At 38.3% G+C, this 57,671-nt stretch carries 59 protein-coding genes, 1 tRNA gene and 4 pseudogenes (1 of these 64 running past the window's edge); 27 read left to right on the forward strand and 37 right to left on the reverse strand.

Annotated features, from left to right (window positions below):
• The first annotated feature begins 97 nt into the window (after positions 1-97).
• Positions 98-895 (forward strand): IS1595 family transposase, encoded by a 798-nt coding sequence (locus tag AYS37_RS04560; protein ID WP_001874647.1) that lies wholly within the window; start codon positions 98-100, stop codon positions 893-895.
• An 849-nt stretch (positions 896-1,744) separates the two neighbouring features.
• Complete coding sequence (locus AYS37_RS04565; RefSeq protein ID WP_000556216.1) at positions 1,745-2,581, forward strand: 5'-3' exonuclease; 837 nt, start codon at positions 1,745-1,747, stop codon at positions 2,579-2,581.
• 107 nt (positions 2,582-2,688) lie between these two features.
• On the opposite strand, the gene AYS37_RS04570 is transcribed toward AYS37_RS04565, so the two are convergent.
• Positions 2,689-3,939: a hypothetical protein gene (locus AYS37_RS04570; protein ID WP_001199547.1), complete on the reverse strand. Its 1,251-nt coding sequence runs from the start codon at positions 3,937-3,939 to the stop codon at positions 2,689-2,691.
• Positions 3,940-4,106: 167 nt separating this feature from the next.
• Here AYS37_RS04570 and AYS37_RS04575 point away from each other — a divergent pair, with 167 nt between their 5' ends.
• From AYS37_RS04575 to fur, 4 genes are all read left to right on the forward strand, one after another.
• The gene (locus tag AYS37_RS04575; RefSeq protein ID WP_000045881.1) at positions 4,107-4,982 is read left to right on the forward strand and encodes a DnaJ family protein; all 876 of its coding nucleotides are present in this window, start codon (positions 4,107-4,109) and stop codon (positions 4,980-4,982) included.
• 9 nt (positions 4,983-4,991) lie between these two features.
• On the forward strand, positions 4,992-5,363 hold the full coding sequence (locus tag AYS37_RS04580) for a heat shock protein transcriptional repressor HspR (protein WP_000332999.1): 372 nt from the start codon (positions 4,992-4,994) through the stop codon (positions 5,361-5,363).
• Positions 5,360-6,535 (forward strand): replication-associated recombination protein A, encoded by a 1,176-nt coding sequence (locus AYS37_RS04585; protein WP_000059573.1) that lies wholly within the window; start codon positions 5,360-5,362, stop codon positions 6,533-6,535. Before AYS37_RS04580 ends, AYS37_RS04585 begins: the two co-directional genes overlap by 4 nt.
• 159 nt (positions 6,536-6,694) lie before the next feature.
• Positions 6,695-7,147, forward strand: coding sequence for a ferric iron uptake transcriptional regulator (fur, locus tag AYS37_RS04590; RefSeq protein ID WP_000824995.1), 453 nt, complete (start codon positions 6,695-6,697; stop codon positions 7,145-7,147).
• A gap of 18 nt (positions 7,148-7,165) precedes the next feature.
• Here the strand turns inward: fur and AYS37_RS04595 are convergent, their stop codons facing one another.
• From AYS37_RS04595 to rpsO, 13 genes are all read right to left on the reverse strand, one after another.
• The gene (locus AYS37_RS04595; RefSeq protein WP_000780262.1) at positions 7,166-7,663 is read right to left on the reverse strand and encodes a DUF2147 domain-containing protein; all 498 of its coding nucleotides are present in this window, start codon (positions 7,661-7,663) and stop codon (positions 7,166-7,168) included.
• Positions 7,660-8,196: a NanQ anomerase/TabA/YiaL family protein gene (locus tag AYS37_RS04600; protein ID WP_000964024.1), complete on the reverse strand. Its 537-nt coding sequence runs from the start codon at positions 8,194-8,196 to the stop codon at positions 7,660-7,662. The genes AYS37_RS04595 and AYS37_RS04600 overlap by 4 nt, the downstream gene beginning before the upstream one ends.
• A gap of 28 nt (positions 8,197-8,224) precedes the next feature.
• Positions 8,225-9,088, reverse strand: coding sequence for a flagellar motor switch protein FliY (gene fliY / locus AYS37_RS04605; RefSeq protein WP_001150722.1), 864 nt, complete (start codon positions 9,086-9,088; stop codon positions 8,225-8,227).
• A gap of 3 nt (positions 9,089-9,091) precedes the next feature.
• Positions 9,092-10,156 carry a flagellar motor switch protein FliM gene (gene fliM, locus AYS37_RS04610; protein WP_000763568.1) on the reverse strand — a complete coding sequence of 355 codons (1,065 nt, stop codon included), beginning with the start codon at positions 10,154-10,156 and terminating at the stop codon, positions 9,092-9,094.
• Positions 10,149-10,916, reverse strand: coding sequence for an RNA polymerase sigma factor FliA (locus tag AYS37_RS04615; RefSeq protein WP_000602418.1), 768 nt, complete (start codon positions 10,914-10,916; stop codon positions 10,149-10,151). Before AYS37_RS04615 ends, fliM begins: the two co-directional genes overlap by 8 nt.
• Positions 10,894-11,208: a hypothetical protein gene (locus tag AYS37_RS04620; RefSeq protein WP_001265941.1), complete on the reverse strand. Its 315-nt coding sequence runs from the start codon at positions 11,206-11,208 to the stop codon at positions 10,894-10,896. The genes AYS37_RS04615 and AYS37_RS04620 overlap by 23 nt, the downstream gene beginning before the upstream one ends.
• A gap of 4 nt (positions 11,209-11,212) precedes the next feature.
• On the reverse strand, positions 11,213-12,097 hold the full coding sequence (gene ylxH, locus AYS37_RS04625) for a flagellum site-determining protein YlxH (RefSeq protein ID WP_001064494.1): 885 nt from the start codon (positions 12,095-12,097) through the stop codon (positions 11,213-11,215).
• A complete protein-coding gene (flhF, locus tag AYS37_RS04630; RefSeq protein ID WP_001874652.1) occupies positions 12,094-13,470 on the reverse strand; it encodes a flagellar biosynthesis GTPase FlhF in 1,377 nt (458 codons plus the stop codon). Before flhF ends, ylxH begins: the two co-directional genes overlap by 4 nt.
• On the reverse strand, positions 13,467-13,955 hold the full coding sequence (folK, locus tag AYS37_RS04635) for a 2-amino-4-hydroxy-6-hydroxymethyldihydropteridine diphosphokinase (RefSeq protein WP_001874653.1): 489 nt from the start codon (positions 13,953-13,955) through the stop codon (positions 13,467-13,469). The genes flhF and folK overlap by 4 nt, the downstream gene beginning before the upstream one ends.
• The gene (locus AYS37_RS04640) at positions 13,955-15,028 is read right to left on the reverse strand and encodes an aminopeptidase (RefSeq protein ID WP_000677151.1); all 1,074 of its coding nucleotides are present in this window, start codon (positions 15,026-15,028) and stop codon (positions 13,955-13,957) included. The genes folK and AYS37_RS04640 overlap by 1 nt, the downstream gene beginning before the upstream one ends.
• Positions 15,029-15,041: 13 nt before the next feature.
• A complete protein-coding gene (aroQ, locus tag AYS37_RS04645) occupies positions 15,042-15,545 on the reverse strand; it encodes a type II 3-dehydroquinate dehydratase (RefSeq protein WP_000699284.1) in 504 nt (167 codons plus the stop codon).
• 129 nt (positions 15,546-15,674) lie between these two features.
• Positions 15,675-16,964, reverse strand: a complete 1,290-nt coding sequence (locus AYS37_RS04650; protein WP_000910867.1) for an O-antigen ligase family protein — start codon at positions 16,962-16,964, stop codon at positions 15,675-15,677.
• 29 nt (positions 16,965-16,993) lie between these two features.
• Positions 16,994-17,266, reverse strand: coding sequence for a 30S ribosomal protein S15 (gene rpsO / locus AYS37_RS04655; protein WP_001207130.1), 273 nt, complete (start codon positions 17,264-17,266; stop codon positions 16,994-16,996).
• A 135-nt stretch (positions 17,267-17,401) separates the two neighbouring features.
• Here rpsO and flhA point away from each other — a divergent pair, with 135 nt between their 5' ends.
• From flhA to AYS37_RS09050, 3 genes and pseudogenes are all read left to right on the forward strand, one after another.
• Complete coding sequence (gene flhA, locus AYS37_RS04660; RefSeq protein WP_001262889.1) at positions 17,402-19,603, forward strand: flagellar biosynthesis protein FlhA; 2,202 nt, start codon at positions 17,402-17,404, stop codon at positions 19,601-19,603.
• 28 nt (positions 19,604-19,631) lie between these two features.
• A complete protein-coding gene (locus tag AYS37_RS04665; protein ID WP_001874655.1) occupies positions 19,632-20,675 on the forward strand; it encodes a 3',5'-cyclic-nucleotide phosphodiesterase in 1,044 nt (347 codons plus the stop codon).
• A 325-nt stretch (positions 20,676-21,000) separates the two neighbouring features.
• Positions 21,001-21,265: pseudogene (locus AYS37_RS09050) on the forward strand (hypothetical protein).
• 176 nt (positions 21,266-21,441) lie between these two features.
• Here AYS37_RS09050 and hsrA read toward each other — a convergent pair.
• Complete coding sequence (hsrA, locus tag AYS37_RS04675; RefSeq protein ID WP_001264984.1) at positions 21,442-22,113, reverse strand: response regulator-like transcription factor HsrA; 672 nt, start codon at positions 22,111-22,113, stop codon at positions 21,442-21,444.
• 391 nt (positions 22,114-22,504) lie between these two features.
• A complete protein-coding gene (locus AYS37_RS04680) occupies positions 22,505-23,617 on the reverse strand; it encodes a metallophosphoesterase (protein ID WP_000908711.1) in 1,113 nt (370 codons plus the stop codon).
• A gap of 197 nt (positions 23,618-23,814) precedes the next feature.
• Here AYS37_RS04680 and acs point away from each other — a divergent pair, with 197 nt between their 5' ends.
• Positions 23,815-25,803, forward strand: a complete 1,989-nt coding sequence (acs, locus tag AYS37_RS04685) for an acetate--CoA ligase (RefSeq protein WP_001175436.1) — start codon at positions 23,815-23,817, stop codon at positions 25,801-25,803.
• Positions 25,804-25,905: 102 nt separating this feature from the next.
• Here acs and rimP read toward each other — a convergent pair whose 3' ends face one another.
• From rimP to AYS37_RS04745, 12 genes and pseudogenes are all read right to left on the reverse strand, one after another.
• Positions 25,906-26,346 carry a ribosome maturation factor RimP gene (rimP, locus tag AYS37_RS04690; RefSeq protein WP_000162255.1) on the reverse strand — a complete coding sequence of 147 codons (441 nt, stop codon included), beginning with the start codon at positions 26,344-26,346 and terminating at the stop codon, positions 25,906-25,908.
• Entirely contained in the window at positions 26,339-26,674 is a 336-nt protein-coding gene (gene rbfA / locus AYS37_RS04695) for a 30S ribosome-binding factor RbfA (RefSeq protein WP_000991155.1), read from the reverse strand. The genes rimP and rbfA overlap by 8 nt, the downstream gene beginning before the upstream one ends.
• Positions 26,674-29,519, reverse strand: a pseudogene (gene infB / locus AYS37_RS04700) (translation initiation factor IF-2). The gene rbfA and the pseudogene infB overlap by 1 nt, the downstream one beginning before the upstream one ends.
• A complete protein-coding gene (locus AYS37_RS04705) occupies positions 29,516-29,770 on the reverse strand; it encodes a DUF448 domain-containing protein (RefSeq protein ID WP_001232480.1) in 255 nt (84 codons plus the stop codon). The pseudogene infB and the gene AYS37_RS04705 overlap by 4 nt, the downstream one beginning before the upstream one ends.
• Positions 29,757-30,638 carry a homoserine kinase gene (gene thrB / locus AYS37_RS04710; RefSeq protein WP_000261741.1) on the reverse strand — a complete coding sequence of 294 codons (882 nt, stop codon included), beginning with the start codon at positions 30,636-30,638 and terminating at the stop codon, positions 29,757-29,759. Before thrB ends, AYS37_RS04705 begins: the two co-directional genes overlap by 14 nt.
• 53 nt (positions 30,639-30,691) lie before the next feature.
• Positions 30,692-31,165: a tRNA threonylcarbamoyladenosine biosynthesis protein TsaB gene (locus tag AYS37_RS04715; RefSeq protein ID WP_001874658.1), complete on the reverse strand. Its 474-nt coding sequence runs from the start codon at positions 31,163-31,165 to the stop codon at positions 30,692-30,694.
• Positions 31,166-31,187: 22 nt separating this feature from the next.
• The gene (gene lpxC / locus AYS37_RS04720; RefSeq protein WP_000815234.1) at positions 31,188-32,075 is read right to left on the reverse strand and encodes a UDP-3-O-acyl-N-acetylglucosamine deacetylase; all 888 of its coding nucleotides are present in this window, start codon (positions 32,073-32,075) and stop codon (positions 31,188-31,190) included.
• The gene (minC, locus tag AYS37_RS04725; RefSeq protein WP_000921059.1) at positions 32,072-32,659 is read right to left on the reverse strand and encodes a septum site-determining protein MinC; all 588 of its coding nucleotides are present in this window, start codon (positions 32,657-32,659) and stop codon (positions 32,072-32,074) included. The genes lpxC and minC overlap by 4 nt, the downstream gene beginning before the upstream one ends.
• A 2-nt stretch (positions 32,660-32,661) precedes the next feature.
• Positions 32,662-33,984 carry a M23 family metallopeptidase gene (locus AYS37_RS04730; protein ID WP_000423117.1) on the reverse strand — a complete coding sequence of 441 codons (1,323 nt, stop codon included), beginning with the start codon at positions 33,982-33,984 and terminating at the stop codon, positions 32,662-32,664.
• A 9-nt stretch (positions 33,985-33,993) separates the two neighbouring features.
• The gene (locus AYS37_RS04735; protein WP_000911250.1) at positions 33,994-34,938 is read right to left on the reverse strand and encodes an outer membrane beta-barrel protein; all 945 of its coding nucleotides are present in this window, start codon (positions 34,936-34,938) and stop codon (positions 33,994-33,996) included.
• 8 nt (positions 34,939-34,946) lie between these two features.
• On the reverse strand, positions 34,947-35,804 hold the full coding sequence (locus AYS37_RS04740) for an outer membrane beta-barrel protein (protein ID WP_001874659.1): 858 nt from the start codon (positions 35,802-35,804) through the stop codon (positions 34,947-34,949).
• Complete coding sequence (locus AYS37_RS04745) at positions 35,794-36,516, reverse strand: hypothetical protein (RefSeq protein ID WP_001874660.1); 723 nt, start codon at positions 36,514-36,516, stop codon at positions 35,794-35,796. The genes AYS37_RS04740 and AYS37_RS04745 overlap by 11 nt, the downstream gene beginning before the upstream one ends.
• Positions 36,517-36,664: 148 nt before the next feature.
• Between AYS37_RS04745 and panB the strand changes: the two genes are divergently transcribed.
• The 9 genes from panB to AYS37_RS04790 all read left to right on the forward strand — a co-directional run bounded on the left by panB (position 36,665) and on the right by AYS37_RS04790 (position 42,099).
• Positions 36,665-37,477: a 3-methyl-2-oxobutanoate hydroxymethyltransferase gene (panB, locus tag AYS37_RS04750; protein WP_000062686.1), complete on the forward strand. Its 813-nt coding sequence runs from the start codon at positions 36,665-36,667 to the stop codon at positions 37,475-37,477.
• Entirely contained in the window at positions 37,478-38,488 is a 1,011-nt protein-coding gene (ruvB, locus tag AYS37_RS04755; RefSeq protein WP_000664528.1) for a Holliday junction branch migration DNA helicase RuvB, read from the forward strand.
• A gap of 66 nt (positions 38,489-38,554) precedes the next feature.
• Positions 38,555-39,037, forward strand: coding sequence for a Sec-independent protein translocase protein TatB (gene tatB / locus AYS37_RS04760; protein ID WP_000467582.1), 483 nt, complete (start codon positions 38,555-38,557; stop codon positions 39,035-39,037).
• Complete coding sequence (gene tatC / locus AYS37_RS04765; RefSeq protein WP_000461180.1) at positions 39,030-39,752, forward strand: twin-arginine translocase subunit TatC; 723 nt, start codon at positions 39,030-39,032, stop codon at positions 39,750-39,752. Before tatB ends, tatC begins: the two co-directional genes overlap by 8 nt.
• Positions 39,753-40,790 (forward strand): tRNA preQ1(34) S-adenosylmethionine ribosyltransferase-isomerase QueA, encoded by a 1,038-nt coding sequence (queA, locus tag AYS37_RS04770; RefSeq protein ID WP_000657420.1) that lies wholly within the window; start codon positions 39,753-39,755, stop codon positions 40,788-40,790.
• Entirely contained in the window at positions 40,787-41,323 is a 537-nt protein-coding gene (rsmG, locus tag AYS37_RS04775) for a 16S rRNA (guanine(527)-N(7))-methyltransferase RsmG (protein WP_001068860.1), read from the forward strand. The genes queA and rsmG overlap by 4 nt, the downstream gene beginning before the upstream one ends.
• Positions 41,317-41,559, forward strand: coding sequence for a PP0621 family protein (locus AYS37_RS04780; RefSeq protein WP_000944413.1), 243 nt, complete (start codon positions 41,317-41,319; stop codon positions 41,557-41,559). Before rsmG ends, AYS37_RS04780 begins: the two co-directional genes overlap by 7 nt.
• A 2-nt stretch (positions 41,560-41,561) precedes the next feature.
• Complete coding sequence (locus AYS37_RS04785) at positions 41,562-41,969, forward strand: hypothetical protein (protein ID WP_000906061.1); 408 nt, start codon at positions 41,562-41,564, stop codon at positions 41,967-41,969.
• Between the two features lie 42 nt (positions 41,970-42,011).
• Positions 42,012-42,099: transfer RNA gene (locus AYS37_RS04790), tRNA-Ser, on the forward strand.
• A gap of 15 nt (positions 42,100-42,114) precedes the next feature.
• Here AYS37_RS04790 and AYS37_RS04795 read toward each other — a convergent pair.
• The gene (locus AYS37_RS04795; protein ID WP_079327147.1) at positions 42,115-42,696 is read right to left on the reverse strand and encodes an outer membrane protein; all 582 of its coding nucleotides are present in this window, start codon (positions 42,694-42,696) and stop codon (positions 42,115-42,117) included.
• A gap of 309 nt (positions 42,697-43,005) precedes the next feature.
• On the opposite strand from AYS37_RS04795, the gene AYS37_RS04800 reads away from it, so the two are divergent.
• From AYS37_RS04800 to copP, 7 genes and pseudogenes are all read left to right on the forward strand, one after another.
• Positions 43,006-43,380: a chemotaxis response regulator CheY gene (locus AYS37_RS04800; RefSeq protein ID WP_000772151.1), complete on the forward strand. Its 375-nt coding sequence runs from the start codon at positions 43,006-43,008 to the stop codon at positions 43,378-43,380.
• Between the two features lie 12 nt (positions 43,381-43,392).
• A complete protein-coding gene (gene prmA / locus AYS37_RS04805) occupies positions 43,393-44,370 on the forward strand; it encodes a 50S ribosomal protein L11 methyltransferase (RefSeq protein WP_001874661.1) in 978 nt (325 codons plus the stop codon).
• Positions 44,371-44,378: 8 nt separating this feature from the next.
• Complete coding sequence (ftsH, locus tag AYS37_RS04810; RefSeq protein WP_000805287.1) at positions 44,379-46,277, forward strand: ATP-dependent zinc metalloprotease FtsH; 1,899 nt, start codon at positions 44,379-44,381, stop codon at positions 46,275-46,277.
• A gap of 2 nt (positions 46,278-46,279) precedes the next feature.
• Positions 46,280-46,534 carry a hypothetical protein gene (locus tag AYS37_RS04815; protein ID WP_001255669.1) on the forward strand — a complete coding sequence of 85 codons (255 nt, stop codon included), beginning with the start codon at positions 46,280-46,282 and terminating at the stop codon, positions 46,532-46,534.
• A pseudogene (pssA, locus tag AYS37_RS04820) lies at positions 46,524-47,236 on the forward strand (CDP-diacylglycerol--serine O-phosphatidyltransferase). The gene AYS37_RS04815 and the pseudogene pssA overlap by 11 nt, the downstream one beginning before the upstream one ends.
• Positions 47,233-49,457 (forward strand): annotated as a pseudogene (gene copA / locus AYS37_RS04830) (copper-translocating P-type ATPase CopA). The pseudogenes pssA and copA overlap by 4 nt, the downstream one beginning before the upstream one ends.
• Positions 49,458-49,658 (forward strand): copper-binding metallochaperone CopP, encoded by a 201-nt coding sequence (gene copP / locus AYS37_RS04835; protein WP_000869075.1) that lies wholly within the window; start codon positions 49,458-49,460, stop codon positions 49,656-49,658.
• Between the two features lie 150 nt (positions 49,659-49,808).
• On the opposite strand, the gene AYS37_RS08835 is transcribed toward copP, so the two are convergent.
• Both AYS37_RS08835 and csd4 read right to left on the reverse strand, forming a co-directional pair.
• Entirely contained in the window at positions 49,809-50,066 is a 258-nt protein-coding gene (locus AYS37_RS08835) for a hypothetical protein (protein WP_080023685.1), read from the reverse strand.
• Between the two features lie 250 nt (positions 50,067-50,316).
• The gene (csd4, locus tag AYS37_RS04840) at positions 50,317-51,633 is read right to left on the reverse strand and encodes a DL-carboxypeptidase Csd4 (protein ID WP_000725423.1); all 1,317 of its coding nucleotides are present in this window, start codon (positions 51,631-51,633) and stop codon (positions 50,317-50,319) included.
• Between the two features lie 135 nt (positions 51,634-51,768).
• Between csd4 and AYS37_RS04845 the strand changes: the two genes are divergently transcribed.
• On the forward strand, positions 51,769-52,284 hold the full coding sequence (locus AYS37_RS04845; RefSeq protein ID WP_000353465.1) for a flagellar FLiS export co-chaperone: 516 nt from the start codon (positions 51,769-51,771) through the stop codon (positions 52,282-52,284).
• A gap of 3 nt (positions 52,285-52,287) precedes the next feature.
• On the opposite strand, the gene AYS37_RS04850 is transcribed toward AYS37_RS04845, so the two are convergent.
• The 6 genes from AYS37_RS04850 to AYS37_RS04875 form a co-directional block, all read right to left on the reverse strand.
• Positions 52,288-53,283 (reverse strand): HoxN/HupN/NixA family nickel/cobalt transporter, encoded by a 996-nt coding sequence (locus AYS37_RS04850; protein WP_000780442.1) that lies wholly within the window; start codon positions 53,281-53,283, stop codon positions 52,288-52,290.
• A 57-nt stretch (positions 53,284-53,340) separates the two neighbouring features.
• Positions 53,341-54,030 carry a DUF3226 domain-containing protein gene (locus tag AYS37_RS04855; RefSeq protein ID WP_000037711.1) on the reverse strand — a complete coding sequence of 230 codons (690 nt, stop codon included), beginning with the start codon at positions 54,028-54,030 and terminating at the stop codon, positions 53,341-53,343.
• A complete protein-coding gene (locus AYS37_RS04860; RefSeq protein WP_000616477.1) occupies positions 54,023-55,207 on the reverse strand; it encodes an ATP/GTP phosphatase in 1,185 nt (394 codons plus the stop codon). The genes AYS37_RS04855 and AYS37_RS04860 overlap by 8 nt, the downstream gene beginning before the upstream one ends.
• Before the next feature lie 110 nt (positions 55,208-55,317).
• A complete protein-coding gene (locus tag AYS37_RS04865) occupies positions 55,318-55,887 on the reverse strand; it encodes a restriction endonuclease (RefSeq protein ID WP_000721741.1) in 570 nt (189 codons plus the stop codon).
• A gap of 3 nt (positions 55,888-55,890) precedes the next feature.
• On the reverse strand, positions 55,891-56,514 hold the full coding sequence (locus AYS37_RS04870) for a hypothetical protein (protein ID WP_000946728.1): 624 nt from the start codon (positions 56,512-56,514) through the stop codon (positions 55,891-55,893).
• On the reverse strand, positions 56,508-57,671 hold the 3' portion of the coding sequence (locus AYS37_RS04875) for an ABC transporter ATP-binding protein (protein ID WP_000764956.1). The gene runs 492 nt beyond the window's last position; the window shows 1,164 of its 1,656 coding nt (coding positions 493-1,656); its start codon lies beyond the right edge, outside the window; its stop codon occupies positions 56,508-56,510. Before AYS37_RS04875 ends, AYS37_RS04870 begins: the two co-directional genes overlap by 7 nt.

A 57,671-nucleotide genomic window follows, 5' to 3' on the forward strand; every position in this document is an offset into this window, starting at 1 on the left:
TTAAATTTATTACATTTATATGTAGATAATTTAGATTTATTTAATATATATAATATAAAAATTATAAAATAATTAAACTACACTAAAAGAAAACAAAATGACACAACATTTCTTGCTATCATCAAGAGCTAAACAACTTTCACTTCTACAAATAGCAAAGATGAGCGATAGTGAGGCGTTAAAAACATTTGCTGATATTAGGTGGCATAGCAATGGTGGAAATCCTATCTGCCCACACTGTGGTAATGCAGGTAAAATTTATCTCATCACTACAAGAAACGAATATAAATGCAATGAGTACCATAAGAGATTTAGCGTAACAAGAGGAACGCTTTTTCACTCTCATAAACTACCACTTCAAATTCTGCTTTGTGCTATCGTGTTATTTGTAAATGCAGTTAAGGGTATTTCGGCATTACAACTAAGCCATGATTTGGATATTCAGTATAAGAGTGCATTTGTATTATTGCATAAACTTCGTGAGAGCTTAATTAATTATCAAAGCGATGAGCCATTTAATGAAGTGTGCGAGATAGATGGTGTATATGTAGGCAACTACATAAGACCAAAGAATAATATAAATGATAGAATAGACAGACGAAAGACATTTAAGCCTAATAAGAGAGTGGTCATCTCACTTCGTCAAAGAGATGAGATAGGTAGTAGTGCCAATAAGAGTAGGACTTTCGTATTAAAGAGCGAAAATGCTTTTGACATAAACAACATAGTTCGTAAGTATATCTTGCGTGGTAGTGAAGTGCATACCGATGAAAATGTATGGTATAGTGATTTGTCAGATCACTATACTCACAAGGTGGTAAATCACGCTATTGAATATATGGGAAGTAGTGGCGAGAATAACAATCAGGCAGAGAACTACAATGCCATAAACTAAGCACGCTATATTTATTAAACTATGCAAATGAGATAAGTTATAGAGAGAACACTAGACGACTTAATAATGGAGCTATCTTTAAAGATATTTTAGGTAAATGCCTTAATAAACCTATCTCAAATGAATTTTGTGGATACTAGCAAGGCAATTATAGAGTAAGCGAAAAGCCTGGTGCTTAAATAATCTTATAAGTTATAGAAGTCTTGTTTTATTATGTTTCTTTGTTTTAGTTTGCTTATTGCATAGTAGATATTTTGTCTAAATTTGGCTATAAAATGGTTATCTGCGGTAGAATTTGCGAATAGATAATCAACTTATCTCATCTATGGTGCTAGGCTTGTTTTTAAGACACTCTAAGATTTTTTTGATTAGCTCACCACACCTAAAATACGAAACAGCTCTAACGCTTTTACTTTTGATTTCATTTAGTTTAAAATTTGGCTCGAATATATTAGTATTGTTTTACCTATTGTTTCAAGATCGTTTATAAGCGTTTTTATTAGCTCTTTTTGGTGCGTGATTTGCCCTTGGAGCTCTGAATGCTTGGCTGTAAGGGCTGAAATAATGTGAGATTGTAGCATTTTTTATTTCTTTTGATTTTTTTTTAAAATTTAAAAGGAATTTTAGCGGTAAAAGTAATTAAAATCTAGGTGCGTTTGCTACATAATATCAAAAGAGCTAAAACAAGCGGTGATCTCTTAAAATTTAGCGTATTTAATGAGAATAGAGCTAATTATTATTAAAATAACTTATTATTTGCTATATATTTACTATAATAGTTTAACTTTCAAAAAGAGAAATTTAACTTAAGGATTAACCATTAGACAAGCGTTTAACAAAACAAGATTCATGCATTCAAGAACTCTTTTACTGGACATTGATTGCGTTATCCCTAATATTGTTAGGCGTTTGCTCTCTAATAAAACGCTCCCTAAAAGATTCGCCGCTTATAGCTTGCAAGAAGTGGGCATAATCTTTCTTACCACTCAAATTTTATCTATCATGCGCAAGACCCGTTGCTCTAAAACGCTTTTTTTTATCACTAGGGGCAGAGAGAGTTTCCGCTACCAGCTGTGCGATCATTACAAACAAAAACGCCACCAATTTGATGAAGATTTTAAAGCCCTTCTAAGAACCCTAAAAATCGCCATCGTGGAAAAATACCCCCTAAAAAAAGGGGCTAAAATCCAGGGCGAACATTGTTTTGAATATGAAGCCGATGATATTATCTCTTTTTACAAAAAGAAAGACCCCAACAATTATGTGATAGCCAGCATGGATAAGGATATTTTGTATTCCAATAGAGGTTCTCATTTCAATCTCAAAACCAACGCTTTTTTTAATGTGAGTCAAAAAGAGGCTCATTTTTTTGCTTATTACCAGTGCGTTGTGGGGGATAAGGGGGATAATATCAAAGGGGTTAAAGGGATTGGCGGCTTCAACTATAAAGATTTTTTAAACGAAGACGCTAAAGAGCATGAATTGTGGGAGCAGATCATTCAAGCGTTCAAAATTAAAGAAGATTTGAGCGACAGCGAAGCTAAAGAAAAGGCTCTATTAAACATGCGTTTAGTCAATATGCACCAGATGACCCGCCATGGCGTGATCAAACTATGGGAGCCTGAGTTTAAAAAAGCTTTTTTCCCTAAAAAAACACAAAAACCTGATTTCAAAAGAATTTCTTAAAACATTTTTAAAACAAAAACTTCTTTTAATGTTGATTTTTTAAAAAAGAAATTATCGCTTGCTTTTGGCAGGCTTTCTCTGCTATTGATTACAAAAATGATATTTTTTTAAAACAAAAACTTCCCAAAAAAGACAAAAGAGCTATCTCCAAGGCTTTTTCTCGTGGCTTTAGAATTGTAAGCATACACATACCCCCCACCCATATCAAAAGACAAACTCCTATAAGTCCAAACCCTAAAGCTGCTCATCAAAGAATATTCTTGGTAATCCCCAAAAGCCACCATCGCGTCTAAACGCACCCTTTTAGTCTTAAGCCCTAAAAAAACATAGCCTGAAATGCTGGAGTTTGCAAAATAAATCGCTGGCACGCCGGGCGCGTTGATCCCACGGCCATAGAATTTAGTCCTGTCATTAAAAGTCCATAGATAGCCCTTATTGTTCCTTGCCGGAACGATATAAAAACCCGTTCCAAAATTAAAAATTTTGTATTTAAAAGTTTGATCGATCAAAAACAAGCCGGCATTTTTAGCGTTGGTAGCACTATCAGTGTTGCCGTATTGATACATGCCATGCACTAGAGTGCGCGAAGTGAAACCCTTAGCTAAAGAAGCGTCATACTCCAACTTACCCCCCACTTGCACTAAAACATTTTGGGTGGGCAAAGGCAAGCGGGTGTCCGTTAAAATAAAAGGAACCACTTTAAGATTTTCATGCCTGTATTCTGCGCCCAAAACAAACACTTCCCCCCCCACATACAAGCGTTTAGACACAGGATCATAAGACGCTAGAGCGTTTAGAGAAGTAGCGATCCGATTGCCTTGCTCTTTATTGATCTGATGCCCGTTATAAAGCATGCTATCCATAAAAATCCCAAAATAACGCATGGAATTTTGCTTAAAAGCCACAGAGATCCCTTGAATATTGCCCCCTATCCAATCAAAATCCACAAAATCGGTATTAAAACGCCCTAAAGCGATTTTAAAACGCTGGTTAGTGTATTGAAGATACGCATCAGAAACATCGCCAGCGCTCAAATAAGGTTTAACATTGTTAGGGTTACCAAAAAAATTCCCTAGACTGATGTAAAGGTTAGCCAAACGCTGTTTGTTATAAATATTCCAAGCTCCAATCGCTCCAATACCAAAAGACCACCCATTGCTATAAGAAAAATCCACCCCAAGATGCGCTAAAGCCCCCACATAGCTGTGAGGGTTTTTTTGCGCCCCTTGATTATACAATAGCCCCAGATAGCCAAAAGGTTTGACTGCGATTTCTAAAGCTTTCAAAGACAGACCATTTAAAAAAAAGATCCCTAACGCTAAATAATAATATCTTTTCTTATTTTTCTTATACTGCATTAAAAACTCATCGTGGATTTAAACTCAATATTTTAGTTAAAATTCCTTTTAATTGCGCTGAAACGGGTTTAAAATCTCAATTACCACTAAACATTATCAATAAACTTGATTGACTAACACTAAAGATTTATGATAGTATTCTAATAAAACTATTTTAAAGGTGATCCATGAGTAAGAGTTTATATCAAACTTTAAACGTGAGCGAAAACGCCAGCCAAGATGAAATCAAAAAATCCTACCGCCGTTTAGCCAGGCAATACCACCCGGATTTGAATAAAACCAAAGAAGCCGAAGAAAAATTCAAAGAAATCAACGCCGCTTATGAAATTTTGAGCGATGAAGAAAAACGCCGCCAATACGATCAGTTTGGCGACAACATGTTTGGGGGGCAGAATTTCAGCGATTTTGCCAGAAGCCGTGGTCCTAGTGAAGATTTAGACGATATTTTAAGCTCTATTTTTGGGAGAGGAGGCTTTTCGCAAAGATTTTCTCAAAATTCGCAAGGCTTTTCTGGCTTTAATTTTTCTAATTTTTCTAATTTCGCCCCTGAAAATTTAGACATGACCGCCACTTTAAATGTCTCTGTTTTAGACACCCTTTTAGGCAATAAAAAACAAGTGAGCATCAATAATGAGACTTTTAGCCTTAAAATCCCTATTGGCGTAGAAGAGGGCGAAAAGATTAGGGTTCGCAACAAGGGGAAAACGGGGCGAACGGGCAGGGGCGATTTGCTCTTACAGATCCATATTGAAGAAGATGAAATTTACAGGCGCGAGAAAGATGATATTATCCAAATCTTTGATTTACCCTTAAAAACGGCTCTTTTTGGAGGGAAAATTGAAATCGCTACTTGGCATAAAACCTTAACCCTAACCATTCCCCCCAACACCAAAGCGATGCAAAAATTCCGCATTAAAGAAAAAGGGATTAAAAACAGAAAAACTTCGCATGTGGGGGATTTGTATTTGCAAGCTCGTTTGATTTTGCCTAAAACTGAAACGCTTTCTAATGAGTTAAAAGCGTTATTAGAAAAAGAATTGTAAGGAGGAATCGTGTGCGATTATGATGAACCGCTTTATTTGATCAGCGTCGTGGCTAAAATCTTAGGCGTGCACCCTCAAACCTTGCGCCAATACGAAAAAGAGGGTTTGATAGAGCCTAGCAGGACTGATGGGAAAATGCGCTTGTATTCCCAACGAGACATGGACAAAATCAAAACGATTTTACGCCTTACAAGGGATATGGGGGTTAATCTTGCGGGCGTGGATATTATCTTGCGTTTAAAAGAAAAACTTGATGAATTAGACAATCTCAATAAAGAATTGCAAGACGCTCTGCAAAAACACTCTAAAAACACCAAAACCCCAACGAAAAATCTAAACACCCCTACGAATTTTTACGAATTGATTTTATTTAAAAAATGAGCCTGACTGCGCTTTTAAACCCAAAAAGCCTAGAAGATTTTTTAGGCCAAGAGCATTTAATAGGGAAAGACGCCCCCTTATTTAAAGCCCTACAATCCAAACACTTCCCCCACGCTTTTTTCTATGGCCCTCCTGGCGTGGGTAAAACAAGCCTGGCTCAAATCATCGCTCGCTCCCTAGAGCGCCCCATTCTTTTATTCAATGCGACGGATTTCAAATTAGAGGATTTACGCCTTAAGCTTAAAAATTACCAAAACACCCTTTTAAAGCCCGTTGTTTTTATTGATGAAACCCACAGATTGAATAAAACCCAACAGGAATTTTTACTCCCCATTATGGAAAAAAATCACGCTTTAATTTTAGGAGCTAGCACGCAAGATCCTAATTACAGCCTAAGCCATGCGATCCGCTCAAGAAGTTTTATTTTTGAATTAACCCCCCTAAAAAAGAGCGATTTAGACAAGCTTTGTGCTAAAGCTTTAGTATTGTTAAAAAAACAAATAGAGCCTAGCGCTAAAACCTATCTTTTAAACAACAGCGCTGGCGATGCTAGAGCGTTATTAAACCTTTTAGATTTGAGCGCTAAAATAGAAGATCCTATCACTTTAAAAACGCTGCAATCCTTACGGCCCCATAGCCTAAATGACGGATCTTATAGCGATGATACGCATTATAATCTTACTAGCGCGTTAATCAAGTCTTTAAGAGGGAGCGATGAAAACGCTTCCATCTATTATCTGGCGCGCTTGATTGCTGGCGGGGAAAACCCGGAATTTATCGCCAGAAGGCTGGTGATTTTTGCGAGCGAAGATATTGGTAACGCTAACCCAAACGCCCTTAATTTAGCCACTTCTTGCTTGTTTTCAGTCAAACAAATCGGCTACCCTGAAGCGCGCATCATTTTAAGCCAATGCGTGATTTATCTGGCTTGTTCGCCCAAGTCTAACACGGCTTATAGAGCGATCAATCAGGCTTTGGATTGCGTTCAAAAAGGCTCACTCTACCCTATTCCTAAACACCTGCTACCTAACGCTAAAGATTACCTTTACCCGCATGATTATAACGGCTATGTCAAACAAGATTATTTGGAAAAACCCCTAGATTTGGTTTCTTCTCAAGGCATAGGGTTTGAAAAAACCCTTTTAGAATGGCTTGATAAGATAAGAAATTGATCTTATAAGTTACATTAAAATGCGACAATGGTAATAAAAAATCAATATTTTTTGATTAAATTAAAATAATAATGAGTTTTATCTATGTTTCATCGCATTATTATTGTATAATAATATTCTAGTTATAAAAATCATTTTACGGATAAGGGAAATATCAGCATGAAAAGATTAGAAACTTTGGAATCCATTTTAGAGCGCTTGAGAATGTCTATCAAAAAAAACGGACTCAAAAATTCAAAACAAAGAGAAGAAGTGGTGAGCGTTTTGTATCGCAGCGGCACACACTTAAGCCCTGAAGAAATCACGCATTCTATCCGCCAAAAGGACAAAAACACCAGCATTTCTTCAGTCTATCGCATTTTGAATTTCTTAGAAAAAGAAAATTTTATCTGTGTTTTAGAGACTTCAAAAAGCGGCCGGCGTTATGAAATTGCGGCTAAAGAACACCATGATCACATCATTTGTTTGCATTGCGGCAAGATCATTGAATTTGCAGACCCTGAAATTGAAAACCGCCAGAATGAAGTCGTTAAAAAATACCAAGCCAAGTTGATTAGCCATGACATGAAAATGTTTGTGTGGTGCAAAGAATGCCAAGAGAGCGATGATTAAAAATTTAAAGAAGCTAGCTTAAATAGGGCTATCTTTAAGGGTTTTAAGGACTTCGTCCAAGTTAAAACGCTTGAGCTTTAGATTTTTGATTTCTTCATCGCTCAGGCGTTTCCAAGTGAAAGTCTTGCCCACATACCCCCATTTGTCATAGCTTGAAGTGAATTCCAAATCCCCGTTTGAATTTTGAGTAACCCTCACGTAGTAGGTCTTGCCGTCATAAAAATTATACGCTTTACCGCCCTTATAAGATCGTTTTCCAACCTTAATCAAATCGCTTAAAAACACCACGCCTTTATCGCTGCGATTCCTTAGCTTTGGGTTAGGATTGAGTTTATCTTTTTTGGCTTTAGAGCCATCCACATCAGAAATACCATAGGCATAGAACTTCCCATTATGCTCAAAAAACTCCACAAAAGAGCTTTTTATGTATAAAAATTCCTGAGTTTGATAAATTCCAGGCAACTCTACAGCCCCTAAAAAACAACAAAAAACTATAACAAGACTCACCAATTTCATAATTTTAATTTGATTAACCCTTTAGGCGCTTTAACGACCGCTTTAAAAATCGGCTCTTCCCTATATTTTTCAAAAGACTCCCCATAGAATCTCAACGCATGTGCATCGCTTTCAAAAAAAATAGCCAGCATGCCCGCATCTAAACGCAAAAAAGAAGCTTCACTAACCGGCTCATAAACGATCAAATCTCTTTTTTCATCATAAGAGGTTTTAATGGTGGCTTGATTGATACCCACCACTTTAGCCCCCTCAACGCCTTTGACAATCAGCTGGAAATCCACATATTGTTTGTGGCTTTCAAAAAAGCCTTTCTCGCTTTCTTTAGCATGCTCTAAACAATAACTCTGCTCTATGCTAAAAATGCCATGCCCTAAAGGCGTTTGAAATTCTGTATTAGACGCGAGGTTTAAAACCCTTTGATTCGCTTTACTACCCTTTTGCATGACCTCTTTTAAATACGCATGCAAAATTTCTAATTCTTGCGTTTTTTTAAACAAATGCCCAAGAGAGCTTAATTCCCCAAAAATAGCCATAATCCTTCCTTCTTTACTTTAAAATGGTTTAATTTTTCAGTTGCTCTAAGCGTTCCTTTTTAGTGCCAATATCTGTGATCTGAATGCCAAAATTCCCATCCACGATCACCACTTCGCCCTTAGCGATCACCTTGTCATCTACAAGAATTTCTAAAGGGTCATTCACCAATTGATCCAACTCTACCACGCTCCCTATATCCATAGAGACCACATCTTTTAAAATCATCTTTTTTTGCCCGATACGCACTTTAACGTTCAATTTCACGTCTAAAAGCATGCTGATATTGCGGATCTCTATGTTTTCTAAAGACGCGTCATGGGTTTTAGCTTCTTCAGTAGCGCTCTTTGTCGTTTCTTCTTTTTCTTCTTTATGCGTTTTTTCAAATTGGCACTCAAAAGCCGCCGTAGTCAATAAAATGATTTGGCTTTCTTTGATGGCTTCCATTTTAAAAGAAAATACCATCGCTTTAGCGTAATCTTCTTTTTTAGGAAGCTCTTTAGCGATTTCAGCGTTCGTGGTAGTAAAATTGAGTTTGGGGAGCAATTCTTGAGACTTCAAGCTCGTAGCGATCGCACCAAAAATATTAGAAGCCATTTCTTTAAAAGCGTCTAAATCGTCATTATCCATTTCTTCCTTACTCGCCCCCTCACCTCCTAACATCAAATCGCTTAAAGCGGTAACTAAATCTACCGGAGCCAGTAATTCAATAGAGCTCTCTTCTTTTTCAATCGCACTAATCTTAACCCTTGCATAAGGCGCACTGATCAAACTCTCCCAAGTTTCTTCACTACTAGAAACTTCTTTTTCTAATCCCACGCTTGGAGCCTTACCCACTAACCCTTCTAAAGTAGAGACAACCTCTTGAATAAAAATCTTAATAAAGTCTTGCATTTCTCACTCTTCTTCTATTTTCATAATATCGCCCACTTTGCCTCTGCGCTGCTCTTCTAACATTTCTAAAATTTCTTTAGTGCGTTCTTTTTCGCTATAGATCACTTCTTTAATTTGAATGGTTTTCCTATACCCTTGAAACCCCACGCTCGCTAAATAACGCTTTTTTTTATGCACATACACGCTCACTTCATCATTAGCGACTTTATTCAACCGGATAGTATCCCCCACATCTAAATCCAACATTTCTTTCAAACTCAATTCCACCGCACCCAAAAACACGATCATATCCACGCTCACCCCGCTCAATAGCGCTTGCAATTCCTTATTACGGCTCTTTTTAGAGTTCGTCTCTGAAAGCATCAAATCCCTACTCCCCATTTTAGAAAGAATGCTCTCAATGGAAATCACCGGGTAACAAATATTCATCATCCCACGGCTATGCCCGATAATAATCTCTAAAACCACCATGATAGAAATTTCATTTTGAGCGACGATTTGGACCACATTCGCGCTGGATTCTTTAGCGTCAATGGTAGGATACATCTCCACCACAGGCGACCACACTTCTTTTAAAATTTGCATCACCTGGCGTAAAATCGTATCCAATAAATTCAATTCAATATCGCTAAACTCCCTATTTTGATCATACGCGCTCCCCTTACCTCCTAATAGTCTGTCAATCATGGGGAAAGCGATGCTAGGATTAATCTCTAAAACCCCCGTTCCTCCCATAGGCTTCATGGAAAAGACATTAAAACTTGTAGGGCTAGGCAAACTCATCAAAAATTCGCCATAAGTCATTTGATCCACGCTATGGAGCTGGATCTCTACAATAGAACGCATGATAGAAGAAATTTGACTGGAAAGATTCCTAGCCATTTTATCATGGATACTCCTAAAAGAACGCAATTGCTCCTTACTCACACGATTAGGGCGTTTGAAATCATAGAGGGTTACACTGCGTTGGGGGATAATATCTTTTTTTTGGACATTTTGAATATCCACATTTTCATCAACGACTTCTAAAAGCGCATCAATTTCTTCTTGGCTTAAAATATCAGCCATGATCCACTCCTAAGGATTTACGCACCTTTTTAATCGCTTCTTTAATGATTTGAGAAATGCGCGATTCAGTAATGCCTAAAATCTCTTTGATCTCGCTCAAATTCAACTCTTCAAAGTAATAAAGCTGGATAAGGATTTGCTCTCTTTCGCTCATTTGATTCAGCGCTTTTTGGACATGCTCTAACAATTCTTCTGCTTCAATTTTTTTAGTGATTTCATCTTGCTCAATCGCATTGAATTGCTCATCTATTGGCACTAACGCATAAATATCTGAGGCCGTTTTAGCTTCTCTAATCTTTTCAATATTCTCGCCTAGAGCTTCTGCTAAATACGCATCGCTAGGCTCTTTCCCATGCTCATTAAGGTGTTTGGTAATTTCAATATCAATGCTTTTAATGAGCTTTCTATTAGAGCGAGAAATCACATCTAAAGAACGCAAATAATCTAGCATCGCCCCATTGACACGAGTCTTCGCATACCCCCAAAAAGAATCGTTTAACGCGCTCTCATAACGCCTGGCTAATTTAATCAATTCTTCAGTGCCAATAGAAACCAGATCGTTAAAATCAATAGAGCTGGGCAAACGCTCTTTTAAACGAAACGCCATAGCGCGCACGGCTGGTAAATACTGGATAGCGAGCGCGTCTTGATGGTGGTGTTGTTGCTTATCATAGGCGTTCAAAACCTTTTCTATATTTTTTTCGCTGGTTTCAGTTTTTTGAATTCCTTTGGGCATTCTATTTTCCATCATCAAAATCATAACTTCTAATGTATTCTAAAATACTAGCCACTTCTTTTTCTCTGTTCTTAAACTCATGGTTGAAACGAAGCAAGCTCTCTTCAGTGCCTTTTTTGTCAAAAAGACAAATATCTAAATCCGTGCAAGCGATAAAAATAGACGCAAATAACAACGCGATCAAGTATCCCCCTAGCGTGGATAACACCGTCCATAATAAAATGCTCTCTGGCTCATTGAATTTCAACACCGAAAACACTAACCCTAAAAAAAACCCTACCACAACAGAAAAATGGATAAAATTTTGAACTCTCATCAGTCTACCCCAAATACTTCAAAAGCCTTTTAAAAAAGCTTTTCAAACCTTCTTTTGGTATTTCTAAAGCACCGGTTTCTAACTTAGAAACCAAAAGACCCGCTATCTGATCAATGGATTGCGAAAACAAATCATTAGGGGCTATTTTTCTTACAATCTTTCGCTCTCTCACATAGCGTTTCAATAAGGAGCTGTTTTCAATCGCTCCTAAATAGTGCAATTCTAATGAAGCGATATTGTTTTTAGCCACTTTAAACAACCTTTCATAAGTCGCCCTACCCTCTTTAGGTTGGGCTACCATGTTAGTAATAAGAAACAATTCATCTTTATTTTTGGAGTTGATTTTAATGCATGCATACGCATCGGTAATCGCTGAAGGATCGGGTGTGGTAACAATCACCACGCAATCGCTCGCATTCAAAAACGCTTGTGTAGTGGCTCCAATCCCAGCTCCCGTATCAATCACAATATAATCTAAAGAGCTTAAAACCCCCTCTTCATCCACGAATTGATCTAAAACTTCTGTTCCGCTAATGTATTTTAAAATTTCTTCGCCGCTATCCCCGGGAATTAAGCAAAGCCCGGGTTCAATCTCGCAAATGATTTCTTGTAATTTGGCTTCACCTTTTAAGGCATGCAAGATATTTTTATGGGTTTTCACCCCAAAAATCACATCTAAATTCGCTAAACCAATATCCGCATCAAACACCCCTACCTTATAACCTTTCTTGTATAAAGAGTAAGCTAAATTAGCGCTAATATTGGATTTCCCCACACCTCCCTTACCGCTTGTGATAGCGATGAATTTGGTATTCCCCTTATTATCAAAAAAACTTTTAGGGTTTTTAAGATTCATCAAATTATCTAAGCGGCTCGCTTGATTGTTCATGCTTGTTCCTTATTAGGGTTACTAAAGCCATCTAGCATGCAATCCACTAAATACTCATTAGTAGCCACTTTCAAATCCATAGGCACTTCTTGGCCGACAGAAAGATAGCTGATAGGCTTTTGGCTTTCATGCACTAAAGAAAACAAATTCCCTAGCCCCCTACTCTCGTCCAATTTCGTAAAGATTAAAGTGTCAATCCCTAACACCCCAAAAGAATCATAAATATCTTTCATGTCTTCATACTTAGTGGTAACCGAAAGCACTAAGGACACATCAATATTATAACCCCCATCTATAAATTCCTTCAAACCGGCAATTTTTTCTTTATCGTATTGCGAATGCCCTGTCGTATCCACTAAAATAAAATCGCAGTATTCCAAAGCTTCAATTTCTTTAGCAAAATCCTTAGCGTCAATCACCGCTTCTATACTCATTTTCATTTTATTAGCATACCAGCTTAATTGCTCCAAAGCCCCAATGCGATAATTGTCTAAGGTGATAATGCCCACCTTGTATTTTTTCGCTAGCATCCTAGAATAACGCGCGGCTAATTTAGCCAAAGTCGTCGTTTTCCCCACGCCTGTTGGCCCTACAAGCATTAAGATGCGTTTTTGCCTTAAATTCAAATCTTCAGGGCGGCACAAAATCATTTTGCGCAACACTTCTCTAAAATAGCGCTTGATCGTTACGGAATTTTCGCGCATGCGTAAAGGCATCAATTCTAGGCTCAATTGCATGATTTCATCTAAATGGCTGGATTTCATCCCACTTTGTTTGGCCAGTTTGTAAATTTCTGCAAATTCTTGAGGGATATTAATAGAATTAGGGTTTTTCTCATCCCAAAACATGTTTTGAATGAGTTTCAAGCTGTCTCTGATTTTACTTAATTGCAGATTGATGTCTTTAATTTCTTCTTCTTGTTTGACTTCTCTTTTTTCTCTTTCTTTTTTATGGTTGGCTTCATCTTTTAAGGCTTGCAATAAAGCGTCCTGCTTATTAGCCTCTAAAGGCGTATCCTCTAACGGAGCGTCTTTTTCTAAAAGGGTCTTATTTTTTGAAAAACTATAGTTGCGCTGATTAGATGAAACCCCAGCGAGTTTGCGCATTTCTTCTACAGTGCTTGAAAGCTGCATGACCACATCTTCTTCATTCAATTCTTCATCATACAAACTTTCAGGAATAAGGGGGGCTTTAGGGGGTTTGTTTTCGCTCTCTTCTTCAACCGCCACAACGATTTCATAAAGCCCAGAAGAAGTGAGCGTTTTTTTACGGATTTCTTGCGTTTTAAACACTAGCGTATCCACCCCATGGTGGCTTTGAGCGATCTTTAAAGCTTCAGCGGCCGTCTCCCCACTATAGGTATAGAATTTCACCACTCCCCTTTTTTAAAAAGAATTTGTTGCAAAGCCAACGGCACTAACACCGAATCCCTTTCACTCCATTTAGGGTGAGGTAAAGTCAAATCGTTCTGCCTTAAAATGACTTGGTTGAAAGCGATAATATCAATATCTAAAGTTCTTGGAGCGTCTTTAAAATCGCGCTTCCTTGCACGGCCAAAACGCCTTTCTATATAAAAAACCAGAGCAAAAAAATGGCGTAAACTTAAAGATGTTTTAAGGATAATCGTAGCGTTATAAAAGTTAGGTTGATTAGTGTAACCAAAAGGCGGATTGATATAAATGGGCGAAGAAAAAATTTTCCCGATCTTACTATGATTTTTAAAATACAAAAAACAATTTTTTAATATTTTTAAAGGATTTTTAAGATTAGATCCCAACCCTAAAACCACCCTGTTAGAAAAATCAAGCCTTTTTTTAAAAAGGCTAGGGAAAAAGCGGCTAGTAAAGATCTCTCGCATCACAAAAGCTCAGCCCTAGAATTTTTGATCACCACTAAATCTTCAATGCGTACCCCAAAAAATCCAGGGATATAAATCCCAGGCTCTACAGAAAACACCATGCCCTCTTCTAAAATAGTTCCACTGCGCGATGAAATATAAGGAAGCTCATGAATGTCTAAGCCAATGCCATGCCCGGTGCTGTGAGTGAAATACTGCCCATAACCATAATCGCTAATCACCCCCCTAGCCAAGCTGTCCGCTTCTTTACCGGTCATGCCCGCTCTAATGCCTGAAATAGCCTTTTCTTGCGCTTCTTTCACAATGTCATAAATCTTTTGACGCTCTTTATCCTTGAAACTCTGCTCTCTTGTGAAGACAAAATTTTTAGGGTCAAAAAAAGCCGTGCGAGTCCTATCCGAGCAATAGCGTTCGTATTTGATCCCCATATCCAAAAGAATGCTGTGCTCCGCTTTTAAAAAATCCTTCGTGCTAGGCAAGGCATGGGGCTTGCTCGCATTCGCATTCAAGGCTAAAATAGGCTCAAAACTCAGATCATAAACCCCCTCTTTAGTCAAAAAGTCCTTAACCTTATGCTGCAAATACCGCTCGCTCAAGGACTCTTTTTCATCAAAAATCTTTTTCACATACTCAGCAAAATTTTCAAAAGCTTCAACATTCAGTGCTTGAGATTTTTTGAGGAGTTGGATTTCATGATCGTTTTTAATGATGCGTTTTTGGCGGTGGTAACTAGGCACGCCCTCTAAAATAACCTTATTCCCAACCGCTGAATCCAAACGCTTATAGGTTTGCAAATTCACTTGATTGGGGTCAAAAAAGAGCTTTTTAACCGAACTTTTAGCAATCAAGTCAATCGCGCTTTGGACTAAATCACTAGACTCTATCACTTCCGCTAAAACGCCATTTTTAGGCTGAACGCTTTCTTTAGCTTCTTGAGTGTAGCGAGAATCAGTGATAAAAAACGAGCGATCGTCTAATTGCAAAAACAAAGCGTTATCGCAACTATAAGCGCATTCAAAAAATATCGCGTTCTCATTGAGCGTGAAATGCGATTCTCTTTCTAATCCTTTCATGGGTAGCCCCCTTTTATTTTTGATTGTTAATGGGGTTATTAGGGTTGTTTTTTTGGGCTTCTTGGAACGCTTTCATTTCGGCTAAAATATTGACCATCGCCATTAAAGCCATGTTGTAACCAAGCGGGCCAAATCCCATGATCACGCCTCCACAAGCCGCTCCAGTGTAAGAATTTTTCCTGAATTCTTCTCTGGCTTGAATGTTAGTGAGATGCACTTCAATAACGGGTTTGCCCGCTAGCATGATCGCATCTGCAATCGCAATAGAAGTGTGCGAAAACGCTCCAGGGTTAATGATGATCCCTTCATAATCGCTACCCACGCTCTCTTGGATTTTATCAATGATTTCGCCCTCAAAATTGGTTTGAAAAAACTCTAATTCCACATCTAAATTGCCTTGTTTCACGAAAGTTTGCATGATTTCATGGATTTGGTCTAAGGTTACCATGCCATAAAGTCTTGGGTCTCTGTGTCCTAACATGTTTAAATTAGGCCCTTGAATCACTAAAATTTTCATTAATTTATTTCTCCTTGTTGAATATGGAATGAAACCGCATTATAGCATAAGTTTTTATCTTACCCCTTAAATCCCCTAAGAACGCATTGTCAAGAAACTACCGCTTGACTAACATCAAACCCCTTGATGCTAAAAAGCGCTTTTATCTTTTTTTAAAAAAACAGCCATCATGATCATTCCTACAAAAAAACTTCCCGTAATGAAGAAATCAAAGGGGTCAAACCCGATGCCAAAAATGAGGTAAAAAGCGAGTGTCGTTAATATAAAGAATGATATTAAAGAATTTTGCTTGATCCCGCTCCAAAAAATCTTTACAATAACTAGTAAAAAAAAGAGCCAGATTAAAAAGCCTATGATCCCCCTAGTGGCTAGAACATGAATGATTTGATTGTCGTATCTTTCATAACAAAGAATCAAATCTTTGGCTCTATAAGACTTTGATAAGGATAAAATCTCTTCTAATCTCTGGCATTTCTCGCTAGCGGCCATACCAAAAAAGGGCCTTAAACGCAAAACCGTTAGGGCTTCTTTCCAGCGCTCCAAACGCCACCCGATACTGCTATCAGCGTCCTTTTTAGCGTAGCGTTTCAAATCTTCTTCAAAGCTTTGGTTTTGAACCCTAGATTGCTCTATTGCCCCCCTTTTTTCTAAAGCGTTACTCCCCACATACAAAGCGCTCAAAATCAGACTCACAACCACCATATAACCCAATGGTTTGAGCGATTTTTTGGCACATAAAATAAAGCAAGAAAGGATTAAAAAAGTAGCCACAAAAGCGATCGTCGCGCTCCTTGTAGCGCTTAAAATAACGACTAAAAACCCCACAAAAACAGAAAGGGTGAAAAAAAGTTTTTCTTTTTGATTTTGCGAATAAAGCGCATAAATATAACAGCCTAAAATGGAAACGCTCACTAAAACCACATACTCCTTAACCGTGCTAAACCCTTGCGCTCTGGGCATGTTAAAATAAATTTTTTGCACTAATGAAAGCAAGCCGTTGATGAAATTTGCAACAGCCATGCTGTAAAAAAGGACTTTTTGATTCAATTTGATTCTTAAACAACTGGCAAAAAGCAAGCATAACGCCCCGCAAGCGTAAGTTAAGGACATGTTTAGAGCGAATAAATTGTAGCGGAAAGTTTGGCTATCATACATGTTGAACATGTTAGGGAAGATGCTTAAAAACACGCCCAAAAAAGCCAGAGTGAGCCATTTAAAAGGCATGGTTTTTAAATGATTAATTGCAAAAGTTTCTTTCAAAGACGCTTGGAAATAACACCTAAAAAACAAAAAAACCATTAAAACAATCAATAAGACTTGCGTTAAAGGTTTTTTAAACGAAGTGAGAAAGAAAAGAGCAAAAACTAGAGTGAAAACAGAGTCCGCACTAAAAAAGGCTTTCAAACGCTCTTTCAACACAAACTCGCCATACCCTAAAACCGATAAAATTATCTGTCTTTAATGCCTAACTTTTCAATCAAAACCACATAACGTGCATGGTTAGTGCGTTTGATGTATTTCAACAAGTTGCGTCTTTGAGCGACTAATTTTAAAAGCCCTAAACGACTGGAATGATCTTTGGGGTTAGCCTTTAAATGCTCGGTTAAAAGCCTGATCCTTTCATTCAACAACGCCACTTGCACCTCACAAGAACCCGTATCGTTTTCCTTAGTGGCAAACGCCTTAATGATTTCTTGTTTTTTCTCCAGATTCAAAGCCATAACGACCTCCTAATTGGTAATTTAATAAAGATCACATTATAGCGTAAAATAAGCTTTTTTGTGCCATACTTTTAAACTTTATATTATAATAAGAGACAAACACACCTACCAAAATTAAGGCATTGATTTTAGATTATGGCAAACGAACGCTCCAAATTAGCTTTTAAAAAGACTTTCCCTGTCTTTAAACGCTTTTTGCAATCCAAAGACTTAGCCCTTGTGGTCTTTGTGATCGCTATTTTAGCGATCATTATCGTGCCGTTACCGCCTTTTGTGTTGGATTTTTTACTCACGATTTCTATCGCACTGTCGGTGTTGATTATTTTAATCGGGCTTTATATTGACAAGCCTACTGATTTTAGCGCTTTCCCCACTTTATTACTCATTGTAACCTTATACCGCTTGGCTTTAAATGTCGCCACCACTAGAATGATTTTAACCCAAGGCTATAAAGGGCCTAGCGCGGTGAGCGATATTATCACGGCGTTTGGGGAATTTAGCGTGAGCGGGAATTATGTGATTGGGGCGATTATCTTTAGTATTTTAGTGCTAGTGAATTTATTGGTGGTTACTAATGGCTCTACTAGGGTTACTGAAGTTAGGGCGCGATTCGCTCTAGACGCTATGCCAGGAAAGCAAATGGCGATTGATGCGGATTTAAACTCAGGGCTTATTGATGATAAGGAAGCTAAAAAACGGCGCGCCGCTCTAAGCCAAGAAGCGGATTTTTATGGCGCGATGGATGGTGCGTCTAAATTCGTCAAAGGCGATGCGATCGCTTCTATCATCATCACGCTTATTAATATTATTGGAGGGTTTTTAGTGGGCGTGTTTCAAAGGGATATGAGCTTGAGCTTTAGTGCTAGCACTTTCACTATCCTAACCATTGGCGATGGGCTTGTGGGGCAAATCCCTGCTTTAATCATTGCAACAGCGACCGGTATTGTCGCCACTCGCACCACGCAAAATGAAGAAGAGGACTTTGCTTCCAAACTCATCACACAGCTCACCAATAAAAGCAAAACTTTAGTGATTGTGGGGGCGATTTTATTGCTTTTTGCCACCATTCCTGGACTCCCTACCTTTTCTTTAGCGTTTGTAGGGACACTCTTTTTATTCATCGCATGGCTGATTAGCAGGGAGGGAAAAGACGGATTACTCACTAAATTAGAAAATTATTTGAGTCAAAAATTCGGCTTGGATTTGAGCGAAAAACCCCACAGCTCCAAAATCAAACCCCACGCCCCCACCACAAGGGCTAAAACCCAAGAAGAGCTTAAAAGAGAAGAAGAGCAAGCGATTGATGAAGTGTTAAAAATTGAATTTTTAGAATTGGCTTTAGGCTATCAGCTCATCAGCTTAGCGGACATGAAACAAGGGGGCGATTTGTTAGAAAGGATTAGGGGTATTAGAAAAAAGATAGCGAGCGATTATGGCTTTTTGATGCCTCAAATTAGGATTAGGGATAATTTACAGCTCCCCCCAACGCATTATGAAATCAAGCTTAAGGGCATTGTGATTGGTGAGGGCATGGTGATGCCAGATAAGTTTTTAGCCATGAATACCGGTTTTGTGAATAAAGAAATTGAAGGAATTCCTACTAAAGAGCCGGCTTTTGGAATGGACGCTTTATGGATTGAAACTAAAAATAAAGAAGAAGCCATTATTCAAGGCTATACTATTATTGATCCAAGCACCGTTATTGCGACACACACCAGCGAATTAGTGAAAAAATACGCTGAAGATTTTATCACTAAAGATGAAGTGAAATCCCTTTTAGAGCGCTTGGCTAAAGACTATCCTACAATTGTAGAAGAGAGTAAAAAAATCCCCACCGGTGCGATCCGCTCAGTCTTGCAAGCCTTGTTGCATGAAAAAATTCCCATTAAGGACATGCTCACTATTTTAGAAACGATTACCGATATTGCCCCATTGGTTCAAAACGATGTGAATATCTTAACCGAACAAGTGAGGGCGAGGCTTTCTAGGGTGATCACTAACGCTTTTAAATCTGAAGACGGGCGTTTGAAATTTTTAACCTTTTCTACCGATAGCGAACAATTTTTGCTTAATAAATTGCGAGAAAATGGCACTTCTAAGAGCCTGTTGCTCAATGTGAGCGAATTGCAAAAACTCATTGAAGTGGTCTCTGAAGAGGCCATGAAAGTCTTGCAAAAAGGGATCGCTCCGGTGATTTTGATCGTAGAGCCTAATTTAAGAAAAGCCCTTTCCAATCAAATGGAGCAGGCTAGGATTGATGTGGTCGTGCTAAGCCATGCTGAATTAGATCCTAACTCCAATTTTGAAGCTTTAGGCACGATCCACATTAACTTTTAATTTAATTTATAAAATAAAAAGGAGAATGATGCAAGTTTACCACCTTTCACACATTGATTTAGACGGCTATGCATGCCAGCTTGTTTCAAAACAATTTTTTAAAAATATCCAATGCTATAACGCTAATTACGGGCGTGAAGTCTCAGCGAGAATTTATGAAATTTTAAACGCAATCGCTCAATCTAAAGAGAGTGAATTTCTTATTTTGATTAGCGATTTGAATTTGAATTTAAACGAAGCAGAGTATTTGCAAGATAAAATCCAAGAACACCGCTTGCAAAATAAAAACATTCAAATCCAGCTTTTGGATCACCATATCAGCGGTAAGGAAGTGGCTGAGAGTTTCCATTGGTATTTTTTAGACACGAACCGCTGCGCGACTAAAATCGTGTATGAATTTTTGAAAAAGCATTACGCTATTTTAGAGCCAAAAAACACAACATGGCTAGAGCCTTTAGTGGAAATGGTCAATTCTGTGGATATTTGGGACACGCAGGGTTATGGTTTTGAATTAGGCAAGGTGTGTATGCGCATGATCACTCAAAGCTCTGAATTGAACCGCTTCATGTTTGATGATGAAAACCGCAACTATAAGTTAAAGCTTTTAGAAGAAGTTAAAAACTATTTGTTTTTAGAAAATGCCCCTGTAGCCTATGATAATGATTTGTTCAAACTCAAAAAAATCGCTTTAGGGGGCGACCCTGATATAGAAACGATGGACAATATCTCTTCAAATGCGCAAACGCATTTGCTCTCTTTAAAAAAGCATGATTGCAGCGTTTATTACCAAGATAAAAAAGGGTTTTTAAGCTATTCTATGGGGGGTATTAGCGTGTTGGCTAACCTTTTTTTAACGCAAAATCCGGATTTTGATTTTTATATGGATGTGAACGCTAAAGGGAATGTGAGCTTAAGGGCGAATGGGAATTGCGATGTGTGCGAACTCAGTCAAATGTGTTTTAATGGGGGCGGGCATAGGAATGCGAGCGGGGGCAAGATTGATGGCTTTAAAGAAAGCTTTAATTATAAGGACATTAAAGAGCAAGTTGAAGAAATTTTCAATAATGCTTAAAACTAAGCTGTTTGCAAAAAGCTAACAAAAACTAAAAAGAGTTTAAAAACGCTTTTTGGAAAGGTTTAAAAATTTTTATTTTATCATTTTGTATAAACTCATTTCTTTAAGGTAAAGGGGTATTTTAAAACCTATCCCCCTACAAACCCCCTAACCCCCAAAAGACCGCTTAAAAAGTTATCGCTTGGTTAAATCAAACCCTTTTATTATTGATTGTAAAAAATGCTTTTTTAATATTTTTAGATTTTTTAATCCGTAATCGCAGCCAATAGTGGTTTAAGTTATCCCTCTATGTTATTGTTTTTATGTTGCGGGTATTTGGAGCATGTTAGGGTTTGGGTAATAGTGAGCGGCTATCTTAAAAAGGAAATAACCAACCATGAAACTACTATTAGCAATCATAGTTTTAATGGTTCTCACAACGCCACTATACTAAAATTTTAGTGCAAGCTAGGGTTTAGCTAGCGTTTTCTTTGTGTATTTTTCTTGTATCCCATAAAAATCCCACAAAAATAAGACTTTTTCAATATCCAATGAAAACGGAGCCAAAGTTTGCATTTTTGTGTTTTGATAGACATTTAAATCCATGAATTGATACGAACCTGCTTTAGTGTTTTTTAACCAAAACACCTTACCAATCGCAGATAAAATGATCATGCTCCTAGCTAAACACCAGCATGATATAAGTGTCTCTATTATCGCTATTAAAATATTTGACTTTACCCACTCCACACCCTCATTCTAATCTATTTTTAGCAAAAAGAATTTATTCTTCACACGCCGGTTTGGGGTAGCAAAAACGATAGCCTCTGCGTCTCACGGTTTCAACCGTGGAAATCCCCAAGGGTTTATCCATTTTTTGGCGGATTTGATTGATAGCCACTTCAATCACATTAGGGGTAACCATTTCAGGCTCTTCCCAAATAGCGTCTAAAAGCTGTTCTTTGGAGACAATCTGATCCCTATGTCTGGCAAGATGGGTAAGCACTTCAAAAGGCTTCCCTTTCACTTCAACTTCACGCCCCTTGTAAATAATCTTTTCTTCATCAGGGCTAATGGTCAAATCCCCAATTTCAATCACATTAGAGCCCCAAAACCTCAAACGAGCCTCAATCCTTGCGACTAAAGCTTTAATGCTGCGATAAGGTTTAGCGATGTAATCGTCCGCGCCTTGCTCAAACGCATGGACTTCTTCTTCGCTTGTAGGGTTATCAGAAGAAACTAAAACAACAATAGAAGAATGCTTCTCCTTGATTCTAGAAACAAAACTTAAAGCGTTTTTATCGCTAACCATAACTAAGTCATAATTCCTAATATCCATAAGATACTCCCCATCCTCTAAACTCTCTGTTACATCAGCCATAAAGCCTTTAACATTTAAGCCCTTTTCAATTTCTCCACCCAAAACAGAATTTTTTTCAATCAGTAGAACGCGCATGGTGTATGACTCCTGCATTTAAGAGTAATTCGAACACTGATTATATCATAATTTTAAATTAGTTTAAGAAAATATTAATAAAAGTTATCGCTTGATCAAAATCAAGCCCTTGATTGTTGGTTGTAAAAAATGCCTTTGAGCGTTTTTATGGATAATTTTTAAAATCATTTGCTAAAAATCACCATTTTATTGTATAATTGCAAATCCAACCATTCCTTATGGTTTGGTTGGCACCGCTAAGGTTAAAGGGTCACCTCCCCCTCCTTTCCCTTTGTCTTGGCGGTTGTTTTTTTAATCCTTGTTTAGTCCTTATTTTTAACCGCTTGATTACGATTTAATCCATAACTTGCTATTCTTAAGATGTTTAAAAAAGATGTTTAAAATTTTTAGTTCAAGCTTGATTTTTAGGTAAAAGCCTAAGGTATGCGATCTCGCTAGGGGCTAAAAACCTTAAGGGAACACCCCAATACCCTGCCCCACTGCTCACATAAATTTGAGTGGTGCCGCTGTGCTTGTATAAACCATATAAATAGGTTTGCGCTAACTTGACTAAAAGGCTAAAGGGAAAGATTTGCCCTGCATGGGTATGCCCTGAAAGCACTAAATCCACAGAGTGGCTTTCTTTGAGGCTTCTAATTTGCTTAGGTTGGTGGGCCAAAAGGATCGTGGGCTTACTACTATCACGCTTTTTTAAAGCTTTGTCAATATCAGGGGCAAAATTTTGACGCTTCCTTGCGAAATAATCATACACACCGCACAAATTGATCCCCCCTAAATGCACGCATTCATTCCCTAAAATCGTCAAATTAAGCGTGTCAAGAAACGATAAAATCGGCTCTATGCCATGATAATACTCATGATTTCCTGGCACATAAAAAGTGCCATGCGTGCTTTTAAGATTGTTTAAGGGCAGTAAAAAAGATTTGACTTTTTCAATGCTTTCATCCACTAAATCCCCCCCAATCAGCACCATATCCACTTCTTTTTGATTGACTTCTTCTACAATGTAATCAACAAAATCTTTTTGCAACAAACTCCCCACATGCATGTCTGTGAGTAAAATAATCTTTAATTCTTTATCCAGCTTATCCAAATAAATAGGGGTTTCTTTGATTTTAGGGCGGGCCAACCCTTCATAAAACCCGCGCCAAAAATACCCTAATAACGCCAGATAAAACCCTAATTTTAAAAAGTTTTTTAAACTTTTACGCCTTGAATGCAAAAAATCTATTTTTTCTACAGAGTAGGAAAACCCGTAAAAACTTAAAGAAAAAATAAAAACAATAAAAGATACAAACGAACACGCCGAAGTCAAAACAAACAAATGGCTAGGCATAGTATTTCTGTAAAAAGCAAAAGCCGCCTCGCCTATGCTCAAAAGGATAAAAAACCATAAATAAGCGTATTGAGAGATTTTCTTTAAGGTTAAAAACGATTTCAACATCCTAAAAGAACTATAATTCAAAAGACACAAAACCAATAAAAACGCTATGGAGATCAGCATACCACCCTTTTTGTAGTCATAATGTTCTACTATATTAGCATATTAACGCTAATACACCCTTTAGGTTTCATCGTGCTATTTCCTTTTTTATCAGTCTCAATCCACACAGAAAGAGAAAAGTATCCCTCCCTTTAAAAGAGTGTGAGTTTGGATATAATAATAAAAAGTGTGCTTAAAACCATGAAAAAGGAGATGCGATGCAATTAGACGAAGATTTAGAATTCGCTAAAAAAATCTTTAACCCTAACAGAGCGTTTGCCAAGCAAGCCAGGATTAAAAACATGTGCGAATATAAAGATTTAGTGTATGAAGCCAATGAAGATTATGAACATTTTTGGGGCGAGTTAGCCAAGCAAAAACTCACATGGTTTAAACCTTTTGATAAGGTTTTAAACAGCGATAACGCCCCTTTTTTCAAATGGTTTGAAAACGGCAAAATCAATGTTTCTTACAATTGCATAGACAGGCATTTAAAAGACAAAAAAAATAAAGTGGCGATCATTTTTGAAGGGGAAATGGGGGATTATAATGTCATCACTTACAGAAAACTCCACTCTGAAGTCAATAAAACAGCCAACCTTTTAAAAAACGAATTCAATGTCAAAAAAGGCGACAGAGTCATTATCTATATGCCCATGATTGTAGAAAGCGTTTATATGATGCTCGCATGCGCTAGGATTGGAGCGATCCATAGCATCGTTTTTGCTGGGTTTAGCCCTGAAGCCTTGAGGGATAGGATCAACGACGCTCAAGCCAAATTAGTTATCACAGCAGATGGGACTTTTAGAAAAGGCAAACCCTACATGCTCAAGCCAGCCCTTGACAAGGCTCTAGAAAATAATGCCTGCCCTAGTGTGGAAAAAGCGCTCATTGTGATACGAAACGCCAAAGAGATTGACTATGTGAGAGGGCGCGATTTTGTCTATAATGAAATGGTCAATTACCAATCCGATAAATGCGAACCTGAAATGATGGACTCTGAAGATCCTTTATTCTTGCTCTATACAAGCGGATCAACCGGGAAACCTAAAGGCGTTCAACACAGCAGTGCAGGGTATTTGTTATGGGCACAAATGACGATGGAGTGGGTTTTTGATATTAGAGATAACGATAATTTTTGGTGCACCGCTGATATTGGTTGGATCACAGGGCACACTTATGTGGTTTATGGACCTTTAGCTTGCGGGGCAACGACTTTGATACTAGAAGGCACGATGTCTTATCCGGATTATGGGAGATGGTGGAGGATGATAGAAGAATACCGCGTGGATAAATTCTACACTTCCCCTACCGCTATAAGAATGTTGCATGCCAAAGGTGAAAACGAACCCTTAAAGTATAATTTAGACTCACTCAAAGTTTTAGGAACGGTGGGAGAGCCCATTAACCCTACGGCATGGAAATGGTTTTATGAAAAAATCGGCAATTCAAAATGCAGTATCGTGGATACTTGGTGGCAAACAGAAACAGGCGGGCATATCATCAGCCCTTTACCGGGAGCTACGCCTATAAGGGCCAGTTGTGCGACTTTACCTTTGCCTGGAATCCATGCAGAAGTTTTAAACGAAGACGGCACCAAAACAAAGCCCGGAGAGCAAGGGTTTTTATGCATCACTAAGCCATGGCCTTCTATGGTAAGAAACATTTGGGGCGATGAAAAACGATACATTGATAGCTATTTTTCTCAGATCAAGTTGAATGGGGAATATGTCTACCTCTCTGGAGATGGCGCTATCGTGGATGAAAACGGATATATCACTATTATTGGGCGCACAGATGATATTGTGAATGTGAGCGGGCATAGGATTGGCACGGCTGAAGTGGAGAGCGCTATTTCTAAACATGAAATGGTGGTTGAATGTGCGGTAGTGGGTATCCCTGATACGATTAAAGGAGAGGGCTTATTTGCGTTTGTGGTGCTGTGTGATGGGGCTAAATGCAATCTTGGCGAGAGTTTAGAATTGTTAAAAGAAATGAATCATATCTTATCCGTTGAGATTGGAAAGATCGCGAAATTAGACAATGTCATGTATGTGCCGGGTTTACCTAAAACCAGAAGCGGGAAAATCATGAGAAGGCTTTTGAAATCTATCGCCAAAAAGGAGCCCATCACTCAAGATTTAAGCACGCTAGAAGATGTGAATGTGGTTAAAGAAATAATGAGCATCGCTCAAATGGAGGAATGAAATCTAAAAAATGCTTTTTGGCGTTTTTTAGCTAAATAATAAGAGTCAATTTTAATCAAGCATCTCTTATAGAGTGCAGAAACGCTACCGTTTCGCGTTATTTCACCACTCAAAAAGCGTTTTAACTTTCTTTAAATCTTTATATTCCACGCTTTTGATAGCGTGATTCTCTAATTCAAAATCCGCGCTCCAATCGTTAGCGTCTTTAAGGACCGCTTGAAAGCTTTCTTTATTTGTGAGTTTGACTTCCACTTTTTCGCCTAAAGAAAGCTTGAAGTGTTTGGGGGTTTTAAGCGTTCTTTCTAACCCCATGGAGCTCACTTCTAAAATATAAGCGTCTTGAATAAAATCGCACACATCTAATAAGGGCGAAATCACCTCGCTCACTTGTTGGCAAATGTCCAAACTAACCGCCCCATTAGGGTTTTTAAGGCTCACCCTTAAAACATGCTGCTCGTTTTCTTTAACCAAACTCACATCATAAAGCAAGTATCCCAAACTTTCAATCACGCCCTCTATTTTCTCTTCTATTTTTTTAGTCATTATCTTTCCCTTTAGCGATTTCATTGAATATGGCGTCTAGGCGGAGTTGCTTTTCTAAGCTGTTGTCTGAAACAAAACTGAGTTTTGGGCATTTAAACCACCCGCTCGCTTGCAAAACAAACTGCCTAATCAAACCCTCAGCTTTTTTCAATTTGGAAAGGATTTTATGATCTGATGAAAGCACAAACACCAAAGCGTGGTGTTTCCCTTTAGAGCATTCCACTTTAGTAACGCTTAAAGAATTCAACTCGCCATCATTCAAACTCGCTAAAGCCTCTTGCAGTAATTCTAAAAGATTGGATTCTAAGCGTTCTTTATGAGCGTTCATTAGAGGGTTCTTTTTTTATGGATTTCTTTATAGGTTTCAAACACATCGCCCACTTTAATCTCATTATAATTTTCTAGCATGATTCCGCACTCATAGCCCTTAGAAACTTCTTTCACATCATCTTTAAAGCGTTTCAAAGAAAGGATTTCGCCGGTATGAACCACCACGCCATCTCTAATCAAACGCGCCTTAATGCCACGAGCGATCACCCCATCGCTCACCACACACCCGGCTATCGTGCCAACTTTAGGGATATTAAAGGTTTCCCTCACTTCCGCTTGCCCGGTATGCTCTTCTTCAATAATAGGACTCATCAAGCCTAATAACAACGATCGCATTTCTTCAATCAAGGCATAAATCACCGTGTAAGTTTTAATGCTCACATTGTATTCTTTAGCCTTATTTTTCACATTACCGGTGGGGCGGATATTAAAGCCTAAAATCACCGCATGCTCACTGCTAGAAACCAGGCTCAAATCATTCTCAGTAATGCCCCCCACCCCTGAGTGGATCACTTGAATCGCTACTTCTTCGTTATTAAGCTCTAACAAGCTGTTTTTAATGGCTTCTAAGCTTCCTTGCGTATCCGCTTTAATGACTACAGGAATATTTTTTAATTCCTTATTGGCGACCATTTCTGAAAGCTCATCAAAAGACACTTTAGTGCTTTTACTCAACGCTTTTTGGCGCAAATAAGTCGCCCTCTTTTGAGCTTGTAAGCGCGCGATAGAATCGTTTTCTACCCCTATTAAAACAGATCCTGCAGGAGGCACTTCGCTTAAGCCTGTGATGAGAGCCACCATAGAGGGTTTTAAATTTTGAATGCTCTTGCCTTGATCGTCAGTCATCGTTCTTACTTTACCAAACGCTGTTTCGGCAAAAAAACTATCCCCCACGCTCAAAGTCCCGCTTTGGACAATCACAGTGGCTACTGCCCCACGCCCTTTTTCCACGCTCCCTTCTAAAACAACCGCTCTAGCGCTGCCCTCTTCTATGGCTTTTAATTCCATAATATCCGCTTGGATAAGAATGGTTTCTAATAAATTGTCAATGCCATCGCCCGTTTTAGCTGAAACAGGGATAAACTCATGCTCTCCGCCCCAATCCACAGGGTTATAACCAAGTTCAGCGCATTCGGCTTTGAGTTTGTCCGGATTCACATTAGGTTTATCCATTTTATTCATCGCAAAAATCACAGGCACATTAGCCGCCTTTGCATGCTCTAAAGCTTCAATAGTCTGTTGCTTCACGCCATCATCAGCCGCTATCACAATCACTGCAATATCTGTAACTTGAGCCCCACGATTACGCATCTGGCTAAAGGCTTCATGCCCTGGGGTGTCAATGAAAGACACCCATTTGTTATTTTTTTCTACCATGTAAGCGCCAATGTGCTGAGTGATCCCTCCAGCTTCCGTGTGGGCGACTCTTTTATCACGGATTTTATCCAGTAGTGAAGTTTTACCATGATCCACATGCCCCATGATAGTCACCACAGGCGGGCGCTCTTTTTTCACGCCTTCTAACACCTCTTCTACTTCAAATTCTTCTAAAGTGTTTTGAACAGAAACTTCTAAATGAAACTCTTCGGCTAAAATTTCTATGCTATCCTTATCCAAAAAGTCGTTTTTAGTTACCATAAGCCCTAAATTAAAGAGGGTTTTAATCACATCGGCTAAATTCAAATTCGCTTTTTGCGCGAATTCATAGACGCGCACTTCTTCAGGGATTGCAATCGCGCTTTGGATCACTTTTTGGCTGTTATCGTTACGGAATGCGCGCTTTTTCTTGGATTGTCGTTTGATCCCGCTTTCATTCATCCAAGGGTTTTTTCTTTGGACGCGCACCCTGTCGTTGATGTTTTGGCGGATTTCTTTTTCTTCTTCTTCCTTATTGAAATTATCTTGTTCATGCAAATCAAACAATAAGATTTCATCGGTTTCATCATCATAAATATCATTGCCCTTAAAATCCCTCGCATCGCTAAAATCAATTTTATGGGATTTGTTGTTTTTGGCTGTGGGGGTGGCTTTGGGCTTACTGGGTTTTTTGACTTTTTTAGCCTCTTGTTTGTCTTTTTCTTGCCATTCTTTTTTAATGTCTTCAAAAATAGCCGCCGCACTTTGAGTGGGTTTTTTGCTTTCTGTTACGCTGTTTTCAATTTCAATTTCATTTTCTATTTCATCGTTGCGTTTAATCACCCTAAAACCGGTGCGTCTTTTAATGTTTTCATGGCGTTTGATCTCTTGCTCTTGCTTTTTAACTTCGCTGATTTCTTTTTTAGCGTTGTTAGTGTTATTGGTGCTGTTAGCGTTGTTAGTATTGCTTTGGGTGAGCTTGTTTAGGGCTTCTCGGCTTTTTTGGATTTCTTGGAGTTTTTGCTTGGCTTTTTCTATTTGAGAGTGGCTAACCATTTTAGGGGTGTTTTCTGTAGGGGGCGTTTGGTTTTCAAAAGTATTGACAATCTCTATCCCTCCTTTTTTTTGGCAATGGGTGCAGGAGCTTCTCTTTTCTTTTCTTTAGTTTTTTTGGGCTTTGGCTGGCTTTTTTCTTCTTTTTTAGGCGTTTTGGAAACCTTTTTGTTAAGGGGTTTGGGCGTTTGGGCCATATTCAAATCATCTTTATTGTCTTGTTCAGGATTTTTAGTGGGTTGATTAGCTTGTATTTGTTCTTTAATGCCCTCCACAATGTATTTGTATAGCTTGCCGGCTTGCTCTGGGGTCATTTTAGAATTTGTTTTAAGCTCTAAACCAATGTCTTTGGCTTGCTCGATCACATTTTTAAGCTCTCTTTGGGTCTTACCAAGCTCGGCTAAAAATTCTTTTAAATCAACCATCTCGCTCATGCTATGCTTCTCTCCTTAATCCAAGTAATGATATTTTTGGTATCTTTTGGGGCATTCTTTATTTTTGAAACCGCTTTCAACAACTTTTTTTCTCCATTTTTCAAACAATTTCCACACACATAAAAACTACGGCCTTTACCATCAAACTCCATGATTTGATTGTCAAAACTTTTCAAACGCAACAAATCCTTTTGGGGTTGGCGCATTCTGCACGCCACACACATGCGGATTTTAATTTCAGTCTTTCTCAATAAGGACTCCATCATTGTCAAAATCTAAAACCGCTACCCTAAATTTAGGGAATTTCTTGCTCAAAACCTGCTTTAATTTAGGGGCGTCTTCTTCATAACACATGTTAAAAAACGACGAACCGCTCCCTGAAAGCGTGCTCATTAAGGCGTTATTTTCTAAAGCGAGCTTTTGGATCGCAAACAACACGGGATAAGTTTGCATGCGCTTGTATTGATGCATCCTGTCTTTAGAACAACAACGCAACAAATCCCACTTCCCTTGCACAATCGCCATCGTCATCAAACTCGCATGCGAAAGGTTAAACACGCTTTCTTGCACGCTGTAACGCTTGGGCAAGAGGTGGCGCGATTGCTTGGTGGAAATGGCCCTATTAGGGATCACCATCACCGCTTTTAAAAAAGAAGGGATTTTGGTTTTTAAACTTATCACTTTCTTTTTTTCCACAAACGCTGCATTATACCCCCCAAACACCGCCGGGGTGATATTATCCGGGTGGTTTTCATAAATTAAAGCGGTATTGACAATATTTTCTCTATCAAAAGGAAACCCTAAAAACGCAAACGCTGAAGCGACCGCCCCCACAATCATCGCCGAGCTAGACCCCATGCCCCTTGTAATAGGGACTTTATTATGCAATAAAAATTTAAACGATCTGTCATTCCCATGCTTTTTTAAAATCTCATAAAACACTTTAGTGAAAATATTGTTGGTTAAAAACTTAGGGATCCCTTCACCCTCCCCAACCAATTTCACCGCATGAAAACTGCTAGGCTCAATAAAAAAACGATTGCGTAAATTCAAGCTCAAACCCAAGCAATCAAAACCGGGGCCTAAATTCGCACTTGTTGCAGGAACACTCACTACCAAATTTTAAACCCCTATTGTTGATACCCTTTCATTTTTAAAACTAGCATTATACACTAAATAGGAGGCAAAATGTAAAACGGCGTGTTCAATTGGGTGAATTTGTCTTTCTCTAAAAAAGAGGGCAACATGAAATCTTTTGGCAAAATTTTCAAATCTTTAAAATCGGTTAAGCTTTCCCTTTCTTTTGAAACAAAGTATTTATTGGCATACGCCAAAATGGGCGTGTTGTCGTTAAAATCAAAGCCTGTGGTGGAATAGAGTTCAAAGTCATGGATTAAAGCCAAAGTATGTAAGAAAACATGCGTGAGTTTTAAGCTAGTGAAACTCCCTGGCCCTTTAGCGTAATAAACCCCTTTAACCGCCGGTAAAGTAGGGTTTTTAAAATCTTCAAATAATTGCGAAAAAACTTCCACCAAAGCTTCGCTTGTTTTTGATTTAGAAGTGTAAGAAGTGCATAAAAAATTGTTTTGATACACCCCAAGCAAGACCCCATCGCCTAAAGAGATAAGTGCTAAATCCAATTCCAAAAAAATAAACCCTAATTTAGGATTAAGCGAAAGCCTTTTGCAACGCAAATTCTTTAGCTGAATCTGTAGCGATCAAAACTTCGTAATTTTTAGCGTCCGCCAAAATGGCTTTAACCAACATGGAATTGAGTTTATGACTCCCTGAAAAAGAAGTGTATTTGCCCATCACAGGCATGCCTAAAACCATCAGATCCCCCATAGCGTCTAAAATCTTGTGGCACACAAACTCCTTTTCGCACCTCAAGCCCTCTTTATTCAAAATGCTATTTTCATCTAGCACGATGCAATTGTTCAAACTCCCCCCTTTCGCCAAACCAATGGATCGCAAATAATTCACTTCTTGCAAAAACCCAAAGGTGCGGGCTTTAGCGACTTGCTCTTTGTAAGCGGTTTTACTAAAGACAAAATGATGGGCTTGCTTAGCGATAACCGGATGGTTAAAATCAATCGTGAAATTCAAAGAAAGTTGGCTGTCTGGCTCAATTTTAACAAATTTATCGCCCTCTCTAACCTCAATAGCTTGCTTGATTTCCATCACCTTTTTAGGAGCGTCTAATTCTTTAATCCCCGCTTCATCTAAAAGCATGCAATAAGTCAAAGCACTCCCATCCATGATAGGGATCTCTTCGTTATCCACAGAGATTTTAAGATTATCAATGCCATACGCATGGATAGCTGAAAGCAAATGCTCAATCGTAGAAATTCTAGCGTTATCCTTACCCAACACGGTTGCCATTTTGGTATCCACGATGTTTTCAGGTTTTAAGGGGAGCTTCACGCCCAAATCAGAGCGGTAAAAAACAATGCCTTGATTTTCTCCTAAAGGCTCTAAAACAAGCTTCACAGGAACGCCCTTGTGCAAGCCTATCCCTACTAATTCCACAGAGTGGTTAATGGTTGTTTGTTTCATAATACTTCCTTTATGTCTAGTATATCGTCATTTTTAGTGATTATTTTAATATTTTTATTTACCAAGAGCCGTTCAATCTCTTTTAAAGAGAAAATTTTATTTTGAAAAACGATTTGAGCGCTCTTGACTTCTTTTAAAATCAAGCACTCTCCAAAGCACACAATCGCCCCTTCGCAAACCCCATAAACCGACACACAGCCCTCTGAAATAATCTTCGCTCCATTGTGGATATTACCCAAAAAAATAAGATGATTAGCGCTATAAATCTCTTCCCCACTCCTGATATGGCGCTCATAAATCGTTGTTTTAGGTTCTGTTTTAGAATGATTGGGTTTTGGATGATCGGTTTCTTCTTTTAAAGGCATGGTTTTGATATGGCGTCCGTTTAAAGCGCGATTTGTTTCTAAAAACAAAAGCTGGTGTTTGTGCAAAATGGCTTTGACTTCTGGTTCAATATCATATTTAAAAATAATAAGAAAATATTGCAAAAGGGCATGGTTTTTTTCTAAAAATTCCATGACCGCTTCAGGCTCTTGCTTTTCAATTTCAAACGCATGCACATTTTTTTGATTCGTTTTTAACATGACTATCCTTTCATTAAAAGCCGTTTGGCTTGCTCTATGGGAGTGATGATATTGGTTTTTATCCATTGCTCATTAAGCCATTCATTGGGCCGGACAAAAACCCCTTGCAAAAGCATCCCTAAATGCAACCCGCTCCCTAATTTCAAACCACTACTCCCCACGCTTTTATCATCTTTTAAATGGGCTAAAAAAACGCACAAACCTAAGCCATAGCAATCCATTAAACTATTACCATAAAAATCCAATTCCCCCTTAAAAACCCTCTTCATAGATGGATCAAACGCTAAAGATAAATCCTTGCCAGGTATCAAATCCACCCCTAAATGCAAGAATTTAAACAACACCTGATTGTCCTTTAAAAACCGCCGATTTTCTAAAAAATTGCTTATCATTTTAAAAGGCCCATTCAAGGGTTTTAGCGCTTGAAAATGAGAAAAATCCTTATAAAAATCCCCTTGCTCTAAAGCGATCTTTTGGATTTTTTCTAAATCTTTTAAGCGCGCGTTGGAAAATCTTTCTAATAAAGTTTGCTCAGTGTAGTTTTGAAATTTTTCTTGCTTTGCAATCTTATCTTTTAAGGCGCTTAAATTTATATCTTTTTCCCTCACATGATGGGTTTTTCGCTTGAGTAATAAAGGGGTGGTATTAGAGTTATAGGCTTTATCTTTAGCGACAATGAACGCCCTAAAATCCTTATTTTTATAAGGCCAAGGCACTAGAGCGATAAAAACATTACGCTGTTTGAACTCTAAAAGCCTGAAAGCTTTAAAATCCTTTTTTTTGACGCGCACAAACGCTTGAGACAAATTCTTATCCAAAGCTTCAAAGACAACTACCGCACTCCCTCCATAAGCGATGCTTGGGGAACGAGATAAAATCGTGATTGAGGGTTTTATCGTATCAATACACACTTTTTGTTTGAAAGACGCCTTATTGCCATTGAAAAAATTAGCATAGCTCCAATCGCTCGCCTGAAATTCATAATCAAGGCACTTGTCTTCTAATCCCATGATTTCAGGCCTGATCAAAGGCACTTCTAAAGACTTGGGTTTATCCAATACCAGACTTTCTTTTTCATATAAGATCAAATTGTCTTTTGTGGTTACTTTTATCTCATAGCGTTTGATGCCCTTTGGGGCTACTATTTTAACCTTAATAGGTTTTTTCAAATCCCAAAAAAGCGCTTCATTGTTGTCATTAAGCGCATTTTCTTCGCTCTTTAAACTAAAACTTAAAGCTCTGGGTTTTGTGATTAAAGCGTTAAAAATCAAATAACCCCCTAAAATCAAAACGACTAACGCTAAAATTTTAAACCTCAACTCCAAGATCAAGCCTTAAAAAATGAACGCATAATTCACTAATAAAAAACTGGATCGCTTGAACTGGTTGTTAGCCGAAATCAACAATCGTTCATCATCTTCTTTATTTTGATAGAGCGCTCCCTCTTCCACTCCCATCCTCAAATAGCTAATCGGTAATTTGGTGCCAATCTCTAAGCGGTGTTTCCTATAAAGCGTTAAACTCACGCCCACATTAAAAGTGTAATCCACTTCAATCAAAGATTTCCATAAAAAATTAGGGCTTGAATAGCCCCCCACCACCAAATTCCTCCCGTTTTGATTAGGCTTGTCTTGATAAAGCATAAGCCCTATCCCAAAACCCGCATAAACGCCTAAAAAATGCTTTTTAGTTTTAAAATCTAAAGGCATATCAAACAATAAATCGGTATTCATAGCCCCTAAAACATAAATAAACGAGCCTACAGATTGCTTGCTTGCATCCTCTTTTAACACCCCTCCCCCAAGCAATAAATCCCCATAAAATCGTGTCCCAAAATAAGGCACAAAGTATTTTTGATACCCGAATTTAGTGCTAATCATAGAAACAGGAGCGTTAATATTGATATTGTTTTTAAACGTGCTAGGGGCATTCGCGCCATATTTGTCTAACATTTCCCCTTGATAAGACAAGTTAAGTTCCCCATAAGCATACCCACCTCCTAAAAAAACCCCACTCTTATCATCGGCTATGGAAAAAGATTTGAGCAATTTCTCTTTTTTCTTGGAGGAAATTTTAGGATAAGATCGATCAATATATTCCTCTTCAAACTTATCCTTATCCATCTCTTTGGGCGAAACCCCTTTTTCGGTAAGCTGTTGCTTTAAATGGTTTATTTTTTCGTCTAATTGTTGGTTTTCTTCTTCTAAATTGTCATAATCTGTCGCTTGAAGTCCTAGTATGAGCGCGATATAAATCAAACCATATTTAAATTTCAACATTTTAGCCTTTACAATAAATAGTTGTAACTAATATAATAAATATTAGTGCTTTTAAAGTAATATAAAAAGGTTTGCGAAGTTTCTTTTAAGGGAGGCATTTTTAAGGCTAATTCAAAGCGGTGTTTGAGGTTGAGCGTCATGCTCACCCCTAAATTTAGCACTAATCCAAAAGCGTTAGGCTGTGAATACCCTTTAATCTCTTTTAAATTTTGATACATCCCATTCCACCCCACTCCAACGCCTCCAAATATCCCTAACGCAAACCTTTTTTCTTTGTCAATAGGCTTATCCATCAACAAATCAATATTCAAGCTTGCGGTTTGATAAGAGGCTAAAGAATCGCTTTTAAACCCTTTCATCGCCCCCCCTAAATATTCCCCATAAAAGCGTAAGGCGCTAATCCCGTTAGCAAAATACTTTTGATACCCGCTCCTTAAGCCATACAACAAAGGAGAAGCTTGAATATTGCTTAAAGGTTCAAACTTCTCATAAGGATTAGCGTTAATCCCTATATCACCAAGGATCACGCCTATAAAAAAACCGCTCTTATTTTTAGCCATTTGCTGGAATAAGATGGCTTCATTTTTTTCATGCAATTCCCCTTTGAGCATGTAAAGTTGGCGTTTTTTCTTATGGATTTCTTCAAGCAGGCTTTTTTCATCAATATTCTTTTTAGCTTCCTTGTTTTCTTCAAACTCTAGCGTTTGGGCGCGTTTTTCTTCCAAAAGAATGGGAGCGTCTTTAGGGGGATTTTCTTTAATCATGTTTTCTTCAGTCGTATTCTCTTGAGCCGTATTTTCTTCAGCACGCAAGCTTAAAATAAAACCAAAGCATAAAATGAGATTTCTTATTTTTTTAGAACACATATTGATACCCAATGCTTACTATAGCTCCCCACCAAGTCTCTTTTGAAGAATTAGATTGCAAAAAAGGGAAATTATTCAAAATTTTAAATTCAAATTCAATGCGGTTTTTTTCTAATACCGTTAGAGCCAATCCTGCGTTAAAAGACATCCCCCATTCCGCCGTGTAATTCACCCCATGCGCCACAACCCCCAAGCCTAAACCCATATACCCCCCTATATAAAGGTATTTCCCCACAAAGGGCAAAGGAAAATCCAATAAAAAATCCCCATTCAGCATAACCGATTGAAACCCCACGCTCCCAAAGCCCGCTTTTTTAGGAGCCCCTCCATAATATTGGATATAGATGCGCCTGCCAATGATATTGGGCTTGACCAAGCGTGCAAAAAACGACGGCCTGAAAGTTTGATAGCCAAAACGCAAGCCATAAGCGAACAAATAATTTAAAATATTCCCGGTGATACTAGAGCTATTGGTTTTGACCATGATTTCATGGTTATAAAAAAACCCAGTATTGATCCCTAAAATAAGCCCGCTTTTAGCGTTCGCCCTCTTTAAATCTCTGATTAATTCTTCAACTTCTTTATCTTCATAAGCCTTATAATACTTGATATATTTGTAATATTTTGGGTCTAGGGTGTCATAATCAAGTGCGCTCAATCCTGCACAAAACCCCATTAAAGACCATAAAATAGCTCGTTTCTTAAGACCCAAAATCGCCAAATCCCTTGAATTGTTTGTTAAAAGTTTCTTTCAATTATACTAAAATAATTAAAATGACCGGTTAAAATAGAGTAAAATTTTTACCCTCCCCAATAAAGTCATGCTACAATGCCACTATATTTAACACTTAGGATTCTTAATGAGCATGCAAACCGCCCCAATTAAAAAAATCACTCTCAACCACCTCCAAGCTAAAAAAAATCAAGAAAAAATCATCGCCATTACCGCTTATGACGCGCTGTTCGCTCAAATATTTGATCCGCTAGTGGATGTGATTTTAGTGGGCGATAGTTTGAATATGAGTTTTTTCAATCAAAACGACACTTTAAGCGCGAGTGTAAAAATGATGCTCTATCACACCAAAGCCGTGTGCGCGGGCGCTAAGACTCCTTTTATCATCACAGACATGCCCTTTGGAAGCTATAAAGATGAAAAAACAGCCCTAAAAAACGCCATTAGAGTTTATAAAGAAACCCAAGCGAGCGCGATCAAACTAGAGGGGGGGAAAGAAAAAGCGAAACTGGTTAAAACGCTCACTGATGAGGGCGTTATTGTGGTAGGACACATCGGCTTAATGCCCCAATTCGTGCGTCTTGATGGAGGCTATAAGATTAAGGGCAAAAATGAAGAACAGCAAAAAAAGCTTTTAGAAGACGCCTTGAGTTTAGAAGAAGCTGGGGTGGGTTTGTTGGTTTTAGAGAGTATAACCACCCCTATCGCTCAAACAATCACGCAAAAAATCAAAATCCCCACGATCGGCATAGGGAGCGGTAAAGATTGCGACGGGCAGATTTTAGTGTGGAGCGATATGTTAGGCTTTTTTGATAGTTTTAAGCCTAAATTCGTGCGAGAATACCTTAAGGGGAAAGAATTGGTTCAAAACGCTATCAAGCAATACGCTGACGATGTGAAAAAGGGAAACTTCCCTAACGAATTAGAAAGTTATCATTAAATGAAAGAACGGATAGTCAATCTAGAAACTTTGGATTTTGAAACTTCTCAAGAAGTGAGTTTGCGCCCTAGTCTTTGGGAAGATTTTATCGGTCAAGAAAAGATTAAAAGCAACTTGCAAATTTCTATTTGCGCGGCTAAAAAACGCCAAGAAAGTTTGGATCACATGCTCTTTTTTGGCCCGCCCGGTTTGGGTAAAACTTCAATCAGCCATATCATCGCTAAAGAAATGGAAACCAATATCAAAATCACCGCCGCTCCCATGATAGAAAAAAGCGGTGATTTAGCCGCCATTTTGACGAATTTGCAAGCTAAAGACATTCTTTTCATTGATGAAATCCACCGGCTCAGTCCAGCGATTGAAGAGGTTTTATACCCGGCGATGGAAGATTTTAGGTTGGATATTATCATAGGCTCAGGTCCAGCGGCTCAAACCATTAAAATTGATTTACCCCCTTTCACCCTCATCGGCGCTACCACTAGAGCTGGAATGCTCTCTAACCCCTTAAGAGACAGATTTGGCATGAGTTTTAGGATGCAATTTTATAGCCCTAGCGAACTGGCTCTCATCATCAAAAAAGCCGCCATTAAACTCAACCAAGACATCAAAGAAGAAAGCGCTGATGAAATCGCTAAAAGGAGCAGAGGCACGCCAAGGATTGCTCTAAGGCTTTTAAAAAGGGTGCGCGATTTTGCATTAGTCAAAAATTCAAGCTTGATGGATTTAAACATCACTTTGCATGCCTTGAATGAATTAGGCGTGAATGAATTGGGCTTTGATGAAGCGGATTTGGCGTATTTATCTTTGTTGGCTAACGCTCAAGGAAAGCCGGTGGGTTTGAACACGATTGCAGCGTCTATGAGAGAAGATGAAGGCACGATTGAAGACGTGATTGAGCCTTTTTTACTCGCTAATGGTTATTTAGAGCGCACCGCTAAAGGCAGAATCGCCACGCCTAAAACCCATGCGCTTTTAAAAATCCCCACTTTAAAGTCTCAAACTTTATTTTAATCTTGTTTAGAAAGAAAATTACACTACAATAACGATAAAATTTTAAGGGTGTGAAAGTAGATCATTATGTTTGGCATGGGCTTTTTTGAAATCCTTGTGGTGTTGGTTGTAGCGATTATTTTTTTAGGGCCAGAAAAATTCCCCCAAGCTGTCGTGGATATGGTGAAATTTTTTCGTGCGGTTAAAAAAACGCTCAATGACGCCAAGGACACTTTAGATAAAGAAATCAATATTGAAGAAATCAAAAAAGAAACCCTAGAATATCAAAAGCTCTTTGAAAATAAAGTGGAGAGTCTTAAAGGCGTTAAGATTGAAGAATTAGAAGACGCTAAAATAACTGCAGAAAAGGAGATTAAAAGCATTCAGGATTTGATGCAAGATTACCAACAAAGCCTAGAAAACAACGCACCCCCTAACCATTCCAATAAAGAAGTTTCCAATGAAGAAGCCTTAAATAAAGAAGCTTCAAGCGATGAATCTCTTAAAGAAGTCCAATTAGCAACCGATAACAACGCCAAAGAACACGACAAAGAAAAAGAGCATGTTTGAAGATTTAAAACCGCATTTACAGGAATTAAGAAAGCGTTTGATGGTTTCTGTAGGAACGATTTTAGTGGCGTTTTTGGGGTGTTTTCATTTTTGGAAAAATATTTTTGAATTTGTTAAAAATTCTTATAAAGGCACGCTCATTCAGCTCTCCCCTATTGAAGGGGTCATGGTGGCGATTAAAATCAGTTTTTCAGCCGCTATCGTCATTTCCATGCCCATTATCTTTTGGCAATTGTGGCTTTTTATCGCTCCAGGGCTTTATAAGAATGAAAAAAAAGTGATTTTGCCTTTTGTGTTTTTTGGGAGTGGCATGTTTTTAATTGGGGCGGCATTTTCTTATTATGTGGTGTTCCCTTTCATCATTGAATACTTAGCCACTTTTGGGAGCGATGTGTTTGCGGCTAATATTTCTGCGTCCAGTTATGTGAGCTTTTTCACGCGCTTGATTTTAGGCTTTGGCGTGGCGTTTGAATTGCCTGTTTTGGCGTATTTTTTGGCTAAAGTGGGCTTGATCACTGATGCGAGCCTGAAAGCGTATTTTAAATACGCTATTGTAGTGATTTTTATTGTAGCAGCCATTATCACTCCCCCTGATGTGGTGAGTCAAATCTTTATGGCATTGCCTTTAGTGGGGCTTTATGGGCTTTCTATTTTGATTGCCAAAATGGTCAATCCGGCTCCTAAAGATAACGAAAATGACACCAAAGAGAATTAGTTGAAAGAATTTGATTTAGAGAGCTATGATTATTATTTGCCTAAGGAATTGATCGCCAACTACCCCGTTTTGCCCAAAGAAAAGGCTAAATTACTCGTCTATGAAAGGCGTTCGCAAACAATCACGCACACCACTTTTGAGCATGTTTTAGACTTTTTCCCTAAAAACGCCCTTGTGGTGTTGAACGACACTAAAGTGATGAAGGCTAGGCTTTTTGGATCTAAACATGCCTTTTTGCCATCAAAAACGACTGAAGTGTTTTTCCACCGCTTTTTTAAAGGCAACACCGCCCTAACTCAAATTAAGGGTAAGATCAAAGTGGGGGATAAAATCTTTTTTGATACAAATTATCACGCTGAAGTCTTAGAATTGCTTCATAACGGCCAGCGCTTGATCGCTTTTTATGACAATCAAACCCCCTTAAATCAAGAAAATATCTTAAAGCTTTTAGAACAATACGGGCATATGCCCTTACCCCCTTATATTAAAAGAGCGGATGAGAGTTTGGATGCGCATGAATACCAGAGCGTGTTCGCTAAACACATCGGCGCGGTGGCTGCCCCTACGGCGTCATTGCATTTTTCTCAAAATACCTTAGAAAAATTATTGAAAGATTTCAAGCACGCTTTTTTGACCTTACATGTGGGAGCTGGGACTTTTCTTGGCGTAGAAACTAAGGACATTAGAGAGCATCAAATCCATACAGAAGTTTTACGCATTCCTAAAAAAAGCCAAGAAATTTTGCAAGAATCCCAAGAGGTTTTATGCATCGGCACGACCGCTTTAAGGAGCGTGGAATACTTTAAGCGTTTAGAAAACCCTAATCAAGAATCGTTTGAATGCGACATCTTCTTGCATCTTGCCAATCCTATCCAGCATGTCAATCACTTGCTCACTAATTTCCATTTGCCCAAATCAAGCCTTTTAATGCTTGTAAGTGCGATGATAGGCTTAGAAAAAACCAAAGAAATCTACAAAATAGCCATAGAAAAGAAGTATCGTTTTTATTCTTATGGCGATGGGATGCTGATTTTATGAACCCCTTATTGCAAGATTATGCGCGCATCCTTTTAGAATGGAATCAAACGCACAACTTGAGCGGCGCGAGGAATTTAAGCGAGTTAGAACCCCAGATCACAGACGCTCTAAAGCCCTTAGAATTTATCAAAGATTTTAAAAGCTGCTTGGATATTGGGAGCGGGGCGGGACTTCCTGCTATCCCTTTAGCCCTTGAAAAACCTGAAGCGCAATTCATTCTTTTAGAGCCAAGGGTAAAAAGAGCGGCTTTTTTAAATTACATTAAAAGCGTTTTGCCTTTAAAAAATATTGAAATCATTAAAAAGCGTTTAGAAGATTATCAAAATCTTTTACAAGTGGATTTAATCACTTCTAGAGCGGTCGCTAGCTCTTCTTTTTTGATAGAAAAAAGCCAACGCTTCCTAAAAGATAAGGGGCATTTTTTATTCTACAAAGGCGAGCAGTTAAAGAATGAAATCGCTTATAAAACCACTGAATGCTTTGTGTATCAAAAGCGTATTTATTTTTACAAATCAAAGGAAAGTTTATGTTAAGAATTTTAATCCCCTTACTCATTATCGTGTGGGTTTTATGGCGTTTGTTTTTGAGGCAAAAACCCCACAAAAACGACCACAGAGACAACCACTCTTACACGCAACAAACCCCCAAAGAATTAGAAGATCACATGATTGTATGCTCTAAATGCCAAACCTATGTCTCTAGCAAAGACGCTATTTATAGCGGAGCGGTAGCCTATTGCAGTGAAACTTGTTTGAATGATAAGGGGTAAACATGCTTATTTTAGGACACCCTTTAATCCCTAGTGCTCGTTTTGTTTTCGTTAAAAACACCGATGGCATTCATTCCAGTGCCAATAACGATATAGTGTGTTTTGAAGCAAACCCAAAAAATTTGGAATTAGCCCAATATTGCTGTGAAAATAGCGTCCATTTTAGCGTGATCTTTTTATCGCACAAGATAGAAACGGACGCCTTTTTTTTATTCAACGCTTTCAAACCGCTCTATTGTATTTTTAAGGATATTAAGCAAGCCATACTCGCCCAACAACACGCCACTAATTACTTATTAGATAGCAAAATCTTGTTTTCTATGGATTTTAACGATACAGAGTCGTGGGAAATTTGCGCTAAAAATCAAATAGATGGCGTCATTTCTAAAGATTCACTCCTTTTGAAATAAGCCCTTTTTAAACAAATCTTAGTTATAATAAGCCCGTTTTAAGGGGAGATGTCCGAGCGGTTGAAGGAGCACGCCTGGAACGCGTGTAAGGTGCAAGCCTTCGAGGGTTCGAATCCCTCTCTCTCCGCCATTTTAAAAATGCCATTTAAAAATGCCACGAGTGCGAAACAAAAAACAAAAAACTCCTTTCAAACAAGCTGCGCCTTTCAGGCGTTAAAAAGATTTTCATGCCAATTTCCACATCCACCTTATGATACAAAACGATCGTGCGAAACTGCACCCCAAACTTCCCGATAGCCCTAAAATAAGTGTTGTGAAAATTGAAATCTTTCAATGAATCCCAAGTATTCACCACCAAATCTTTGACCTTATTATTGAGTATCCATGTGTTAGCCGCTAGTTGCAAGCCAAAGAAAAAAGCCCAGCGGTTGATAGGGTTTTTAGCGTAAGCGACCATAAAATCCCCTCCCACCCCATAAGTGAACATGTTCGCTTGTAAAGTAGAGTCATTATTAAAAAGCACATTGCCATAATCTATAAAGAAATAATACCTAGAATAAGCCCAATCGTTTTTAGGATTCACTTCATAGCCTTGAAGGATTGAAGCCCCTTGTAAAAGCTTGTTAGTGTTTAAAGGGCGCATAAACACCGTGCCTATTTGATAAGAAGAAGACATGTAACTCAAATTTTCAGCATTTAAAATATTTAAAAAACTTATACCCAGCATTAAAATTCTTAAATAATACACTTACTTGTAAAATCCTTGTCTTTCTTTTTTCAAACCATCCAATGACCCTTTATCGCACTCAAAAGTTATTTTATTACTTTTAAACGATTATGATAGCAAACAAACTGATTTTTTTACAAATGAGAACGCTCATTAAACGCTCCATTTAGCCAATGATTATTGTCGGTCAAGGTAATTTTAATCAAAACATGCTATTATTTGGAATGATTTATTATTATAAGGCGTTAGAGACGCTTTGGCTGTTTAAAAAGAGCCTAATTTAAATGCAATCTTAAAAGGAGAAGCACTTTGAAACTACTGGTAGTAGATGATAGCTCAACTATGAGAAGAATTATTAAAAATACACTTTCACGCTTAGGCTATGAAGATGTTTTAGAAGCTGAGCATGGGGTGGAAGCTTGGGAGAAACTAGACGCTAATGCGGACACTAAGGTGCTTATTACAGATTGGAACATGCCTGAAATGAACGGCTTGGATCTTGTTAAAAAGGTGCGCTCTGATAGCCGTTTTAAAGAAATCCCTATCATTATGATCACCACAGAGGGCGGTAAAGCTGAGGTCATTACGGCTTTGAAAGCGGGTGTGAACAACTACATTGTGAAACCTTTTACCCCCCAAGTTTTGAAAGAAAAATTAGAGGTTGTTTTAGGGACGAACGATTGAGTGTTAGAATCAATGTATTATGAGTTTTTCTTTATCTTCCCTAAGGAGCGAGAGCTTTTTGAGAGCTTTCTTTTAGACACCACACATCTAGCCTTAGAAGAATCAAGCTTAGACAATTTAAAAGCGTTTGACGATGAAGAAACCATTGACTTTATAAGCCAATCCAATTGGCGTTATTTCGCCACTCATGACCCCCTAAAGAAAGATTTAAAAGAAAAACCCCCACATCTCAAAAATTTCGTTATTTTACGCTCTGAAAAAAATTTGAGCGATTCGCTTTTTCCGGCGTTAGAAGCGTTTTGTTTGAATTTAAAACAAAACCTGCAAAGTGAGTTTGATTTTTTCTATCTTTCACGCAATCTGGCTTCAAAAGACTGGCTAGAAGCCTACAAACAAGCTATTTTGCCGGTGCAATGCGCCAAATTTTACATACACCCTAGTTGGCATCAAAAACCAAGCCATGTCGCTACAGATGATAGCATAATGATTGATCCGGCTTTGGCCTTTGGATCAGGCCATCATGAAAGCACTTCTATGTGTTTGGAACTGCTCTCTGATCTTGATTTAAAACGCAAAAACGCCTTAGATGTGGGCTGTGGGAGCGGGATTTTAAGCATCGCCTTAAAAAAACAAGGCGTTAGTGCTTTAAGCGCTTGCGATACGGATAGTTTAGCCGTTGAAGAAACCCTAAAAAATTTTAGCTTGAATCAAATCACCCTATTAGCGCAAGATAAAATCATTTATGGCTCTACGCAAAAAATTAAAGGGCGTTTTGATATCATTGTGGCGAACATTGTCGCTGATGTGATTAAGAGTTTGTATAGTGAATTTGTGCGGCTTTGTAACCACACTCTTATTTTATCAGGGATTTTAGAAACCCATTTAAACTCTGTTTTACAGATCTATTATAATGGATTTGAGGTTTTAGAACAGCGGCAGCGTAACGAATGGGTCGCTCTAAAATTGCTTAGAAAACAATCAATAAATTAAGGATTATAATGAAACCAACGAACGAACCTAAAAAACCTTTTTTTCAAAGTCCCATTATCCTTGCGGTTCTTGGAGGGATTTTGCTCATCTTTTTTCTACGCTCTTTCAATTCTGATGGCAGTTTTTCGGACAATTTCTTAGCTTCTAGCACTAAAAATGTGAGCTACCATGAAATCAAACAGCTCATCAGCAATAATGAAGTGGAAAATGTGAGTATCGGTCAAACTTTGATCAAAGCCAGCCATAAAGAGGGCAACAATCGTGTGATTTATATCGCTAAACGAGTGCCTGATTTGACCTTAGTGCCTTTGTTAGACGAGAAAAAAATCAATTATTCTGGTTTTAGCGAGTCTAACTTTTTTACCGACATGTTAGGGTGGCTCATGCCTATTTTAGTGATTTTAGGGCTATGGATGTTTATGGCAAACCGCATGCAAAAAAATATGGGTGGGGGTATTTTTGGCATGGGGAGTGCGAAAAAACTCATTAACGCTGAAAAACCTAATGTGCGTTTTAATGACATGGCGGGCAATGAAGAAGCCAAAGAAGAGGTGGTAGAAATCGTAGATTTTTTAAAATACCCCGAACGATACGCTAATTTAGGGGCTAAAATCCCTAAAGGCGTGTTATTAGTAGGGCCTCCAGGAACCGGTAAAACCCTTTTAGCCAAAGCGGTAGCCGGCGAAGCGCATGTGCCGTTTTTCTCTATGGGAGGGAGCAGTTTCATTGAAATGTTTGTGGGATTAGGGGCAAGCAGGGTTAGGGATTTGTTTGAAACCGCTAAAAAACAAGCCCCTAGTATCATTTTTATTGATGAAATTGATGCCATAGGTAAAAGCCGAGCGGCTGGAGGCGTGGTGAGCGGGAACGATGAAAGAGAGCAAACCTTAAACCAGCTCTTAGCCGAAATGGATGGTTTTGGGAGCGAAAATGCGCCTGTAATTGTCTTAGCTGCAACGAACCGCCCTGAAATCTTAGATCCGGCCTTAATGCGTCCAGGGCGCTTTGACAGGCAGGTTTTAGTGGATAAGCCTGATTTTAATGGCAGGGTAGAAATCTTAAAAGTGCATATTAAAGGCGTGAAACTCGCTAATGATGTGAATTTGCAAGAAGTCGCCAAACTCACCGCAGGGCTTGCGGGAGCGGATTTAGCGAATATCATCAATGAAGCCGCGCTTTTAGCAGGAAGGAACAACCAAAAAGAAGTCAGGCAACAGCATTTAAAAGAAGCGGTTGAAAGGGGGATTGCAGGGTTAGAAAAGAAAAGTAGGCGCATCAGTCCTAAGGAAAAGAAAATCGTCGCCTACCATGAAAGCGGGCATGCCGTGATTTCTGAAATGACTAAAGGGAGCGCTAGGGTGAATAAAGTCTCTATCATTCCAAGGGGCATGGCGGCTTTGGGCTACACCCTTAACACGCCTGAAGAAAACAAATACTTGATGCAAAAACACGAACTCATCGCTGAAATTGATGTGCTTTTAGGCGGGAGAGCGGCTGAAGAAGTCTTTTTGGAAGAAATTTCTACCGGTGCGAGCAACGATTTAGAAAGAGCGACTGATATTATTAAGGGCATGGTGAGTTACTACGGCATGAGCAGTGTCAGTGGGCTTATGGTGTTAGAAAAACAGCGGAACGCCTTTTTAGGAGGCGGTTATGGAAGCAGTAGGGAATTTAGCGAAAAAACCGCAGAAGAAATGGATCTTTTCATTAAAAACTTGCTAGAAGAACGCTATAAACATGTCAAACAAACCTTGAGCGACTATAGAGAAGCGATTGAAATCATGGTCAAAGAATTGTTTGACAAAGAAGTCATTACAGGCGAGAGGGTGCGTGAAATCATCAGCGAATACGAGGCCGCCAATAATTTAGAAAGCCGTTTGATCCCTTTAGAAGAGCAAGCGAGTTAAAAGTGCGATCTTGCAAACAGATTTTTGATAAGGGTTTAAAGCCTTATGATAAACATTCTGTTTGTTTAAAGCTTTTTTCTAGGTTTTGTTTTCTCAAAATTCATGCTTACCAACAGCGTTATAAAGCGTTTGCTCTAACGCTCTTTTTTTGTGCGTTTTTTAACGCTTGTAAGATTTTTCTTCCCGCAATTGGTTTTGAAATCGTTTTTATTCCTATTCTAAAAGCCAAGTTAAAAAGAATCTCTAATGCCTATTAACCCTCTCTATCTTTTCCCCAATCTTTTTACCGCTAGCAGTATTTTTTTAGGCATGATGAGTATTTTTTACGCTTCCAGTTACCAATTTGTCATGGCATGCTGGTTAGTGGTAGCGAGCCTTATTTTAGACGGGCTTGATGGGCGTGTCGCAAGGCTTACCAACACCACTAGCAAGTTTGGTATTGAATTTGACTCCTTAGCTGATGTAATCGCTTTTGGAGTCGCCCCAAGCCTTATTACTTACTTTTATGTGGGGTATAATTTCGGGCGCATAGGTATGGCAGTGAGCGCGTTGTTTGTGATTTTTGGAGCGATACGATTGGCGCGATTCAATATCAGCACCAACACAAGCGACCCCTATTCTTTCATCGGTATCCCCATTCCTGCGGCGGCGGTATTGGTGGTGCTTTGTGTGTTATTGGATAATAAATACCATTTCTTAGAAGGCAATACCGAAAGGTTATTTTTAGGCTTTATTGTCTTATTGGGGGTGCTTATGGTGAGCAATATCCGCTACCCTAATTTTAAAAAAGTCAAATGGAATCTCAAGCTTTTCATCTTAGTGTTGATTTTTTTATCGTTAGTGTTTGTGCGCCCTTTAGAGGCTTTAAGCGTGTTTATGGGGTTGTATTTGATTTATGGCATCATTCGGTGGCTTTTTTAATGGTAAAAATTATTTTTAATAAAAATAAGAGTGCATGAAAGAATCTTTTTACATAGAGGGAATGACTTGCACGGCGTGTTCTAGTGGGATTGAACGCTCTTTAGGGCGTAAGAGTTTTGTGAAAAAAATAGAAGTGAACCTTTTAAATAAGAGCGCTAACATTGAATTTAACGAAAACGAAACCAATTTAGACGAAATTTTTAAACTCATTGAAAAGCTAGGCTATAGCCCTAAAAAAACCCTCACAAAAGAAAAAAAGAATTTTTTAGCCCTAATGTTAAATTAGCGTTGGCGGTTATTTTCACGCTTTTTGTGGTGTATCTTTCTATGGGAGCGATGCTTAGTCCTAGCCTTTTACCTGAAAGCTTGCTTACGATTAACAACCATAGTAATTTTTTAAACGCATGCTTACAGCTTATAGGCACGCTCATTGTCATGCATTGGGGGAGGGATTTTTACATTCAAGGGTTTAAAGCCTTATGGCACAGACAACCTAACATGAGTAGCCTTATCGCCATAGGCACAAGCGCCGCTTTAGTTTCAAGCCTGTGGCAATTGTATTTCGTTTATACGAATCAGTGGTCTTATGGGCATTATTATTTTGAAAGCGTGTGCGTGATTTTAACGTTTGTGATGGTGGGCAAACGCATTGAAAATGTTTCTAAAGACAAAGCCTTAGACGCTATGCAAGCCTTGATGAAAAACGCCCCAAAAACCGCCCTTAAAATGCAAAATAACCAACAGATTGAGGTTTTAGTGGATAGCATTGTGGTGGGGGATATTCTAAAAGTCCTCCCTGGAAGCGCGATTGCGGTGGATGGTGAAATCATAGAGGGCGAAGGGGAATTAGATGAGAGCATGTTAAGCGGTGAAGCGTTGCCGGTTTATAAAAAAGTCGGCGATAAAGTCTTTTCAGGGACATTCAATAGCCACACGAGTTTTTTAATGAAAGCCACGCAAGATAACAAAAACAGCACCTTGTCTCAAATTATAGAAATGATCCATAACGCTCAAAGCTCAAAGGCAGAGATTTCTCGCTTAGCGGATAAGGTTTCAAGCGTGTTTGTGCCAAGCGTGATCGCTATCGCTATTTTAGCGTTTGTGGTGTGGCTCATCATCGCGCCTAAACCCGATTTTTGGTGGAATTTTGGAATCGCTTTAGAAGTGTTTGTATCGGTTTTAGTGATTTCTTGCCCTTGTGCTTTAGGATTGGCTACGCCTATGAGCATTTTAGTAGCGAACCAAAAAGCGAGTTCTTTAGGCTTATTTTTTAAAGACGCTAAAAGTTTAGAAAAAGCAAGGCTAGTCAATACGATCGTTTTTGATAAAACCGGCACGCTCACTAACGGCAAGCCCGTCGTTAAAAGCGTTCATTCTAAAATAGAATTATTAGAGCTATTGAGTTTAGCGGGCAGTATTGAAAAGAGCAGCGAGCATGTCATCGCTAAAGGGATTGTAGAATACGCCAAAGAGCGTAACGCTCCCTTAAAAGAAATGAGTGAAGTTAAAGTGAAAACGGGTTTTGGCATCAGCGCTAAAACAGATTATCAAGGCGCTAAAGAGATCATTAAAGTAGGCAATGGCGAATTTTTTAACCCTATTAACACGCTAGAAATTCAAGAAAACGGGATTTTAGTGTTTGTGGGTAGAGTGATCAATGAAAAAGAAGACGAGCTTTTAGGGGCGTTTGTTTTAGAAGATTTGCCCAAAAAAGGCGTGAAAGAGCATATCGCTCAAATCAAAAAATTAGGCATTAACACTTTTCTTTTAAGCGGGGACAATAGAGAGAATGTCCAAAAATGCGCGCTTGAATTAGGGATTGATGGTTATATCAGCAACGCTAAACCACAAGACAAGCTCAACAAGATTAAAGAGCTTAAGGAAAAAGGGCAGATCGTGATGATGGTGGGCGATGGCTTGAATGACGCCCCTAGCCTTGCTATGAGCGATGTGGCGGTGGTGATGGCTAAAGGGAGCGATGTGAGCGTGCAAGCAGCGGACATTGTGAGTTTTAACAACGATATTAAATCGGTTTATAGTGCGATTAAATTAAGCCAGGCGACCATTAAAAATATCAAAGAAAATTTGTTTTGGGCTTTTTGTTATAATAGCGTGTTTATCCCTTTAGCTTGTGGGGTTCTTTATAAGGCTAATATCATGTTAAGCCCGGCGATTGCGGGTTTAGCGATGAGCTTAAGCTCTGTGAGTGTGGTTTTAAACTCCCAAAGGCTAAGGAATTTTAAAATTAAGGATCGTTGAATGAAAGTTACTTTTCAAGTGCCAAGCATTACTTGCAGCCATTGCGTGGATAAGATTGAAAAATTTGTGGGCGAAATTGAAGGCGTGAGCTTTATTGATGCGAGCGTGGAAAAAAAGAGCGTGGTTGTAGAGTTTGACGCTCCAGCGACACAGGATTTGATTAAAGAAGCCTTATTGGATGCGGGGCAAGAAGTAATATAATAAAGGTAGTGTGATATAGAAGTAGCGGGTTAAATACCGCAACATTCAAAAGGGTTGTTGTCTTTTAATGCTTTGTTTGGGTGTTTTTACGCCCTTCAATGGTGATTTATCATAACAATAAGAGAAAGAAATTATCGCATTTTCCTTTTCTCATTTCCATTTTTGATACAAACGAATCTGCTTGTTCAAGCTGCTAATTACACCACCAATAAAAGAAAGGGAGCTGCGAGATAGATTGCTTCTGCATTGCGAACGAATAAGTTCACAGATTTTAACAAACAATATGCATAGCTCATTAGGTTTCATATTGCCAACATTGCATAAGCCTTGTATGCATTCAATAGGGACACGAATACGGGGGTTACCATCTTTTAAGTCATTGTCTAATCGCTGTGTTAAGCCATCCATACCCTTTTGGACCCTTTTGGATTATCTCATGCATTCTTTCTAAAACACAATATTCCCTTGCTAAAAAAAGAATAAGATGAATGCATGATGCGAAGTCTATTGCTTATGTTATATAGCCTCTTTGTTAAGTCAGGTAATAATAAATAAAGATTTTTAATGTCTGGCATGACTATCTTTTATTTGAGGCTATCATATTTATCATGCGTTGCCTTAAAACGCTATGAGATCTTTTGGTAAGGCTTACCCATTCCTACACAAATTTCACTAAGATCATCCCGCTAAACGCGTTGTTTTTATAAAATTCTATGCGATAGATCCTTTCTTGCTTGTCCAATGAAAAGCGTTTTTGGAAATCTTTAAATCTAATCGTATAGCCCATTTCATTAGGCTTACTTTCATTAGAAACGCTAAAACCAATCACATTCGCGCGGATATTATCCATAGCATGGATATAAAAACTCTCTTTCACTTCAACCACGCTCCCTATTTTAACCATTTGATCCTTATTGTCAATTTGCATTTTCACTTCTTCTAAAGAAGGATCAAACTCTATGTAAAAGGGCGATAATCGTGTCATGAGCTTGTTGCCGTATTTTAAAAACACTTCTTGTTTGTTTTTGACTAGCCCCACAATGTAAGCGTTGCTCTCTATGGGGATTTGCGGGATTTTAGTGTTGTGGGGTAAGGGGAAATGATTGAGTTTAGGGCGTAAGTTAAAAAGGGGCATTTTAGGCAGAGAGCTGATTTTTGCCCATAAGCTTTTATCGTTGATTAGGGCATGCACGCTGTTAGGGTTAAGCTCAAAATCGCGCTTAAAAGGGATATTGAGCTGATTGAGTAAGCCCTCAATGGCTTGCAAATGGTAAAACACCCTTGACGCTAAAGGGAGCTCTTTGCTGGCTTCATTGGCAAAAGCGCTCTTTTTTTGGTTGATTGCATAAAAAGTTAGGGCTTTTTGCATTTCTGTATCGCCTTGAGCGGTGTGCGTGTTTTTTAAATGATACTCCTCAATGGGGTGCAATAAATGGGCGTTGATGCTCTCAATCGTATTGTTTGCAAAAGCAAGCAAATTAGGGAATTTCGCCCCTTTAACTTCATCTTGATCAATAATAAAGCAATTCCCCCAGCGCTTAGGATTGAGCGTCGCATCAACATAAACAGGGCGATAATACCCACCGCCATCATGCAAATGCAAGACAGCATCCACGCTAGGCTTTGCAATCAAGGATTTGATTTCTTGGATAGTGGGGTATTCAGGGTCATTCTTGTCTAAAGCGGCAAATTTGCGGTTCATATCCCCATACAAGCCCCTATGATTTCTTAACATGGAAGGCTTATTCAATACGGGAACCACTTCCACCAAGCCTTTTAAAACGCTATAGTGCATTAAAAACAAATTAGTTGCATTAAACCCTCCAGGCTCATCGCCTTGAATCCCTGCTAAAAGCAACAAATGGGGGGCTTTGTCTCTGTCTTCTACATTTGTAGGGGCTTTTTCTATCATCTCTATCGCATGCAAAAACACCCAAGAATACAAGCCCCACACCAAAAGCCATATTTTTTTCATCCAATCTCTCTACTATTTAAAACTAAAAGATCGCTAATTATACCTAAAAACCTTTTTAAGGGTGTTTTTTAAAATTTCCATAAAAAAGGAACGAAAAATGCTTGTGAATGATCAATTCTATTTAAAAGGTTTTTTATGGATATTTTAAAAACTCTTCAAAAGCATTTGGGCGGTGTTGAAACAAGCGATTTTAAAACTAATGCGATAGAAAAATCCCAACAAATCGCCAAATTTAGTAGGGACATGAAAAATATAAACGAGAGCGTTGGAGCGTTACAAGTCTTGCAAATCGCTTGCAAAAAGCTTTTCAATAAGAGCATGGGTTTAGAAGATAAAGACGCTTTGCAAGCTTCTATCATCAAACAAGAATTGCGAGAAATTGTAGAAAATTGCCAGTTTTTAGCCTCCCCTTTGTTTGACACCCAGCTCAACATTGCAATCAATGATGAAGTTTTTTCCATGATTGTGGCTAATCCTTTGAATTTATTGGAAAATGTGGGCGAATTTCAAGCTTATTTGGAAGAAAAATTAAACGAAATTAAGGAATTATTAGGTTATTTGAGTGAAAGCCTTTCAAACCCTAAAGCCTTTACGCCAAGTTTTTCAAATAAAAACCTTAAAGATTTGTTGAACGATAACTTGAGGGCTTAAAATCTAGCCTTCTAGTTTAGAAAATTTGATTTTCCATAAGAAGAATGAGCCTAAAAACGCTATCACGAATAAGCCCACTAAATAATAGCCCAAGTCTGTAAATTCCAGGCTCTGTAGGGCGCTTAAAAGGCGGTTTTCAAATTTTAAATGGAGTTTCTCGCTAACGACTTGAAAAAGCTCAATCAACCCGATAAAAAGCGCGATAAACACGCTTAAGGCTGTAATGGAGATGTTGTAGTAGATTTTCCTTAAAGGGGTTTTGAACGCCCAATCATACGCCTTGAGCATGAACGCCCCATCTAATGTGTCAAACAAACTCATGCCAGCGGCAAAAAGAATGGGTAAAGAGAGCATGCCCACCACACTCACTTTAATCGCGCTGCTAGAGAGGGCCAAAAGCGCGATTTCACTAGCGGTATCAAAACCTAGCCCAAAAAGAAAACCCACAGGATAAATGTGCCACGACTTGGAAACGAAATTAAACAAGGGCTTAAAAAAGCGGTTGAGTAAGCCCCTACTCGTTAAAAGCCGTTCAATCTCTTCATTTTGTTGCTGGCTCAAGCTTTCATTAGAATGCGATTTTTTGAATATTTTTAATAAATCCAAGAGAATAATCGCATTCAATAGCCCTATAATGAGCAAGAAAAGCCCAGAAACTAAAGTCCCCACTACCCCCCCTATTTCTTCTAGCATCGGCGTGTGCTCTTTGGCCCAAGCGATCGCAAACGCGCTGATGATGGTCATTAAAATCACCACGCTTGAATGCCCCATAGAAAAGTAAAACCCCACACCATAGGCGTTTTTGCCTTGTTGGGTGAGCTTTCTAATGGTGTTGTCTATGCAAGCGATGTGATCCGCATCAAACGCATGCTTTGCCCCTAGCATGTAAGCCATAGACGCCGCCGCATAAAACGAAGCGTTATTGGCCATAAAGAGCAACGCTAAACCTAATGCATGCAAGAACACAATCGCTAAAAAATAAGGAAACCACAATTTCACAGCACGCCTTTTTGTAAAAATAATATTTTTTGGATAATTGTAATATATTTTGTTAAATTAGAAAATTTTAGGATTTATTTTTTGATCATTTTCTGAAAATTGCTCTAAAAAATTTTTAAGGGGATTGAGAAGTTCTGATTCAAACTTGATGGCTTTTTTTAATTTTTCATAGTCTTCTTCATATTCATTCTTTACTTTACCTCCTATATTATCAAAAATATTTTTTTTGGTATATAGATATTCTAATCCAAGTGCTTCTAAATAGGCATACCACTTATTTTTTCTTATGTTTTTAATCGGTTTGTAATGTTCTGTCTTTTTAATACAATCCAAATAGCCTTCAAAACAATTTATAAACTCTTTGTGGTTAGCAATTTTTAATAATAGGGTTTCTAAATCACCATCATCTTGATTATTAGGGAATAAAAAGATTTGTTCTCTTGGAAAATCAATCCTTTTTTCTTTGAATTTTTCACGAATATACTTAAGCTTATTATCAAAACCTGCATCGCTTTCTTGACTCTCTTTCTTGTCTGCATCAAAAATAATACACACTTGTTTATATGTTTGATGTTCATTATTTAAAATTTTTCTAATCTTTTCCGGAAATTCACCTGAAATGAGCTTATCTTTACCTTCTATATCAAGCATATCAAAATGATCCTGGCATTTCAAAAAATTAAGATACCAACCTAGAAAGTTTCTATCACTTTTTCCTTCTGTATAAATAAGTATCTTTTTACTCATAATTATTTTCTTTAAACCTTTCTTTACCTCCAAAAAGATTGGCACAATTCCTGAAATAAAGAGATAGATTTTCTCCATAATAAGGCTCTGCAACGATTGAACTGCTGTTTTTTTCTAAGCAAAACAATTTAGTCTGATGAGCAAAATCTTTTTCTTTGATAACTTGGTCTAAAATTTCTACAAATTCTTGGCTGTGGGTAGTCATAAACACTTGCAAATTACGATCTTTGTTATTATTAATAAAATCAATAATCTTTTCTAACAATAATCTCATGCGGGAAAAATGCAAGCCATTTTCCACTTCGTCAATATAGATCGTTGTTGCGTTATTGGCAATAAAAGCGCTCATAATATGCAAATATTTCATCAAACCATCGCCAAACATAGATAGGGGGACTTTTTCTTTGATATTTTTCACCTCTAATTTGAGTTGGTTGTTAGCATTAAATCTAATAGCTTGAATGTTTTTATCAAATTGGTTAAGGCTTTGATTCAGCCTTTTTTCTAGTTGATTGTCATCAAGAATCTTACGCACTGCTTGAATGATATTGGGATTCATAATATGGATAGCATTAGAATTTATAACATCTCGCTTGCGAGCAACATCGCTAGGCGTTATGATGGCGGCGCTTTCAAAGGGTAAAAGTTTTTGCGATTGGTTGGGCTCAAAATTCTTAAATTGCCTGTTGTAGCTTGACTGATTAGGAATTGGTGGGAAATTGGGAATTCTAGCAATATTTAAATAGTCGTTATAGATTTCTTCTTTATCTTTTTTAAAAATGAACTTAAGTTGTGAGAATGCTTGTGCTTGTTCTGCTGTGGGTATTATTTGCGACTCTCTTACTTTTTGATTCTCATTGGTTATGAGCTCTATTTGCAAATCTAATGTCTGATTGTTGTCTGAAGTTGTAGTGATTCGTATTGGTTTTCTAGTGTTTAAATTATAAAACATCAAGTTTTGTGATTCTGTCGTTAAAGGTTCTTTGCGTATATTATCATAAATCTCCAATATATTAGTGCATGGGTGCATGTCTTTTCCCACTAAACAATATAACACCTCTAACAAATTAGACTTTCCCGCATTGTTTTCACCAGTGATAATGTTAAGCTTGGTAAAACCATCAATTGTAGTGTCCTTAAAATTCTTAAAGTTTTTGATGCGAACAGACTGAATCATTGAACCCCTTTATCCAAGCAGAAATTGACGCTAAATTTTGACATTATAGCGCATGCAATTACGACAAAATTTTAAAAGAACTTGAGAACAAACGATCTGATGGAATCGGTTCATCTCTTTTCGTTCAAAAACCTGACCCATTCGTCTCTATCAATCAAAAGCACTTCGTTAGCTTGAGCCAGTTTTTGAGCGGCCTGCGTGAAGTAGCTGTTGGTGATCACGCAAGCTTTTTCGCAAGCGTAGTAAGCTTTAGAAGAGACCACCTCTTGAATGGCTTTGGGCGAAACTTTATGCGAGTAGCGTTTGGCTTGAACCGCCCATTTGACGCCATCTTTTTCTACAATCAAATCCGCTCCATAATCGCCGCTTTTTTGAGTGATTGTAACTTCAAAACCCTTTGAAGTGAAAAAGACTTTGGAATATTCTTCAAATTCAAAGCCGTTCATGGCGTCTATTTTTTGCAAAATGCGTTTGAGTTGGCGCTTCTTATACGAAGAGATAACGCCTTGAAAAAGCACTAACATGGAAAAAACGCCAAGAAGCACGAACAATTTTAAAAGCAAATCATTAGCCGATGCAGCTAATTTCAATTCTAAGGCTTTTTCCAATAAAACATTCCATGCTAAATAAATCCCTACCGAAAACAAAATGACAAAAATAAAGAATAAAATCTTTTTCATGCCTTAAAGCCACTCTGCATTTTCTATAGCGTTCAAACGCTTTTCTAAACCCTCCATAAGAGAATAGTAAGCCTTATTAAGGGCTTTGATCAAAGCGTTATGATAGGATTTGTCTTCTTGGGAAAAAAGAGAGGGGTTATCGCCCAAACGATTAGCGTAATAAACAGGCACGCTGAAAGCGGTGGGGATTAAAAGGGTGTCAAACGGGCAAGCGGTTTGCGGGACGCATTCTAAAATCAAGCTCGCTTGAAGGTTTAAAAAATGCATGACGGATTTTGGGTCAGCGTTAGGCTCAATCGTCTTTTTAAGCCTTTCTTTAATGGCTTTTAAATCTTTAGGACTCTCTTCAAAAGAAAAAAAAACATTGCCTGAAACATTGAAAGTGAAAGCGCTTTTATCTTTTAAAAAATAAGCGATTTGCTGGGCGAGTGCTTTTTTAAATTCTTTTTGGTAAAAGGGCGGCACAAAATGGGCGTTAAAAAAGATTTTAGGGAGGGTTAAAGTGGAAGCGGTTTTTAAAGCGCTATTTTTGGGGTAATTTTTATATTTTAAATGCAGAGTCGTTTTGTTGAAAAACTGACACCCTAGTAAAATAAAAGCAACACCAACGCTTAAAACCCTTAGCATTCTGTCAAACGCCCATGCTCTAATTTCACATGCTTAGTGGCTAATTTAAGCGTGCTTGGGTTGTGCGAGATGAGAATGATCAAGCGGTTTTGTTTTAATTCTAAAATGCTTTGTTTGACGCTCTCTTCTGTGTGATTGTCTAAAGCGGAAGTGGCTTCATCAAAGATTAAAACTTGAGCGTCTTTATACAAGGCTCTTGCAATGGCGATCCTTTGGCGTTGGCCGCCGCTAAGGTTAGCGCCAAATTCATCTAAAACGCTCTCTATCCCATGAGGCATTCTTTCCACAAAATCTAAAGCTTGAGCTTTTTTCAGGCATTCTTTGATTTTTGCCTCATCAATTTCTAAACCATACGCCACATTTTCAGCCACGCTCCCATTAAAAATAAACACCCTTTGAGTGACAACGCTAATCTTTTCTCTTAAGGATTTTTGAGTGATGCTCTCTATTTTTTGATCATTGATGAAAATTTCGCCCCTACTTGGCTCATAAAGGCGTAAGATCAGATTCACTAACGAGCTTTTACCGCTCCCGCTTTCGCCCTTTAAAGCGATGATTTCATTTTGTTGGAATTTCAAACTAATATCGCTTAAAACATAACGCTCTTGATTGTCTAGCGTATAAGCGAGCCATACTTTTTTAAATTCTATGGTGTGTATAGCGTTATTTAGCGTCAATTCCCCATCAACAATAGCCGGCTCTCTTTCTAAAATCTCATGGATCCTGTCGCTAGCGACTAAGGCTTCTTGAAAATTAGAAACGATCCTAGTCAAGCGTTTAATCGGCGTATAGAGCATAAAAAGGGCCGTGATGAAAGAAAAAAACGCCCCCACGCTAATATGGCCTCTAATCACTTCATTCCCCCCTAAATAAATCACTAACGCTATCGCAATCGAGCCTAAAAACTCCATTAAAGGCGAAGAAATTTCAGCCACGGCGATGTTTTTGATACCGATTTTAAAAAACGCTTCATTTTCTTTCACAAAAGCCTTATGCTCTAACTTTTCGCCATTAGAGATTTTAATCGCTTCCACGTTGTTAAAGACTTCACTCAAACGAGCGGTGATTTTGGCGTTACTCTCTTGATGGGATTTAGCGAGTTTTTTAACCTTACGAATGATTTTACTGATAGGAATAGCAGCTAGCGGCATGATGAC

The organism is Helicobacter pylori NQ4053, assembly GCF_000274605.1.
GTDB classification, from domain to species: domain Bacteria; phylum Campylobacterota; class Campylobacteria; order Campylobacterales; family Helicobacteraceae; genus Helicobacter; species Helicobacter pylori_CV.

Coding starts and splice junctions, on each gene's coding strand:
- AYS37_RS04560 (WP_001874647.1), top strand. CDS start 98: ATGACACAACATTTCTTGCTATCATCAAGAGCTAAACAACTTTCACTT.
- AYS37_RS04565 (WP_000556216.1), top strand. CDS start 1,745: ATGCATTCAAGAACTCTTTTACTGGACATTGATTGCGTTATCCCTAAT.
- AYS37_RS04570 (WP_001199547.1), bottom strand. CDS start 3,939: ATGCAGTATAAGAAAAATAAGAAAAGATATTATTATTTAGCGTTAGGG.
- AYS37_RS04575 (WP_000045881.1), top strand. CDS start 4,107: ATGAGTAAGAGTTTATATCAAACTTTAAACGTGAGCGAAAACGCCAGC.
- AYS37_RS04585 (WP_000059573.1), top strand. CDS start 5,360: ATGAGCCTGACTGCGCTTTTAAACCCAAAAAGCCTAGAAGATTTTTTA.
- fur (WP_000824995.1), top strand. CDS start 6,695: ATGAAAAGATTAGAAACTTTGGAATCCATTTTAGAGCGCTTGAGAATG.
- AYS37_RS04595 (WP_000780262.1), bottom strand. CDS start 7,663: ATGAAATTGGTGAGTCTTGTTATAGTTTTTTGTTGTTTTTTAGGGGCT.
- AYS37_RS04600 (WP_000964024.1), bottom strand. CDS start 8,196: ATGGCTATTTTTGGGGAATTAAGCTCTCTTGGGCATTTGTTTAAAAAA.
- fliY (WP_001150722.1), bottom strand. CDS start 9,088: ATGCAAGACTTTATTAAGATTTTTATTCAAGAGGTTGTCTCTACTTTA.
- fliM (WP_000763568.1), bottom strand. CDS start 10,156: ATGGCTGATATTTTAAGCCAAGAAGAAATTGATGCGCTTTTAGAAGTC.
- AYS37_RS04615 (WP_000602418.1), bottom strand. CDS start 10,916: ATGATTTTGATGATGGAAAATAGAATGCCCAAAGGAATTCAAAAAACT.
- AYS37_RS04620 (WP_001265941.1), bottom strand. CDS start 11,208: ATGAGAGTTCAAAATTTTATCCATTTTTCTGTTGTGGTAGGGTTTTTT.
- ylxH (WP_001064494.1), bottom strand. CDS start 12,097: ATGAACAATCAAGCGAGCCGCTTAGATAATTTGATGAATCTTAAAAAC.
- folK (WP_001874653.1), bottom strand. CDS start 13,955: ATGCGAGAGATCTTTACTAGCCGCTTTTTCCCTAGCCTTTTTAAAAAA.
- AYS37_RS04640 (WP_000677151.1), bottom strand. CDS start 15,028: ATGAAAGGATTAGAAAGAGAATCGCATTTCACGCTCAATGAGAACGCG.
- aroQ (WP_000699284.1), bottom strand. CDS start 15,545: ATGAAAATTTTAGTGATTCAAGGGCCTAATTTAAACATGTTAGGACAC.
- rpsO (WP_001207130.1), bottom strand. CDS start 17,266: ATGGCTTTGAATCTGGAGAAAAAACAAGAAATCATTAAGGCGTTTGCC.
- flhA (WP_001262889.1), top strand. CDS start 17,402: ATGGCAAACGAACGCTCCAAATTAGCTTTTAAAAAGACTTTCCCTGTC.
- AYS37_RS04665 (WP_001874655.1), top strand. CDS start 19,632: ATGCAAGTTTACCACCTTTCACACATTGATTTAGACGGCTATGCATGC.
- hsrA (WP_001264984.1), bottom strand. CDS start 22,113: ATGCGCGTTCTACTGATTGAAAAAAATTCTGTTTTGGGTGGAGAAATT.
- AYS37_RS04680 (WP_000908711.1), bottom strand. CDS start 23,617: ATGCTGATCTCCATAGCGTTTTTATTGGTTTTGTGTCTTTTGAATTAT.
- acs (WP_001175436.1), top strand. CDS start 23,815: ATGCAATTAGACGAAGATTTAGAATTCGCTAAAAAAATCTTTAACCCT.
- rimP (WP_000162255.1), bottom strand. CDS start 26,346: ATGACTAAAAAAATAGAAGAGAAAATAGAGGGCGTGATTGAAAGTTTG.
- rbfA (WP_000991155.1), bottom strand. CDS start 26,674: ATGAACGCTCATAAAGAACGCTTAGAATCCAATCTTTTAGAATTACTG.
- lpxC (WP_000815234.1), bottom strand. CDS start 32,075: ATGAAACAAACAACCATTAACCACTCTGTGGAATTAGTAGGGATAGGC.
- minC (WP_000921059.1), bottom strand. CDS start 32,659: ATGTTAAAAACGAATCAAAAAAATGTGCATGCGTTTGAAATTGAAAAG.
- AYS37_RS04735 (WP_000911250.1), bottom strand. CDS start 34,938: ATGTTGAAATTTAAATATGGTTTGATTTATATCGCGCTCATACTAGGA.
- AYS37_RS04740 (WP_001874659.1), bottom strand. CDS start 35,804: ATGTGTTCTAAAAAAATAAGAAATCTCATTTTATGCTTTGGTTTTATT.
- panB (WP_000062686.1), top strand. CDS start 36,665: ATGAGCATGCAAACCGCCCCAATTAAAAAAATCACTCTCAACCACCTC.
- ruvB (WP_000664528.1), top strand. CDS start 37,478: ATGAAAGAACGGATAGTCAATCTAGAAACTTTGGATTTTGAAACTTCT.
- tatB (WP_000467582.1), top strand. CDS start 38,555: ATGTTTGGCATGGGCTTTTTTGAAATCCTTGTGGTGTTGGTTGTAGCG.
- tatC (WP_000461180.1), top strand. CDS start 39,030: ATGTTTGAAGATTTAAAACCGCATTTACAGGAATTAAGAAAGCGTTTG.
- rsmG (WP_001068860.1), top strand. CDS start 40,787: ATGAACCCCTTATTGCAAGATTATGCGCGCATCCTTTTAGAATGGAAT.
- AYS37_RS04780 (WP_000944413.1), top strand. CDS start 41,317: ATGTTAAGAATTTTAATCCCCTTACTCATTATCGTGTGGGTTTTATGG.
- AYS37_RS04785 (WP_000906061.1), top strand. CDS start 41,562: ATGCTTATTTTAGGACACCCTTTAATCCCTAGTGCTCGTTTTGTTTTC.
- AYS37_RS04795 (WP_079327147.1), bottom strand. CDS start 42,696: ATGCTGGGTATAAGTTTTTTAAATATTTTAAATGCTGAAAATTTGAGT.
- prmA (WP_001874661.1), top strand. CDS start 43,393: ATGTATTATGAGTTTTTCTTTATCTTCCCTAAGGAGCGAGAGCTTTTT.
- ftsH (WP_000805287.1), top strand. CDS start 44,379: ATGAAACCAACGAACGAACCTAAAAAACCTTTTTTTCAAAGTCCCATT.
- copP (WP_000869075.1), top strand. CDS start 49,458: ATGAAAGTTACTTTTCAAGTGCCAAGCATTACTTGCAGCCATTGCGTG.
- AYS37_RS08835 (WP_080023685.1), bottom strand. CDS start 50,066: ATGGATGGCTTAACACAGCGATTAGACAATGACTTAAAAGATGGTAAC.
- csd4 (WP_000725423.1), bottom strand. CDS start 51,633: ATGAAAAAAATATGGCTTTTGGTGTGGGGCTTGTATTCTTGGGTGTTT.
- AYS37_RS04845 (WP_000353465.1), top strand. CDS start 51,769: ATGGATATTTTAAAAACTCTTCAAAAGCATTTGGGCGGTGTTGAAACA.
- AYS37_RS04855 (WP_000037711.1), bottom strand. CDS start 54,030: ATGAGTAAAAAGATACTTATTTATACAGAAGGAAAAAGTGATAGAAAC.
- AYS37_RS04860 (WP_000616477.1), bottom strand. CDS start 55,207: ATGATTCAGTCTGTTCGCATCAAAAACTTTAAGAATTTTAAGGACACT.
- AYS37_RS04865 (WP_000721741.1), bottom strand. CDS start 55,887: ATGAAAAAGATTTTATTCTTTATTTTTGTCATTTTGTTTTCGGTAGGG.
- AYS37_RS04870 (WP_000946728.1), bottom strand. CDS start 56,514: ATGCTAAGGGTTTTAAGCGTTGGTGTTGCTTTTATTTTACTAGGGTGT.